Annotated in this window: 53 protein-coding genes, 1 tRNA gene and 1 pseudogene (1 of these 55 cut by a window edge); 21 read left to right on the top strand and 34 right to left on the bottom strand. The window is 64.1% G+C overall.

Annotation, left to right across the window (positions count from 1 at the left end; translation table 11 throughout):
• The 11 genes from CK230_RS13395 to CK230_RS13345 form a co-directional block, all read right to left on the bottom strand.
• Nucleotides 1-219 carry the 5' portion of a DUF2161 family putative PD-(D/E)XK-type phosphodiesterase gene (locus CK230_RS13395; protein ID WP_095817872.1) on the bottom strand. Its footprint begins 441 nt before the window's first position, so 219 of the gene's 660 nt are visible here — the first part of the coding sequence; its start codon is at nucleotides 217-219; its stop codon lies beyond the left edge, outside the window.
• A 65-nt stretch (nucleotides 220-284) separates the two neighbouring features.
• On the bottom strand, nucleotides 285-1562 hold the full coding sequence (locus CK230_RS13390) for an L-fuconate dehydratase (RefSeq protein ID WP_095817638.1): 1278 nt from the start codon (nucleotides 1560-1562) through the stop codon (nucleotides 285-287).
• A 38-nt stretch (nucleotides 1563-1600) separates the two neighbouring features.
• Entirely contained in the window at nucleotides 1601-2332 is a 732-nt protein-coding gene (locus CK230_RS13385; protein WP_095817637.1) for an SDR family oxidoreductase, read from the bottom strand.
• A gap of 18 nt (nucleotides 2333-2350) precedes the next feature.
• Complete coding sequence (locus tag CK230_RS13380; protein WP_095817636.1) at nucleotides 2351-2797, bottom strand: MaoC/PaaZ C-terminal domain-containing protein; 447 nt, start codon at nucleotides 2795-2797, stop codon at nucleotides 2351-2353.
• A gap of 8 nt (nucleotides 2798-2805) precedes the next feature.
• Entirely contained in the window at nucleotides 2806-3879 is a 1074-nt protein-coding gene (locus CK230_RS13375; protein ID WP_095817635.1) for a Gfo/Idh/MocA family oxidoreductase, read from the bottom strand.
• Nucleotides 3872-4201, bottom strand: coding sequence for an L-rhamnose mutarotase (locus CK230_RS13370; protein WP_095817634.1), 330 nt, complete (start codon nucleotides 4199-4201; stop codon nucleotides 3872-3874). The genes CK230_RS13375 and CK230_RS13370 overlap by 8 nt, the downstream gene beginning before the upstream one ends.
• 10 nt (nucleotides 4202-4211) lie before the next feature.
• Entirely contained in the window at nucleotides 4212-5324 is a 1113-nt protein-coding gene (locus CK230_RS13365) for a mandelate racemase/muconate lactonizing enzyme family protein (protein WP_095817633.1), read from the bottom strand.
• Nucleotide 5325: 1 nt separating this feature from the next.
• Complete coding sequence (gene ugpC, locus CK230_RS13360) at nucleotides 5326-6423, bottom strand: sn-glycerol-3-phosphate ABC transporter ATP-binding protein UgpC (RefSeq protein WP_095817871.1); 1098 nt, start codon at nucleotides 6421-6423, stop codon at nucleotides 5326-5328.
• Nucleotides 6424-6428: 5 nt separating this feature from the next.
• Nucleotides 6429-7295, bottom strand: coding sequence for a carbohydrate ABC transporter permease (locus CK230_RS13355; protein ID WP_095817632.1), 867 nt, complete (start codon nucleotides 7293-7295; stop codon nucleotides 6429-6431).
• Nucleotides 7296-7297: 2 nt separating this feature from the next.
• Nucleotides 7298-8194, bottom strand: a complete 897-nt coding sequence (locus CK230_RS13350; protein WP_095817631.1) for a sugar ABC transporter permease — start codon at nucleotides 8192-8194, stop codon at nucleotides 7298-7300.
• Nucleotides 8195-8314: 120 nt separating this feature from the next.
• Nucleotides 8315-9631 (bottom strand): sugar ABC transporter substrate-binding protein, encoded by a 1317-nt coding sequence (locus CK230_RS13345; RefSeq protein WP_095817870.1) that lies wholly within the window; start codon nucleotides 9629-9631, stop codon nucleotides 8315-8317.
• A 167-nt stretch (nucleotides 9632-9798) separates the two neighbouring features.
• On the opposite strand from CK230_RS13345, the gene CK230_RS13340 reads away from it, so the two are divergent.
• Nucleotides 9799-10587 (top strand): IclR family transcriptional regulator, encoded by a 789-nt coding sequence (locus CK230_RS13340; RefSeq protein WP_095817630.1) that lies wholly within the window; start codon nucleotides 9799-9801, stop codon nucleotides 10585-10587.
• Nucleotides 10588-10652: 65 nt separating this feature from the next.
• Entirely contained in the window at nucleotides 10653-11492 is an 840-nt protein-coding gene (locus CK230_RS13335; RefSeq protein WP_095817629.1) for an amidohydrolase, read from the top strand.
• An 18-nt stretch (nucleotides 11493-11510) separates the two neighbouring features.
• Here the strand turns inward: CK230_RS13335 and CK230_RS13330 are convergent, their stop codons facing one another.
• Genes CK230_RS13330 through CK230_RS13320 form a run of 3 tightly spaced genes read right to left on the bottom strand, consistent with a single transcriptional unit; the run spans nucleotide 11511 to nucleotide 14371 of the window.
• Complete coding sequence (locus tag CK230_RS13330; protein ID WP_176480099.1) at nucleotides 11511-12635, bottom strand: extracellular solute-binding protein; 1125 nt, start codon at nucleotides 12633-12635, stop codon at nucleotides 11511-11513.
• Between the two features lie 20 nt (nucleotides 12636-12655).
• Nucleotides 12656-13816 carry a CaiB/BaiF CoA-transferase family protein gene (locus CK230_RS13325; protein ID WP_095817627.1) on the bottom strand — a complete coding sequence of 387 codons (1161 nt, stop codon included), beginning with the start codon at nucleotides 13814-13816 and terminating at the stop codon, nucleotides 12656-12658.
• 3 nt (nucleotides 13817-13819) lie between these two features.
• Entirely contained in the window at nucleotides 13820-14371 is a 552-nt protein-coding gene (locus tag CK230_RS13320) for a MaoC family dehydratase (protein WP_095817626.1), read from the bottom strand.
• Nucleotides 14372-14421: 50 nt separating this feature from the next.
• Here CK230_RS13320 and CK230_RS13315 point away from each other — a divergent pair, with 50 nt between their 5' ends.
• A complete protein-coding gene (locus CK230_RS13315) occupies nucleotides 14422-14733 on the top strand; it encodes a hypothetical protein (protein WP_095817625.1) in 312 nt (103 codons plus the stop codon).
• Here the strand turns inward: CK230_RS13315 and CK230_RS13310 are convergent.
• On the bottom strand, nucleotides 14723-15079 hold the full coding sequence (locus CK230_RS13310) for a hypothetical protein (protein WP_245429902.1): 357 nt from the start codon (nucleotides 15077-15079) through the stop codon (nucleotides 14723-14725). The genes CK230_RS13315 and CK230_RS13310 overlap by 11 nt on opposite strands.
• 402 nt (nucleotides 15080-15481) lie before the next feature.
• Complete coding sequence (locus CK230_RS32445; protein ID WP_141246023.1) at nucleotides 15482-15802, bottom strand: hypothetical protein; 321 nt, start codon at nucleotides 15800-15802, stop codon at nucleotides 15482-15484.
• Nucleotides 15803-15952: 150 nt separating this feature from the next.
• On the opposite strand from CK230_RS32445, the gene CK230_RS13305 reads away from it, so the two are divergent.
• Both CK230_RS13305 and CK230_RS13300 read left to right on the top strand, forming a co-directional pair.
• Nucleotides 15953-16411, top strand: coding sequence for a YbhB/YbcL family Raf kinase inhibitor-like protein (locus tag CK230_RS13305; protein ID WP_095817624.1), 459 nt, complete (start codon nucleotides 15953-15955; stop codon nucleotides 16409-16411).
• A gap of 62 nt (nucleotides 16412-16473) precedes the next feature.
• Nucleotides 16474-16974, top strand: coding sequence for a DUF6496 domain-containing protein (locus CK230_RS13300; RefSeq protein WP_095817623.1), 501 nt, complete (start codon nucleotides 16474-16476; stop codon nucleotides 16972-16974).
• Nucleotides 16975-17140: 166 nt separating this feature from the next.
• Here CK230_RS13300 and CK230_RS13295 read toward each other — a convergent pair.
• Nucleotides 17141-17216 (bottom strand) — tRNA-Ala (locus CK230_RS13295).
• Between the two features lie 164 nt (nucleotides 17217-17380).
• Nucleotides 17381-17782, bottom strand: coding sequence for a TIGR02300 family protein (locus tag CK230_RS13290; RefSeq protein WP_095817622.1), 402 nt, complete (start codon nucleotides 17780-17782; stop codon nucleotides 17381-17383).
• 194 nt (nucleotides 17783-17976) lie between these two features.
• Between CK230_RS13290 and aroA the strand changes: the two genes are divergently transcribed.
• The 3 genes from aroA (at nucleotide 17977) to rpsA (ending at nucleotide 22134) form a co-directional block, all read left to right on the top strand.
• The gene (gene aroA / locus CK230_RS13285; protein WP_095817868.1) at nucleotides 17977-19335 is read left to right on the top strand and encodes a 3-phosphoshikimate 1-carboxyvinyltransferase; all 1359 of its coding nucleotides are present in this window, start codon (nucleotides 17977-17979) and stop codon (nucleotides 19333-19335) included.
• A 256-nt stretch (nucleotides 19336-19591) separates the two neighbouring features.
• The gene (cmk, locus tag CK230_RS13275) at nucleotides 19592-20242 is read left to right on the top strand and encodes a (d)CMP kinase (protein WP_095817621.1); all 651 of its coding nucleotides are present in this window, start codon (nucleotides 19592-19594) and stop codon (nucleotides 20240-20242) included.
• A gap of 194 nt (nucleotides 20243-20436) precedes the next feature.
• A complete protein-coding gene (gene rpsA / locus CK230_RS13270; RefSeq protein ID WP_095817620.1) occupies nucleotides 20437-22134 on the top strand; it encodes a 30S ribosomal protein S1 in 1698 nt (565 codons plus the stop codon).
• Between the two features lie 143 nt (nucleotides 22135-22277).
• Here the strand turns inward: rpsA and CK230_RS13265 are convergent, their stop codons facing one another.
• The 5 genes from CK230_RS13265 to CK230_RS13245 all read right to left on the bottom strand — a co-directional run bounded on the left by CK230_RS13265 (nucleotide 22278) and on the right by CK230_RS13245 (nucleotide 27289).
• Complete coding sequence (locus tag CK230_RS13265) at nucleotides 22278-22985, bottom strand: SDR family NAD(P)-dependent oxidoreductase (protein WP_095817619.1); 708 nt, start codon at nucleotides 22983-22985, stop codon at nucleotides 22278-22280.
• A 155-nt stretch (nucleotides 22986-23140) separates the two neighbouring features.
• On the bottom strand, nucleotides 23141-24094 hold the full coding sequence (locus CK230_RS13260) for a capsular polysaccharide synthesis protein (protein ID WP_176480088.1): 954 nt from the start codon (nucleotides 24092-24094) through the stop codon (nucleotides 23141-23143).
• A 5-nt stretch (nucleotides 24095-24099) separates the two neighbouring features.
• The gene (locus CK230_RS13255) at nucleotides 24100-25680 is read right to left on the bottom strand and encodes a 5-guanidino-2-oxopentanoate decarboxylase (RefSeq protein ID WP_095817617.1); all 1581 of its coding nucleotides are present in this window, start codon (nucleotides 25678-25680) and stop codon (nucleotides 24100-24102) included.
• Nucleotides 25681-25775: 95 nt separating this feature from the next.
• Complete coding sequence (locus CK230_RS13250; protein WP_095817867.1) at nucleotides 25776-26447, bottom strand: TetR family transcriptional regulator C-terminal domain-containing protein; 672 nt, start codon at nucleotides 26445-26447, stop codon at nucleotides 25776-25778.
• Nucleotides 26417-27289 (bottom strand): dimethylarginine dimethylaminohydrolase family protein, encoded by an 873-nt coding sequence (locus tag CK230_RS13245; RefSeq protein ID WP_095817616.1) that lies wholly within the window; start codon nucleotides 27287-27289, stop codon nucleotides 26417-26419. Before CK230_RS13245 ends, CK230_RS13250 begins: the two co-directional genes overlap by 31 nt.
• Before the next feature lie 210 nt (nucleotides 27290-27499).
• On the opposite strand from CK230_RS13245, the gene CK230_RS13240 reads away from it, so the two are divergent.
• The 7 genes and pseudogenes from CK230_RS13240 (at nucleotide 27500) to CK230_RS13210 (ending at nucleotide 34724) form a co-directional block, all read left to right on the top strand.
• On the top strand, nucleotides 27500-28315 hold the full coding sequence (locus CK230_RS13240) for an ABC transporter ATP-binding protein (protein WP_095817615.1): 816 nt from the start codon (nucleotides 27500-27502) through the stop codon (nucleotides 28313-28315).
• Between the two features lie 57 nt (nucleotides 28316-28372).
• Nucleotides 28373-29170, top strand: coding sequence for a transporter substrate-binding domain-containing protein (locus CK230_RS13235; protein WP_095817614.1), 798 nt, complete (start codon nucleotides 28373-28375; stop codon nucleotides 29168-29170).
• A gap of 195 nt (nucleotides 29171-29365) precedes the next feature.
• Complete coding sequence (locus tag CK230_RS13230; protein ID WP_176480097.1) at nucleotides 29366-30031, top strand: ABC transporter permease; 666 nt, start codon at nucleotides 29366-29368, stop codon at nucleotides 30029-30031.
• Nucleotides 30031-30840 carry an ABC transporter permease gene (locus tag CK230_RS13225; protein ID WP_095817612.1) on the top strand — a complete coding sequence of 270 codons (810 nt, stop codon included), beginning with the start codon at nucleotides 30031-30033 and terminating at the stop codon, nucleotides 30838-30840. The genes CK230_RS13230 and CK230_RS13225 overlap by 1 nt, the downstream gene beginning before the upstream one ends.
• A 95-nt stretch (nucleotides 30841-30935) precedes the next feature.
• Complete coding sequence (locus CK230_RS13220; RefSeq protein ID WP_176480087.1) at nucleotides 30936-31937, top strand: Ldh family oxidoreductase; 1002 nt, start codon at nucleotides 30936-30938, stop codon at nucleotides 31935-31937.
• Nucleotides 31938-32206: 269 nt separating this feature from the next.
• Nucleotides 32207-33561 (top strand): annotated as a pseudogene (locus CK230_RS13215) (IS3 family transposase).
• Between the two features lie 179 nt (nucleotides 33562-33740).
• Complete coding sequence (locus CK230_RS13210) at nucleotides 33741-34724, top strand: complex I NDUFA9 subunit family protein (RefSeq protein ID WP_095817610.1); 984 nt, start codon at nucleotides 33741-33743, stop codon at nucleotides 34722-34724.
• A 103-nt stretch (nucleotides 34725-34827) separates the two neighbouring features.
• Here CK230_RS13210 and CK230_RS13205 read toward each other — a convergent pair whose 3' ends face one another.
• A complete protein-coding gene (locus CK230_RS13205) occupies nucleotides 34828-36198 on the bottom strand; it encodes a cytochrome P450 (protein ID WP_095817609.1) in 1371 nt (456 codons plus the stop codon).
• Between the two features lie 182 nt (nucleotides 36199-36380).
• On the opposite strand from CK230_RS13205, the gene CK230_RS13200 reads away from it, so the two are divergent.
• Nucleotides 36381-36953: an NADPH-dependent FMN reductase gene (locus CK230_RS13200; protein WP_095817608.1), complete on the top strand. Its 573-nt coding sequence runs from the start codon at nucleotides 36381-36383 to the stop codon at nucleotides 36951-36953.
• A gap of 252 nt (nucleotides 36954-37205) precedes the next feature.
• Nucleotides 37206-39677, top strand: coding sequence for a DNA topoisomerase (ATP-hydrolyzing) subunit B (gyrB, locus tag CK230_RS13195; protein WP_095817607.1), 2472 nt, complete (start codon nucleotides 37206-37208; stop codon nucleotides 39675-39677).
• Nucleotides 39678-39748: 71 nt separating this feature from the next.
• On the opposite strand, the gene CK230_RS13190 is transcribed toward gyrB, so the two are convergent.
• The 10 genes from CK230_RS13190 to CK230_RS13145 all read right to left on the bottom strand — a co-directional run bounded on the left by CK230_RS13190 (nucleotide 39749) and on the right by CK230_RS13145 (nucleotide 52053).
• Entirely contained in the window at nucleotides 39749-41146 is a 1398-nt protein-coding gene (locus CK230_RS13190; protein ID WP_095817606.1) for an NAD(P)(+) transhydrogenase (Re/Si-specific) subunit beta, read from the bottom strand.
• A 1-nt stretch (nucleotide 41147) separates the two neighbouring features.
• The gene (locus CK230_RS13185) at nucleotides 41148-41570 is read right to left on the bottom strand and encodes a proton-translocating transhydrogenase family protein (RefSeq protein WP_095817605.1); all 423 of its coding nucleotides are present in this window, start codon (nucleotides 41568-41570) and stop codon (nucleotides 41148-41150) included.
• Complete coding sequence (locus tag CK230_RS13180; RefSeq protein ID WP_095817604.1) at nucleotides 41570-42823, bottom strand: Re/Si-specific NAD(P)(+) transhydrogenase subunit alpha; 1254 nt, start codon at nucleotides 42821-42823, stop codon at nucleotides 41570-41572. The genes CK230_RS13185 and CK230_RS13180 overlap by 1 nt, the downstream gene beginning before the upstream one ends.
• A gap of 85 nt (nucleotides 42824-42908) precedes the next feature.
• Nucleotides 42909-43133 (bottom strand): aa3-type cytochrome c oxidase subunit IV, encoded by a 225-nt coding sequence (locus CK230_RS13175; protein WP_095817603.1) that lies wholly within the window; start codon nucleotides 43131-43133, stop codon nucleotides 42909-42911.
• 148 nt (nucleotides 43134-43281) lie between these two features.
• Nucleotides 43282-43431, bottom strand: coding sequence for a DUF3096 domain-containing protein (locus CK230_RS13170; protein ID WP_095817602.1), 150 nt, complete (start codon nucleotides 43429-43431; stop codon nucleotides 43282-43284).
• A 143-nt stretch (nucleotides 43432-43574) separates the two neighbouring features.
• Nucleotides 43575-44339 (bottom strand): acyl-homoserine-lactone synthase, encoded by a 765-nt coding sequence (locus tag CK230_RS13165; RefSeq protein ID WP_095817601.1) that lies wholly within the window; start codon nucleotides 44337-44339, stop codon nucleotides 43575-43577.
• A 333-nt stretch (nucleotides 44340-44672) separates the two neighbouring features.
• Nucleotides 44673-46988 carry an EAL domain-containing protein gene (locus CK230_RS13160; RefSeq protein WP_095817600.1) on the bottom strand — a complete coding sequence of 772 codons (2316 nt, stop codon included), beginning with the start codon at nucleotides 46986-46988 and terminating at the stop codon, nucleotides 44673-44675.
• A gap of 148 nt (nucleotides 46989-47136) precedes the next feature.
• Entirely contained in the window at nucleotides 47137-50610 is a 3474-nt protein-coding gene (locus tag CK230_RS13155) for an indolepyruvate ferredoxin oxidoreductase family protein (RefSeq protein ID WP_095817599.1), read from the bottom strand.
• 311 nt (nucleotides 50611-50921) lie between these two features.
• A complete protein-coding gene (locus CK230_RS13150) occupies nucleotides 50922-51452 on the bottom strand; it encodes a hypothetical protein (protein WP_095817598.1) in 531 nt (176 codons plus the stop codon).
• Nucleotides 51445-52053: a CGNR zinc finger domain-containing protein gene (locus CK230_RS13145; RefSeq protein ID WP_095817597.1), complete on the bottom strand. Its 609-nt coding sequence runs from the start codon at nucleotides 52051-52053 to the stop codon at nucleotides 51445-51447. The genes CK230_RS13150 and CK230_RS13145 overlap by 8 nt, the downstream gene beginning before the upstream one ends.
• Nucleotides 52054-52146: 93 nt before the next feature.
• Between CK230_RS13145 and CK230_RS13140 the strand changes: the two genes are divergently transcribed.
• From CK230_RS13140 to CK230_RS13125, 4 genes are all read left to right on the top strand, one after another.
• Nucleotides 52147-53052: a branched-chain amino acid ABC transporter permease gene (locus tag CK230_RS13140; RefSeq protein WP_095817866.1), complete on the top strand. Its 906-nt coding sequence runs from the start codon at nucleotides 52147-52149 to the stop codon at nucleotides 53050-53052.
• Nucleotides 53053-53341: 289 nt separating this feature from the next.
• The gene (locus CK230_RS13135) at nucleotides 53342-53947 is read left to right on the top strand and encodes a TRAP transporter small permease subunit (protein WP_095817596.1); all 606 of its coding nucleotides are present in this window, start codon (nucleotides 53342-53344) and stop codon (nucleotides 53945-53947) included.
• Nucleotides 53944-55734: a TRAP transporter large permease subunit gene (locus CK230_RS13130; protein ID WP_176480086.1), complete on the top strand. Its 1791-nt coding sequence runs from the start codon at nucleotides 53944-53946 to the stop codon at nucleotides 55732-55734. Before CK230_RS13135 ends, CK230_RS13130 begins: the two co-directional genes overlap by 4 nt.
• A gap of 8 nt (nucleotides 55735-55742) precedes the next feature.
• Nucleotides 55743-56828 (top strand): zinc-dependent alcohol dehydrogenase family protein, encoded by a 1086-nt coding sequence (locus CK230_RS13125; protein WP_176480085.1) that lies wholly within the window; start codon nucleotides 55743-55745, stop codon nucleotides 56826-56828.
• The last annotated feature ends 79 nt before the right edge of the window (nucleotides 56829-56907 follow it).

Genomic DNA, 56907 nt, shown 5'->3' with positions numbered 1-56907 from the left:
CAAGGCGGCCAGCCAGACCTCGTCACAGGCCGCTGCACGGTCGACGGCTTGCAGGACCAGCTCGAGGTTGAATTGCAGCTTGAGCTCGCAGATGACGACAACCGGCGGCTCGCCGGCGCGCACGCCGACCACGTCGCAGCCGCCGACCTCGCCCTTGACGGCGAAATCCATGCTCTCGAGGAACCGCTTCACCGGCTCGTAGAGGGAAGTCTCCTGCATGCAAGAGGCATAGCCGATTCGCGGCTGGTCGGCCCAGCGGCACCATTGCGGTCGCGGCACCAACGTCAGACGCGATACAGGTAGTCCTCGATCGACTTGGCCTTCATCTCGATCGAGAAGCCAGGCGCCTGGGGCGGCATATAGGCGGCGTCGCGGATGACGCAGGGTTCGATGAAATGCTCGTGCAGGTGGTCGACATATTCGATCACTCGTCCGTCCTTGCTGCCTGACACCGCGACATAGTCGATCATCGACAGATGTTGGACATATTCGCAGAGGCCCACGCCGCCTGCATGCGGCCAGACTGGCAGGCCGAACTTGGCGGCGATCAGAAGCACCGCCAGCACTTCGTTCAGCCCGCCCATGCGGCAGGAATCGATCTGCACTACGTCGATCGCGCCGCCGGCGATGAACTGCTTGAACATGATGCGGTTCTGGCACATCTCGCCGGTCGCGACCTTGATCGGCGCGACAGCCTTGCGGATCTTGGCATGGCCGGCGACATCGTCCGGGCTGGTCGGCTCCTCGATGAAGAAGGGCTTGGCGAAGGCAAGGTCCTTGAGCCAGTCGATCGCCTGGTCGACCTCCCAGACCTGGTTGGCGTCGATCATCAGGTAACGGTCCGGCCCGATCACCTCACGGGCAATCCTGAGGCGGCGGATGTCGTCGGCGCGGTCGCGGCCGACTTTCAGCTTGATGTGGTTGAAGCCATCGTCGATCGCTTCCTGGCAGAGGCGCCTGAGCTTGTCGTCGGGATAGCCGAGCCAGCCGGCCGAAGTGGTGTAGCAGGCATAGCCTTCGCGCTCGAGCGTGGCGATGCGGCCGGCCTTGCCGGCCTCGGCCTTCTTCAGGATTGCCAGTGCTTCGGCGGGCGTGATGGCGTCGGTGAGGTAGCGGAAGTCGACGATGCGCAGGATCTCTTTCGGGCTCATCTCGGCGACCAGGCGCCAGACCGGCTTGCCGGCCTCCTTAGCCCACAGGTCCCAGACCGCGTTGACCACAGCGCCGACCGCGAGATGCATGGCGCCCTTGTCGGGCCCGATCCAGCGCAACTGGCTGTCGCCGGTCAAGTGATGCCAGAAACGGCCGGGATCCTCTTTCACCCAGTCGAGGTCGAGCCCGACGACGAGATGGCGCAGCGCCTCGATCGCCGCGCAGCAGATCTCGTTGCCGCGGCCGATGGTGAAGGTGAGCCCATGGCCTTTCAGCGACGGCACATCGGTGTCGAGGATGACATAGGCGGCCGAGTAATCCGGGTCCGGATTCATCGCGTCCGAGCCGTCGAGGCTTTGCGACGTCGGGAAGCGCAGGTCGAAGGTTCTGAGATCCGTGATTTTCGTCATTCTCTGCCTCATGACTGAATTGCCGTGCCGCAACGGCCTCAGATCGACCAGCCGCCATCGATGTTATAGGCCTGCCCTGTCGTATAAGTGGCGCCGGCGAGATAGACGGCGAGGTCGGCGATCTCTTCCGGCGTGCCGATCCTGCCCATCGGCTGGCGGGCGATGAAGGCCGCGCGGGCCGCCTCATAGTCGCCTTGCGCCTGCATGCGGCCCTGAAGCGAGGGACTCTCCACCGTGCCCGGGCAGATGGCGTTGCAGCGTATGCCTTTGGCGACATGGTCCGCGGCGATCGACTTGGTCAGGCCGATAACGGCGGCCTTGGTGACGCCATAAGCAAAACGGTTCGGCACGCCGTTCGGGGCGCCAGCGACGGAGGCCATGTTGATGATCGAGCCGTCGGCGCGCTGCAGCATGCCGGGCAGCACGGCGCGGATGGTGCGGATCATGGCGCGCACATTAAGGTTGAAGGCGAAGTCGAGATCCTCGTCCTTCATCTCCAGGATCGAGCCGGCATGGACGAAACCGGCGCAGTTGAACAGCACGTCGACGCGTCCGATCTCGGCGAAAGCTGTCTTCACTGCCTCATCGTTCAGCACATCGAGCTTTCGCGTCGCGATGCCGGGTGTCTTGCCGATTTCGGCCAGAGCCGCCTCGTTGATGTCGGTGGCGTGGACGATGGCGCCGGCTTTGGCGAAAGCCAGCGCGCTTGCCCGTCCGATGCCTTGCGCGGCCGCCGTGACGACCACGACCTTGCCTGTGATGTCAGCCATTTCTTCTGTCTCCGTGTTTCAGCCGGGCCGGCGCTCGACGATGTAGATGTGGTCCGCCGCCAGCACGACCTCGTCGCGCTGGTTCAAAACCTCGACGCGTTCGATGACGCGTCCGGCGTTTGGCCGTTTCGGGTCGTGTTCCTTAGCCGCGATGGTAGTCCGCGTACGGATCGTGTCGCCGATGAAAACCGGCTTGATGAACCGCAGCCGGTCGTAACCATAGGAGAAGGCGACCGGGTTGATGACGCTCGCCGTCAGGCCGACGCCGACCGAGAAGACCAGCGTGCCATGCGCGATGCGCTGGCCGAAAGGCGTGGTCTTCATGAACTCGGCGTCCATGTGGTGCGGGAAGAAATCGCCGGTGTGGCCGGCATGGACGACGAAATCGGTCTCGGTGATGGTGCGGCCGCTGGTGAGGCGCGACGAGCCGATCTCGTAATCCTCGAAATAGGTGGTCTGTTCCATGTCCGGCCTTACGGCTTCGCAGCCAGCGGCGTCGCCGGCGCGGCGCTTGATTTATAGGCGGCTTCGACCAGCGCCATGGTGTGCCAGGCATCCTCGACGGAGCTGACAAGCTCGGCGTCCTCGCCGGACGCGAAGCGCTGGACATTGGCCATGCGGCCGACAAAGGCATCGGGAAACCATTCGCCGGCGAGCGGGATGGTGACCCAATCCGAGCCGCCCTTGGGATGGATTTCCAAGATGTCCGGCTCGCCGCGCGGATAGTCGAGGTTGAGGCCGAGCTTGACGTAGGCCGCGCCCTCGGTGCCGCAGATGCGGAACTCGCAGGCCTGGTAGCGCCGGCCGAATTTGTGGTCGTGGTTGATCGACAGCCCACAGCGCACCGTGTCGCCATAGTCCAGGATGGCGCTGGTGCGGGTCTGCGCGACCTTGTGGTTGGGATGGCCGAGCGTCTTGGCATGCACGCCCAGCGGATTGCCGAGAAGCTGGCGGATCAGGTCGAGATAATGGATCGAATGCATGGCGATCTCGACGCGCGGCGCCTTGAGCAGGAATTCCCAGAGCTGCCAGGGCGTGTCGAGGGCCAGAAGCGCATCGAAATCGACGACTTCGCCTAGCCAGCCCTTGGCGATGGCGTCCTTCAGCGCCAGCATCATCGGCGCGAAACGGAGCTGGAAATTGACCGCGGCCTTGAGGTTCTTGGCGCGGCAGATTTCAAGGATCTCGGTCGCCTCGCCGAGATAATTGCCCATCGGCTTCTGGATCAGCGCCACCGCGCCGTCCGGAAGGGCCTTCAGCACCTCGGCGTGCCTGCCCGGCGGTGTGGCGAGATCGAAGATGGCGTCCTTCACCGCCGCTGCTTCCTCGACCGAACGGAACGCCGTCACGCCCCACTTGTCGGCAAGTTTCTCCGCCTTCGCCTGATCCGGATCGTAGAGGCCGGAAATCGGGAAGCCGCCCTTGCGGTAGGCGGGAAAATGCGCGTCGCCGACGATCGAGCCGGCGCCGAAGGTGACGATCGGGCGCGGCTTCGAGGGCTTCGGCCAGGACTGCGCCAGCGATGCCGGATCGAAGGCATCAGTCATGATGGAAGACCTCGTCCATCGACGCCCACCATTCGCCTTCCTTGCGGGTTTCCAGCGGCTCCTGGCAGGGCATGCACACCGACCACCATTCCTGGGTCTTGGGATCGGCCGCCATCTTCGCCATATCGGCGGCGTAGTCGGTGCCATGATATTCGAAATAGGAGAACAGCAGGTTCTCCGGCCGCTTCAGGTAGATCGAGTAGTTCTTGATGTTGCAGGCCGAGATCATGGTGAGAACGTCCGGCCATACAGCGGCATGGAGCCGGACATATTCCTCGACCTTCTCGGGTTTCAACCCAAGCACCATTCCCATGCGCTGCATATCCGCCTCCCTATTTCACGATCGCCGTGGTGAATTCGGCGATGCTTCTTGCCTTGACCGCGTCCCAGTCCCAGTCGATGCCGATGCCCGGCTCGCTGGGCGCCAGCGCATGGCCATCCTCGATGCGCATCTTGGCGCCCGTCAACTCATCGAGCTGCGGAATATACTCGACATATTTGCCGTTCTGGATGGCGCAGACCAGGCTGACATGCAACTCCATCAGGAAATGCGGGCAGACCGGCATGTCGAAGGCCTCCGCCGCATGCGCCACTTTCAGCCAGGGCGTGATGCCGCCGATGCGGCCGACATCGACCTGGATGATGTTGGCGCCGCCTTTCTGCATATACTCGCGGAAGTGCCTGATCGAATAAAGCGACTCGCCGACGGCGATCGGCGTCGCGGTCGAGTTCGACAGCCGCACATGGCCGTCTATGTCGTCGGCCGGCAGCGGCTCCTCGATCCAAGCGAGATCAAGATCGCGCAGCCGCTCGGTGCGGCGGATCGCTTCGTTGACGGAAAAACCCTGGTTGCAGTCGGTCATGATCTCGTAGCCGTCGCCGACCGCCTTGCGCACGGCCGACAGCCGTGAAAAATCCTCGGAGCCATGCGGCTTGCCGATCTTGACCTTCGAGCCGGTGAAACCCTTGGCCTTCGCTTCCAGCGCATCGTCGACCAAGGCCTGCGTCTCGATATGCAGCCAGCCGCCTTCTGTCGTGTAGAGCGGGCAGCGGTCCTTGGCGCCGCCGGCAAGCTTCCAGAGAGGCAGCTTCTGTTTTCTCGCCCGCAGGTCCCAAAGCGCCGTGTCGATCGCGGCCAGCGCGATCGCGGTGATGGCGCCGATGGTGGTGGCGTGGGTGGCGAATTCGAGATCGTGCCAGATCGCCTCGATCTGGTCGGCGTCGCGGCCGATCAGGCGCGGCGCGAGATGGTCGGCCAGAAGCCGCATCACCGACGAGCCGCCGGTGCCGATCGTGTAGCTGTAGCCGGTGCCTGTTGCGCCATCGGAATCGGTGATCGTGACGATCGGCGTTTCCTGGCTGACGAAGCTCTGGATGGCGTCCGTGCGCTTCACCTTCGGCACGAGGTCGACCATGCGCAGTTCGATCTTCTCGATTCTCGCCATGTCAGTTCCTCAGCGACTTGCCGGTTTCTGCGGAAAACAGATGCGCGCGGCTGAGGTCAAAGCTCATGCCGATCCTGTCGCCGGCTTTCAGCGGCTTGGGATTGAGCATGCGCGAGACCCAGTCGGCGCCGTTGAACTCGGCGAAGACCAGCGTTTCGTTGCCGAGCGGCTCGGTGATGCTGACCGGCAGGTCCAAGCGGTGGACTTCGGTTTCGCCGCCAGAGCTCAGGCCGTGGCCGGTGGGATAGAAGTCGTCGGGGCGGATGCCGAACACGACCTTGTCGCCGGCCGCTGTCTTCGACTTGAACTGCCCGGGCAGCGGCAGGCTGTCGCCGCGGCTGAAAACCAGCCTGCCGTCGCTCACCGTCGCCTCGTGCAAATTCATCGGCGGCGAGCCGATGAAGCCGGCGACGAAACGGGTGGCGGGACGGCTGAACACCTCGTCCGGCGTGCCGACCTGCTCGATGTAACCGGAGCGCATGATGACGATGCGGTCGGCAAGCGTCATCGCCTCGACCTGGTCGTGGGTGACATAGATGACCGTCGACTTCACCTTGGCATGCAGCTTCTTGATCTCGGTGCGCATCTGCGTGCGCAGCTTGGCGTCGAGGTTGGACAGCGGCTCGTCAAACAGGAAGACATCGGGATCGCGCACGATGGCGCGGCCCATGGCGACGCGCTGGCGCTGGCCGCCGGAGAGCTGCGAGGGCCGGCGTTCGAGCAGTTCGTCGAGGCCGAGGATGGCGGAGGCTTCGGCGACCCGCCGGTCCATGTCGTCCTTGGCGGCGCCCGCGATCTTCAGCGAGAAGCCGAGATTCTCGCGCACCGTCATGTGCGGATAGAGCGCGTAGGACTGGAACACCATCGAGATATTGCGCGAGCGCGGCGGCAGGTCGTTGACCACGCGGCCGCCGATGTCGATGTTGCCGCCGCTGATATCCTCGAGGCCGGCGATCATGCGCAAGGTTGTCGACTTGCCGCAGCCGGAGGGGCCGACCAAGGCGATGAACTCGCGGTCGGCGATGTCGAGATCGATGCCGTGCACGATCTCCATGTTGCCGTAGCGCTTGGTGAGCCTTTTCAGCGAAACCGTTGCCATGAAGTTCAACCTTTCACCGCGCCGGAGGTGAGGCCGCCGACGAGGTGTTTCTGGACGATGTAGGTGAGGGTCAGAGCCGGGATGATCATCACCACCGCCAGCGCGCACATGCCGCGCCAGTCGATAGTGAACTCGGCGGTGTAGTCGAGCAGCCCGACGGGCAGCGTCTTGGAGTTGACGGAACGGGTCAGCTGCGAGGCCAGCGCGAACTCGTTCCAGCAGGTGAGGAAGGCGAAGATCGCGGCCGAGGCGATGCCCGGACGCGCCAGCGGGAACTCGACCTGCCAGAAGGCCTGCCAGCGCGTGCAGCCGTCGATCTGCGCGGCTTCAGCGAGGTCCTTCGGCACCTGGCGGAAAAAGCCGTCGATCAGCCAGATGGTGAAGGGAATGTTCAGCGCCACATAAGCGAGGATCATGCCGAAATGCGTGTCGATGATGCCGAGCCGCGCACAGACGAAGAAGAGCGGGAGCGACATGGCGATGCCCGGCACGGTGCGGGTCAGCATCAGTCCGAGGAACATGCCCGACTTGCCGCGAAACCTGTAGCGGGCGAAGGCGTAGCCGCCGGCCATACCGATGGCGACCGCGATCACCGTCGAGGTGACCGAGATGATCAGCGAGTTGCGGAAATAGTCGAGCACCGGAATGCCGCCTTTGCCGATGCCGCTGAACATGGCGACGTAGGCGTCGAAGGAGAGTTGCTGCGGGATCCAGACCGGCGGCTTGGCCATGATCTCGACCGTGGGCCTGAGCGACGATAGCACGATCCAGATGCCCGGCAGGCAGATGACCAGCATGGCGAGGAACAGGCCGACGCGATGGCCGACGGTCAGCGTGCGGCGGATCAGGCGGGCGGAGGCGTTCTCGTCCATCGTCACCACTCCGCGCCGATCTGCGCGCGCGCCGCGGCGAGCTTGTTGTAGAAATAGACGGTGAAGGCGATCGACAGCAGGATCGAGAAATAGGCCATGGCGTTGGCCAGCCCCATGCGCGCGTCGCTGTAGGCGGTGCGCCCGACCAGCGTCCACAAAAGCTCGGTGCGGCCGGCAGGGCCGCCATCGGTCATGATCTTGACGATGTCATAGGCGCGCGCGACGTCGAGCGACCGGATCGTCATGGCGATATAGGCGAAGGGCATGACGAAGGGCCAGGTGACATAGCGGAAAGTCTGCCACGGCGTGCAGCCATCGACGCGCGCCGCCTCGATCGGCTCCTTGGGCATGGCCAGCAGACCGGCCAGGATCAGGATGGCGAAGATCGAGGTCGACGACCAGACTTCTGCGATGGTGATGGCGGTGAAGGCGAGATGGCTTTCGATCAGCCACGGAATGGCGTCCTGCGTGATACCCAGCGACTGCAGCGCGTTGTTCACCAGGCCGATATTGTCGTTGAACATGAATTTGAACTGGAAGCCGACCAGGATCGGCGAGAACATCATCGGGAACATCATCAGCGTGCGCAGGATCCGCTGGCCACGCGTCGCCTTCTCGACCAGCATCGCCAGGCCGAGGCCGAGCAGCATTTCGAGATTGAGCGCGATGGTGAGCAACAGAACGGTGCGACCAAAGGCCCACCAGAAGTCAGGATTGCTCAGGATCGAGATGTAGTTCCGGAAGCCGATCAGCACGAAGAAGGTCTCGGGCCGGGTCAGGCGGAAGGGCGTGAAGCTGGAATAGAGCGACAAAAGCAGCGGCACGAGCACCACCGCCGCCAGGACGACGAAGGCCGGCAGCAGCAGGAGAATCGGCGCGGATGGCTTGAAGCCCTTCATCGGGACCCTGTCAGCGAGGTGAAGTGATCCAGCCCCGGTCGATACCGAGGATGGCATATTTTGCGAGGCTACGCGGCCGCCTCCCCGGTTGACAGGGAGGCGGTTGCGGGGCGAGGCAGCCTAGAGCTTGCCCGCGTCCTGGAGGATCTGCGTTGCCTTCGCGGCAGCGTCGTCGAGCGCCTGCTTCGACGTCTTGTCGCCGAGGATGGCGGCCTGCAGCTCGGGATAGACGGCGTTGGATATCTCGATCCATTCCGGCGTCTGCGGCACCGGGAAGGCGTTCTTGGCCGCCTCCTGGAAAGCCTGCAGCACTTCGGTCTTGTAGGGATCGGACTTAGCCTGCTCAAGATCCCATTCCCAAACCTTGGTGCGAGTGGGCAGCGGGCCGGCAGCGGCTTCCAGCTTCTGGCTGTCCTCGTTGGTCAGCCACCAGACCAGCGAAGCGGCGGCTTCCTTGTTGGCGCAGTTCTCGGTCACCGAGAAGCCATGCGCGCCGGACCAGCCAGAGCGCTTGCCGGACGAGCCCTTGGGCTGAACCTTGACGCCGACATTGCCGGCAACCTTGGACGACTTCGGGTCGTTAAAGAAGCCGGCCCAGCCCGGCCAGTCGAGGTTGATCGCCACGGTGCCCGAAGCAAAGCCCTGGCCGAGATCGTCCCACAGATAATTGGTGGCGCCGGCCGGCACGGCCTTGGCCTTGTAGAGGTTGACGAACCAGTCGAGCGCCTTGACGCCGGCCTCGGAGTTGAAGGCCGGCTTGCCGTCCTTGTCGAGATATTCGCCGCCATCGGCGATCACCATCTCGTAGAAGCGGCCGTTGATCGCCTCTTCCTTGCCGGCATATTGCGTGCCGTAGAAGTCAGGCGGGCTGGCGAAGAATTCGGCCTGCTGCGCCATCTCGTCGAACGTGTCCGGCGGTGCGAGCTCCTCGCCGTATTTGTCCTTGTAGGCCTTCTTCTTGGCTTCGTCCTGGTAGAGGCTTTTCTGGTAGTAGAGCGCCGAGACGTCGAACTGGGCGCGCGGCAGCATGACCAATTTGCCGTCCAGCGTTCCGGCGGCGATGTTGGCCGGGACGAAGGCGTCGATCTCTTCCTTCGGCAGCAGCTTGGCGAGATCGGTGTAGATGCCCGGATATTGCGGCGCGAACGATGTGTGGTTGGAGCCGACGCACCAGGTGATCGAGTTGGAGGCGATGTCCGACTTGATCTCCTTGTCGAGGTCGAAGTGGTTCTTCTTCGACAGGATGTTGACCTTGGCGCCGGTCAGCTTCTCCCATTCGGGAATGCGCTCGTAGAGCTTCTCATATTGCTGGCCGCCGATCAGCTTGGCGTCGATCGTCACACCCGGAAATTTGCCGGGCAGATCGGCTGAAAATGCCGTGCCGCTCAGCAGCAAACCGGTCAAGCCGGCGGAAATGCCCAGAAGCAGTCTCGTCATGTTTTCTCCTCCCACGAGCTCGCGGCGATGGCCGGCCGGATGCGCAGCCGATCGCTTAAGCTTCATTCATATGCAAATAGCATTTTCATTCCCGGGTCAAGGCGATTGTGCTTCCAGCGGCACGAAGTTCATGCATATATGCAGATCGAAATTCACTGGAGGGGCAGGTGGCAGAGGAAGAAGACGGGGACCGCTATCGCGCGCCGGCGCTGGACAAGGGGCTGGACATTCTCGAGCTGCTGGCGAGCGTCGACGGCGGGCTGACGCAGGCGGAGATCGCCAAGCGGCTCGACCGCAGCCCGAACGAGTTCTACCGCATGCTCGACCGCCTGGTGCGGCGCGGCTATGTCACCAAGATCGACGGCGACCGCTATTCGCTGACGCTCAAGCTTTTCGGGCTGGCGCAGCTACACGCACCGGTGCGGCGTCTGGTGTCCTACGCGACGCCGATCATGCGTGATCTCGCCGAAACCTCATGGCAGGCCAATCAATTGGTGGTGTTCGACCGCGGCGCCGCCGTGGTCATCGCCCAGCAGGAAGCGCCGCGCTACTGGGGAATCTCGATCCGGGTCGGCTCGCATATCAGCCTGTTCGACACCGGCTCGGGCCATGTGCTGCTGGCCTTCCGCTCGCCCGAGGAGCGCAAGATGATGATCGCAGAGCATCTGCAGAGCACCGAACAGCTCAATTTGACGCCGGAGTTCTTCGCCCGCCTCGACCAGGTGCGCGACCGCGGCTACGAGATGATGGCATCGCTGCAGACCGCCGGCGTCTACAATCTCTCGACGCCGGTGCTGGGGCCGGACGGCAGGGCGATCGCGGCGCTGACCATCCCCTATATCACCCTCGTTAACGCCCCCACCGCGCCGGACATCACGCTGACGATTCGGCATTTGCAAGACGCCGCTGCGAGGCTGTCGCAGCTCGCCGGGTCGGATGTGCCGCAATCGTCGTAATTTCTTATTTGAATAATGGATTTTTAGGCGGGATATTGTCCGGCACAACGGGAGGAGACGCCGTCATGATCATCGACACGCATCTGCACCTCATCGACCAGGCCGCGCTGCGCTACCCGTGGCTGGCCGGCGTGCCGGCGCTGAACCGCGATTTCTCGTATCAGGAATACGCCGCCGACGCGCTGCGTTCGGGCATCGAGGCCGTGCTGCATATGGAGGTCGATGTCGACCCCGCCGACATCGCCGCCGAGACCGCCCATGTGAAGTCGGTCGCCGGCCAGGCGGGCAGCCTGCTTCGCGGGGCAATCGCATCCTGCCGACCCGAAGAGGCCGGTTTCGAGGCCTATTTGGAGACGGTCAAGGCCGACCCGTTCGTCAAGGGTTTTAGGCGCGTGCTGCATGTCGTTCCCGATGATGTTTCGGAAGGGGCGCTGTTTCGCCGGAACATCAAGCGGCTGGCCGGCACCGGCCTGACCTTCGATCTGGTCGTGCTGCCGCATCAGATCCCGAAGGCGATCGCGCTTGCCGATCTCGCGCCCGACGTGCAGTTCGTGCTCGACCATTGCGGCGTGCCCGACATCAAAGGCAATGCCGAGCATCCGTGGCGCGAGCATATGGAAGCGATCGCCAAACGGCCCAACGTCGTCGGCAAGATCTCCGGCGTCGTCGCCTATGCCGATCCGGCGACCTGGACGGCCAATACGCTCAAGCCCTATGTCGAACACACGATCCGCTGCTTCGGATGGGACCGGGTGATCTGGGGCAGCGACTGGCCGGTCTGCACGCTGGGCGGCGGCCTCACGACCTGGATCGCCGCCACGCATGCGCTGCTGGCCGGCGCGAGTGAGTCGGAGCGGACGCGGCTGCTTTCGGGCAATGCGCGCCGGCTATGGCGGCTGGATTAGCTTGTTGGTGCGCTGGATCTAGCCGGCGGCCGGCGCGAAACTCTCCCGGAACAGACGATTGATGTCGGCGACGACGCGGCGGGCATCCTGCCTGCCGGCAAGCCCTTCATTGATGCGATCGGAGGCCTGCTGCTGGAATGCCATGTAGCCGTCATGGCGCGGGCGGACCCAGGCGCCTTCGAGCGTCGCCCTTGTGTCGCGATAGAAGTCGCCGGCCGCGGCGTTGACGGCATCGTCTTCCCAGGCCGCGGCATGCCCGGGCTGGCCGCCGGCGGCGGCGTAAGGCCCACGCTGCACGTCACCCCTGGCGATCCAGTAGGCGAAATCGATCGCCGCCTCGCGCTCGGCTGAAAAGGCGGAGATGGCGATGCCGGTGCCGCCCAGCGCCGAGCCGACCGGGCCGTTACCGCCAACGACCGGCATGTTGGCAAAGGCGAGGCGATGCGGCCTGAAACCCGCCGCCGCATAGGGAACATAGCCGTAGATCAGCGGCGCGCAGGCGATGCGGGAGCTGGCTTCCGCCATCTTCTCGAACACGGCGATCGGATCCATCGTCAGGCATGCGGGATCGATCAACGCCGCGATCTCGCTCAGCATCTCGAAGGCGGTTTCGCCGGTCCCGCCATCGACAAGGTCTGCCGAGCCGTCGACCGTGCAGGGCCGGCCGAGATCGGCGGCAAGCGTGTAGAAGCACATCAGCGAATGCGGCGACCTGAGCGGCAGGAGCACGCGGCCCTGCTCGGCAAGCGCCAGCACTTCGGTCCAGAACGCCGGCGCAGCCTCGATTAGGTCGGGCCGCCAGGCCTGCACCTGGGTGGCGGCATCGATCGGGAAAGCCCATTGCCGGCCTTGCCAAGTGTAGCTCGGATAGGATTGGCCGACGCTTGCCCTCGCCAGCGCTGCACGTTCCGCCTCGCGTCCCGGCACATCAAGCGGCGCCAGACACCTTTCGGCGGTGATCTGGCCGACATGCGGATGGTCGATGACGATCAAATCATAGGCGCGGGCGAGCTCTTCCACCGGGAAGGACTCGAAATCCTGCAGCGAGCGCTTTTCCCATTCGATCGAAACGCCGGTCTTTTCCTGCCACAGCGCCGAGCAGGCCACCATCGGATCGTAGCCGCGCGGATGGCTCCAGGTCATGCCTTTCAACGAAACACCGCTCACAGGCCGAACTCCGCGCGGATCTTTTCGCTGTGCTCGCCGATGCGCGGGGCGGCCCGATCCACCTTGGCGCGCGCGCCGTCGACGCGCAGCGGCGATCGCGTGGTGAGGATCGAGACATTGTCCTCGCGGGTCACGGTCTGCAGCATGTCGAGCGCCTTGAAGCCGTCGTTTTCCATCAGTTCCGGCCAGGTCAGCACCTTGGCGCACCAGATGTCGGCGGGCTCGAGAATGGCCAGCCATTCGTCGATGGTTTTTTCCCCGATGCGCCTGGCGATGATCGCCTTGATCTCATCGCGGGCGGTGAACCAGGTCGCGGGCTTGTCGCGGAAGGGATCGAGCTCGGGCAAGTCGAGCAGATCGGCAATCTTCGGGATCGGCGTCATGGCGACCGCCAGATAGCCGTCCTTGGCCGGATAGACGCCGTAAGGCGCCGAGAGATAGGCATGTGCGCTGCGAAAGGACGAGCGCTTCGGCAGGCGGCGGCCGTCATTGAGATGCGTGGTCAGCACCTCGAACTGGAAATCGACCAGAGCCTCGAGCAGGCTGGTCTCGACATGGCCGCCTTCGCCGGTGATGCCGCGCCGCACCAGTTTGGCGAGGATGCCTTGCGCGCAGGCCGCGCCCGCCAGCATGTCGGCGATCGCCAGCCCGAACGGCACCGGTCCCTGCTCCTCGTCGCCGTTCAGCCACATCACGCCCGAACGCGCCTGGGCGAGCAGATCCTGCCCAGGGCGCTTCACCCAGGGGCCGTCCTCGCCGTAGCCGCTGATCGAGGCGTAGACGAGCCGGGGGTTGATCGCCCTCACATGCTCATAATCGAGGCCGAGCCGCTCGATGACGCCCGGGCGGAAGTTCTGGATCAGCACGTCGGCCTTGGCGATCAGGCCGCGCAACATCGCGAGATCGGCCTCGTTCTTGAGGTCGACGGCGAGGCTCTCCTTGCCGCGGTTGATGGCGTGGAAAATGGTGGAATCGCCGCCGATCTCGGTGTCGCTGAGATAAAGCCGGCGCGACAGATCCCCGCCGTCCGGCCGCTCGATCTTGATGACGCGAGCGCCGAGGTCGAGCAGGCGCAGCGAACAGTACGGCCCCGACAGGAACTGGCTCATGTCGACGACGATGAGGCCGGTCAGCGGAAGTTCAGCGTCAGCGGCCACGGTTCACTTCTCGGTCTTGCCGACGAAATCGGCCGGGTTTTTGTATTTCACCGTCTGCAGGTGCTCGCAGTAGAGTACCAGCTCTCCTTCACCCTTGAAGACTTCATAGCTGGCGCGGATCAGGCCCATGTCCTGGTAGCGCGGTTTTTTGTCGAGGTTGGTGCGGATCGAATAGATGGTGTCGCCAATGAAGGCCGGCTTGATGAATCTGAGCTTGTCATAGCCATAGGAAAAGGCGTTGACGCAGTTGGTGGCGACGAGGCCGAGCCCGGCTGAAAACACGAAGGCGCCCGCGACCAGCTGCCGGCCAAAGATGCCTTCCTTTTCGGCGAACATCTGGTCCTGCACGTAAGGGTGGATATCCAGCACCAGCGCATTGAACATATGGCTTTCGCCCTCGGCGAGGGTGCGGCGGAGCGAGCGGATTTTGTGGCCGGGTTGCCAGTCCTCATAGAACCAGTTTTCCGAATTCCAGACGGGGATATCGGCATGCGCCTCAGGCATGTCGGCCGGATGCGTCGAGGCGACACCGACGGTCGGCGAGAATGCGCTCATACCGCGCTCCGGGAGCTTCCGGCGCGCCCTGCAAGGCGGTTCCGGGCGCGATGCCGGATGGCGAGACGCATGATCGCTTTTCCTCCCGTCAATTTTCTTTTGTGAATAATATTTTCACATATGAGATTGCCTTGCAAGCGACGATCGGCGAATTTTTTGCAAAGCCGGCACGACCGAAGAAGCCGCCGGCAGCGGAGGAGATCGATAGAAGGAGATCGATAGAAAGGGCCTGTGTTGTCTCTGTCGGCAGCCTCAAGCGCGAGGCGCCCTATTTCCAGGGCGCGCGCGGCGTCGGGCTCGGCGTCTACGCCTTCGGCGAGGCGAGGCTCGCCGCGTGGAAGCTGGCGTTGCTTACTGGCTGACCCGCACGAACGAGCCGGTATAGGTCTGGCCGGCGAGCGCGTAGGTGACGTTGAGTGTCCCCGGCGATGGCATTGTGGCGGTGATGTCGGCGCCGTTCGGCAGGCGCCCGAGCTTCAAGGTGCTGCCGACGATCCTGCCGGAACCGTCGGCGACGCCCGGCTTGTTGTCGGCGAGGTCGCCCCATGCGTAGCTGACCGTCACCTGTCCGCCCGAGGACACGGTCAGCACCGCCAGCTTGCCGTCATACATGCCGTTGAGCTGACCCGCCCATATGCCGGAGAAGGCGGCGTATCTCGACGGAACGCCCTTGGCGGGCGGAACGACCGCGACCGTCTGATCGAGCACCGCCGAATTCGGCAAGGCCGGAGCGGCAGCGGCGGCCAGAGCGGGTTGCGGGTCAACGACAGGTTGCGAACCAACAACAGCTTGTGAACCAGCAACGGGCTGTGTGTCTGGAGTCGACTGGCAGGCGACGAGCGTGGCCACAACGCCCAGCATCGGCAAGAGACCGCTTGATCGCGCAAGCAGTCTGGATCCAACCCGTTCCTGCGCCAGTTTCCTACCCAAAACCGGAATTCTCATAAGCATCCCCCTGACAGGAAGCCCTTAGCCTAGTTGCCGCCGCCGGCATAGGGATTTCCTCGAGCGCGGTCCTCTCCGCTCAGCGCGAACCAGCTGGCGAGCAAATCGTCGCCGGGACGCGGTGACTCGAAGCGATCGAACGCGCCAGCGAGACGGACACTCCGTCTATTGAGCCGGCGCGCCGCCGGGGATCAGCAGAAAGCCCTGCTCGCCGGTCGAATACCACAATCCCAGATACAGCAACGCCAACAATATCGCGACGATCACCGCAATCCGGACCAGAACGCGCATGACGTTGTTAGCTGTTGTGCCCGCATCTTCCCGATTCAATATACCGAAAATGCGGCCGGTAAAATCTTCGAGACCTGCGGTTCCGCGTCGACGGCTCTTATGCCGAGTTGCCAGTTCTTTTCGCCGGATACGACCTGCGCAGTTTCCGTCCGGGCAGCTTTTCCAGGGACGATAGCTCCACTTGCGAGCATTCATCGGGCGCCGTCGATGGGGCGTGATGCTGGAACTCCCGCCGACGCCCCGCGTTGCCAAGAAACCAGCAGCGATTGCGCTCCACCGATCCGAGCAAAGATCGTTCGTCGATTTCCTTCGAGAAGAACGCGATAGGAGCACGGAGTTCCAGCCATGGCTTTCACGCTTGAGAGTCCAGCCTTTGAAACCGGGCAGACCATTCCCGAGCCCTATGTCCGCAACGGAGGCAACTTGTCTCCTCCCCTGCAATGGAAGAACGCTCCGGCCGGAACCAGGAGTTTCCTGCTTGTCGTCGAGGATCCCGATGCGCCGCGCGGCATGTTTCGCCATTGGGCGGTCTATGACATCGCCGCCGGGCGGGACAGCCTGCCGGAAGGCACCGCCGGACCGGAGAGTTTCCGCCAAGGCGTGAACGACTTCGGCAACGCCCATTATGACGGTCCCCAGCCGCCAAAAGGGCATGGCGTCCATCACTATCACTTCCGCCTTTCAGCACTCGACGTGGAGACACTGGAATCCGGCGGAGAAACGGCAATCGCCGACCTTCTGGCCCATGCGGGACCGCACATGATCGCCACCGCCGACCTTGTCGGCACCTTTGAAAGCCGCTGACGCGCGATCCCAAGCGGCTTGTCGGCGTTCGATCATGCCCCGCTCGAACAGGGAGAAAAACAATGCCGGACAAGAAAACCATCGAAAAGGCGCGCAAGGACAAGCGCGAAGGCAAATCGGCAAGCACGCATGCCGGTGAATTCGTTCACGCGGAAATCGACAAGGTCCGCCAAGGCAAGCACGGCGCCCGCTCCACCAAGCAGGCGATCGCCATCGGCCTTTCGGAGGCACGCCGCGCGGGCGTCGATCTGCCGCCGCCCAAAAAAGGCGACGTGAAGGAGACCACGCGCAAGAGCGCCAAATACGCTTACGAAGCAGGCCAGGGTGAACGGAAGCCGAAGCGCCAGCCGAAGGTGTCGAAGGCGGTGTCGAAGGTGCTTGAGGGCGAGCCGAAAAGCACCGCCTCCCGCAAGGCCCTGTCGCAGCAGGCCAAGAGCGCCGCGTCGAGCCGCACGGCCGCAGAGCGGTCGGCGGCGGCCAGGAAAGCCGCGCAGACCAAAGGCGCCGCCGGACGATCAGCGGCGGCGCGCAAGGCAGCCAGAACCCGCGCGGAGCGCGGTTAGCCGTAGCCGCAGGATGGATAGCGGACCCGTAGACAGGATTCTGCGTCGGACCCACACCAGCCGCAATATGTCTTGGCGTCCAGGCCGCCCCTACGGGCTCGGGCGCCGTGCGCGTGAGCAGCGGTGACGATTTCTGCCGCTAAGAAATCCACTCAGGAGGACTGTTTGGTGGAGCCAATCGGAATCGAACCGACGACCTCTTGAATGCCATTCAAGCGCTCTCCCAACTGAGCTATGGCCCCACTCCCGGCAGTCAGCCGGCGCCGTTTCCGGCGAAGAGATCCAGCGCGGTTGGGAACCGCGCCGTCGTTTAGTGCTGGCGGCTTCTAGCGCCGCCTTCGGTCAAGATCAAGCCTTGAAAGACCGCTTTTTCGTCACAGGCGAAAATCGCCGGCAAACGACCGGATCAGACCTCGTCTTCGTCGTCGCCGACGCCGATCATGTCGGAGACGTCGTCGTCCTCTTCTTCTTCGTCGGCAAGGAAGGTATCGTCCTCGTCGTCGCCGAGATCGACGTCGTCATCCTCGTCGTCGCCGAGATCGGGAAGATCGTCGCCGCCGCCGCCCTTGGCTTCCTCGTCGGCGTCCTCGAGCGAGACAACTTCGGCGCCTTCTTCCTCGTCGCCGTCCACTTCCTTGTCGGCGACTTCCTCATCTTCCTCGAGGGCGGAAATCTTGCCTTCGTCGAAATAAGAGCGCGGATAGCTCTTGCCCGTATAGGGCGAGACAATCGGGTCTTTGTTCAGGTCGTAGAATTTCCGACCCGTTTCGGGGTCGACACGCTTGGTGCCAAGTTCAGCTTTTGCCACGTCAGGCCTCGTCAAAAAAAGAATGGTCCCCTTAACCGCAGTTTTCCGCGCTGTCAAAGCTAAAAGACATGCGCTCGAAACCCGCTTTTCAAAGGCTTGCGCCAAGGGGATGACCATTGCCGCGCGCCGTGATACGAGACCGCCGCATCATGACGAACCGGGCCGGTCAGCCGGCCTCTCATTTGGAAGACAAAATGTCTCATTCCGCCGCCGCTAAACCAGCCACGGCCCGCAAATCCCCTGCCCTTGCCGGCACTGCGCGCGTGCCGGGCGACAAGTCGATCTCGCACCGCTCCTTCATGTTCGGCGGCCTTGCCTCCGGCGAGACCCGCATCACCGGCCTGCTGGAAGGCGAGGACGTGATGCGCACGGGTGCTGCCATGAAGGCGATGGGCGCCCACATCGAGAAGAACGGCGCCGAATGGGTGATCCGCGGCACCGGCAACGGCGCGCTGCTGCAGCCGGAAGAACCACTCGATTTCGGCAATGCCGGCACCGGCTCGCGGCTCACCATGGGCCTTGTCGGCACCTATGACATGGAGACGACCTTCATCGGCGACGCCTCGCTGTCGGGCCGGCCGATGGGCCGCGTGCTCGACCCGCTGCGCCAGATGGGCGTGCAGGTGCTGAAGGCGGCGCCGGGCGACCGCATGCCGATCACATTGCGCGGCCCGAAGCACGCCGCGCCGATCACCTATCGCGTGCCGATGGCGTCTGCCCAGGTGAAGTCGGCGGTGCTGCTCGCCGCCTTGAACACGCCGGGCATCACCACGGTGATCGAGCCGGTGATGACGCGCGACCACACCGAAAAGATGCTGAAGGGTTTTGGCGCCAACCTGACCGTGGAGACCGACGAGCGCGGCGTGCGCCACATCTTCATCGAGGGCCAGGGCAAGCTTACCGGGCAGACGATCGCCGTGCCCGGCGACCCTTCCTCGGCCGGCTTCCCGCTGGTCGCGGCGCTCATCGTGCCGGGTTCGAATATCGTGATCGAAAACGTGCTGATGAACCCGACGCGCACGGGGCTTCTGTTGACGCTGCAGGAAATGGGCGGCCGCATCGACATCCTCAACCCGCGCAATGCCGGCGGCGAGGACGTGGCGGATCTGCGGGTGCGTTCCTCCGACCTCAAGGGTGTCGTGGTGCCGCCGGAGCGCGCGCCGTCGATGATCGACGAATATCCCGTGCTGGCGGTCGCGGCTGTTTTCGCCGAGGGCGAGACGCTGATGCAGGGCCTGGAGGAATTGCGCGTCAAGGAATCCGATCGGCTGGCGGCGGTGGCCAACGGGCTCAAGCTCAACGGCGTCGACTGCACCGAGGGCGAGGCATCGCTCGCAGTGCGCGGCAAGCCGGGCGGCAAGGGGCTGGGCGCTCACCCCAACGGCCAGGACACAGTGGTGAAGACGCATCTCGACCACCGCATCGCCATGAGTTTTCTCGTGATGGGGCTGGCGACGGAAAAGCCGGTGACCATCGACGATGCGAATATGATCGCGACGAGCTTTCCGGAATTCATGGGGCTGATGAAGGGACTGGGCGCGGAGATCGGGTGACGGCGATGGGTTGGAGCCGAACTGAGATGTTGGCGGGACAGCGCCCCCCTCTGTCCTGCCGGACATCTCCCCCACAAGGGGGGAGATCAGCTGTCGCATCGGCTTTCGCCAATCGCCAACGTTTCAGGATCGAGCGGGGCGCCGAAACTGCCAATCTCCCCCCAAATGGGGGAGATGTCCGGCAGGACAGAGGGGGGCGCGAAGGATCGCGGCGCTTATTGTATTTGTCGCCCCCTCCAACCGCGACGCTCCATCCGTGACCCACACCTTCACCATAGCCATCGACGGCCCAGCGGGCGCGGGCAAGGGCACGCTCGCCCGCCGTCTCGCCGATCACTACCGGCTGAACCTTCTCGACACCGGCCTCACCTACCGCGCGGTCGCCCACAAGCTGCTGGAGCTCGGCCTGCCGCTCGACAATGTCTCGGCGGCCGAAACCGCGGCACGGCAGGTGGACCTTTCGAGCCTCGACCGTACCGTGCTTTCCGCGCATGCGGTGGGCGAAGCGGCCTCTAAGGTCGCCGTCATCCCCACAGTGCGGCGCATCCTGGTCGAGAAGCAGCGGGCCTTTGCCAAGGCCCCGCCGGGCGCGGTGCTCGACGGCCGCGACATCGGCACGGTGGTGTGCCCGGACGCCGACATCAAGCTCTATGTCACGGCGAGCGCCGAGGTGCGTGCCCGGCGCCGGCTGGCCGAGATCGAGAGCATGGGCGGCAGCGCCGATTTCGCCACCATCCTCGCCGATATCGAGCGCCGCGACGAGCGCGACATGGGCAGATCGTCCTCGCCGTTGAAGCCGGCGGCGGACGCGCACTTGCTTGATACCAGCGAAATGGCTATAGAAGCCGCGTTTCTGGCGGCGATGGCGATCGTTGACGACGTCTTGGCCAAGAGAAACAAGGCCTGATCGGGCTTTTCGGTTGCCTCGGGCGGCGAAAATACCCATATCGGGCACGAACCAGCCTGCCAACATTCTTCATGCGCCGGAATTGCCGCCTGAACAGCGGCCAAGGGCTCTTCAGCCCGGAACGCCGGCAGGCTAACGCAACGCTAACCCACGGCGCCCGCTCCGCCAGCGCGCGGAGCATTCCAGGAGAAACAATGTCAGTAGCTAATCCGTCTCGCGACGATTTCGCGAGCATGCTCGAAGAATCATTCACCGCCGGCCATTCCGGCGAGGGCCAGGTTGTCCGGGGCACGATCACCGCGATCGAAAAGGACATGGCCATCATCGACGTCGGCCTCAAGGTCGAAGGCCGCGTGCCGCTGAAGGAATTCGGCGCCAAGGGCAAGGACTCCTCCCTCAAGGTCGGCGACACCGTCGAAGTCTATGTCGAGCGCATCGAGAACGCGCTTGGCGAAGCCATGCTGTCGCGCGAGAAGGCTCGCCGCGAGGAGAGCTGGGTGCGTCTCGAAGAGAAGTTCACCAAGGGTGAGCGCGTCGAAGGCGTCATCTTCAACCAGGTCAAGGGCGGCTTCACCGTCGACCTCGACGGCGCCGTGGCGTTCCTGCCGCGCAGCCAGGTCGATATCCGCCCGATCCGCGACGTCACCCCGCTGATGCATAATCCGCAGCCCTTCGAGATCCTCAAGATGGATCGCCGCCGCGGCAACATCGTGGTGTCGCGCCGCACCGTGCTCGAAGAGAGCCGCGCCGAACAGCGTTCGGAAATCGTGCAGAACCTCGAGGAAGGCCAGGTGGTCGAAGGTGTGGTCAAGAACATCACCGACTACGGTGCGTTCGTCGACCTCGGCGGCATCGACGGCCTGCTGCATGTCACCGACATGGCATGGCGCCGCGTCAACCATCCGACCGAGATCCTCAACATCGGCCAGACGGTCAAGGTGCAGATCATCCGCATCAACCAGGAAACCCACCGCATCTCGCTCGGCATGAAGCAGCTCGAGTCGGATCCGTGGTCGGATATCGGCACCAAGTTCCCGATCGGCAAGAAGATCAAGGGCACCGTCACCAACATCACCGACTACGGCGCGTTCGTCGAGCTGGAGCCGGGCATCGAAGGCCTCATCCACGTTTCGGAAATGTCGTGGACGAAGAAGAACGTGCACCCCGGCAAGATCCTGTCGACGACACAGGAAGTCGACGTGGTGGTGCTCGAGGTCGATCCGGCCAAGCGCCGCATCTCGCTCGGTCTGAAGCAGACGCTGGAGAACCCGTGGGAAGCCTTCGCGCGCAACCATCCGGTCGGCAGCCAGGTCGAGGGCGAGGTCAAGAACAAGACCGAGTTCGGCCTGTTCATCGGCCTGGAAGGCGACGTGGACGGCATGGTGCACCTTTCCGACCTCGACTGGACCCGTCCGGGCGAGCAGGTCATCGAAGAGTACAATCGCGGCGACATGGTCAAGGCGCAGGTGCTCGACGTCGACATCGAGAAGGAGCGCATCTCGCTCGGCATCAAGCAGCTGGCCCGTGACACGGTCGGCGAAGCGGCCAGCAGCGGCGAACTGCGCAAGAACGCCGTCGTCACCTGCGAGGTCATCGGCGTGAAGGATGGCGGTCTGGACGTGCGGCTGGTCGACAGCGGCATCGAGACCTTCATCAAGCGCTCCGACCTGTCGCGCGACCGCGACGAGCAGCGCCCCGAGCGCTTCACCGTCGGCCAGAAGGTCGATGCCCGCGTCATCGCCTTCGACAAGAAGACCCGCAAGCTGCAGGTCTCGATCAAGGCGCTGGAAATCGCCGAGGAGAAGGAAGCGGTCGCCCAGTACGGCTCGACCGACTCCGGCGCCTCGCTCGGCGACATCCTGGGCGCGGCGCTGAAGAAGCAGGGCAACTAAGCCAAGCCTCTTCAACTGACGAACAGCAAAAACCCCGCCGGACCGATCCGGCGGGGTTTTTCTTTTGTCGGGATATCAGAGCAATTCCAGGAAAAGTGTCAGCGGTTTTCCGTCCGGAATTGCGTAAAACAAAGAGATGGAGTTCAGGCGCGGCCGTAGAGCGGAACCAGCGTGCCGCTCATCGCCTGGTTGGCGGGCGAAGCCAAGTAAGCGATCGCTTCCGCAGCTGCTTCGAGGCTCACCCATTTGGTGAAATCCGCATCCGGCATGGCTTCGCGGTTGGCCTGCGTGTCGAGCGTCGAGGGCGCAACGGCGTTGACCAATATGCCCTTGCCCTTCAACTCTTCGGCCATCGCCACCGTCATTGCCGCGACAGCGGCCTTGCTCGCCGTATAGGCGACCATGCCCGAACCTTTGCGCGGTTCCAGGCCGGCGCGCGCGGTGACATTGACGATGCGGCCGGCCGTGTTGGACGCCAGCATCGAGCGCACCGCGGCGCGGCTGCACAGGAAGGCCGTGCGGGCGTTGGTGTCCATCATTTCAGCGAAGGAGGCCGACTCGATCTTTTCGACCGGCGCCATGGTGAAGCCGCCGGCGAGGTGGATCGAGGCCCAGAGGTCGGGGACCTGATGGTAGAAGGCTTCGACCTTGGCCGAGTCCGAAAGGTCGACATTATGCGCCAGGTGCACGCTGGCGTGGGCTGCATAGGGAAAATGCGGCGGGGCCGCCGCGTGGGCATTGGGCACGTGGCAGATCGCGCCCTGCTCCAGCAATCTGCCGACAACCGCGCCGCCGAGCGCCCCAGTGCCGCCCGTGATCACGACATGCCTGCCGTTAAGCGTTTCCGTCATGCTTTGACCGCTCCTGTCATTTTTTTATGGTTATATATCTTGGGTTATGCCGCCCCAGGCTCGAACGTCGCGCCTTTCGCGCTGTCACTCAATTGAAATATCGACATGGCTGGCGCAGCGTCTTTGCATGTGTCTTGCGCTCCGGACAATTTTCGTCAGACCAGCGGCCAGCCATCTAGTATGGCGTCCCAAAGCAGACGCTCGCCCGTCTGCGGACGCCGTACCTTGTAGTTGAGCTTGTGCAGCCAGAAGCCGTCATACAGGGCGCGATGCCTCGCTTCGTCGAAAGGCTTCAAGAGCTGCCATTGCAACTCATGCGGCCTGTCGGCGCCAACCTGCGGCATGTTCAGGAAGTCCTGCCTCAGCTTCCGGTGCAGCAACAGAGAAGCCTCGATGTGATGCGGAAACATGAAATAATCGAGAAGCCGATCGTATTTGAGCCAGTAGTCGGCAAGGCCATGAAGCACCGTCTCGACCAGCGGATGTCCCTTGCGCGCATGCATGAACCACGTCTCCACCAGCCGCGGCGCGCGGTTGGTTTCGCGCAGGATGTAGAAATCCTCGCTCTCGATCTGGCGAGGAACCGGTTGCCTGAGCAGAATGGTGGCGTCGAGCCAGGTGCCGCCGTGCTGCACCAGCAGGCTGAGCCGGATGAAATTGGAGAACTGCTGGTTTTTCATCAGCTGACGCCGGTGCTTGTCCCAGATGTGACCCGGCAGGTCGACATAGTCGGCCACGGTGGTGTCATCGAGGACGATGAGATCGCGGTCGCCCTTGTGCCGCTGCACCGAGCGCATGCAGGCCTTCACCAAGGGTGGCGCGTTGTCGATGCCTTGCGCCCAATATTGCCAGATCGGCCCCAGCCCGCCCGTCGGCGTGCTGGCCGAGCACCATTGCGAATGATCGACGGCGGCTTTTCGGGCGCGACGGTCCCGGCGCCGGGCCAAGGTGATGTGGACTTTGGCGGCGCGCTTGCGCAACGGCCACGGCAAGGCGGGCGAAGACGCCGCCCAACGCAATGGCGCCAGGTGACGGCGCCTCAGCGGATCGTCGAATGGCGGTTCGGTGAAAAAGGCGCTATCCGGGCCGTCGCCACCGGTTGGTATCACGACGCTCAATCCACCGAAACCTCGATAAGGCGCGGCTTGCCGACCGCCCGCGCGCGCTTCAGCGCCCCGGCCAGATCAGCGGTCCCGGTCAACCGCTCGGCCGCGATGCCATAGGCCTCGGCGAGCTTGCAGAAATCCGGCGGCGCCGGCGACACGCCGACCGGCTCGACACCGACATCGAGCATCGAGGTTTCGATCTCGCGATAGCCGCGATTGTTCCAGACGACGAAGATCACCGGCGTCTCGGCATCGAGCGCGGCGCCGATCTCCGGCAGGGTGAACTGGAAGCCGCCATCGCCGGTGAGGCACACCACCGGCGCTTGCGGAACGGCAAGTGCGGCACCGATCGCCGCCGGCGGGCCGTAGCCCAGCGCGCCGAAGCCCGTCGCCGCATTGAACCAGCCGCCGGGGCGATCGTGGTCGTAATAGAGGTTGGCGGCATAGATCGGCTGGGTCGAATCGCCGACGATAATGGCGTCCGGCAGCGCGTCGCGGATCATCTCGACCGCGCGCACCTGCGCCAGGTATTCAGGCCTCAGCTCGGCCAACGCTGCCTTCCGTGCGGCGGCCGCGCGGGCTGCGCCATTCTTTGCCGCAACATGGTCCTGCCCAAGCGATGCAAGTAAAGCCTCGATCCCTTCGGCGCAATCGGCCTGGATGCCGACCGTCACCGGCCGTCGCGCGATCTGGTCGGCGCCGATGTCGATGCGGATCAGGTTGTTCGGCAGCACGAAGCCGCCGTCGCCATAGCCGTCATAATCGGTCGGGCCGAACTCGGTGCCGGCGGCGATCACCAGATCGGCGTCCGCCATCAGCGCGCGCACCGCCTTCAGGCTGGGGCTGGCCGGCACGCAAAGCGAATGGCCATGCAAAAGGCCGCGCGCATTGGCAGTCTCGACGACCGGAGCGCCGAGCGTTTCGGCCAGCCGCCGCAGCGCTGCGTCGGCTTTCCTGGCGCCGCCGCCAGCGAGGATCAGCGGGCGGCTGGCGGCCTTGATCAACTTCGCCGCTTCGGCGACCGCCGCCGCGTCCGGCGCCGGCGGCGCGGCGTTGCTTAACGCCGCCGCGATGCCGTCGGCGGGTTTCACCATGACGTCGGTGGGAATCTCGATATGCACCGGTCCCGGCCGGACCGACGAGAACAGCGCGAAGGCACGGGCGAGCGCGCCCGGCAACTGCTTGGCCTCGGTCACACGCTCTGAGAACAGCGCGACCTTTTCCATCATGCCACGCTGGTCGGGCAGTTCATGCAGGAAGCCCAGACCCTTGCCCAGCGTATCGGTGGCGTTGACACCGGAGATGACCAGCATCGGCACCGAATCGGCGCGCGCCTGGCCCATGGCGGTGATGGTGTTGGTCAGCCCCGGTCCGGTGATGACGAAGGCGACGCCCGGCCGGCCGCCGGCGCGCGCATAGCCGTCGGCCATGAATCCAGCGCCCTGCTCGTGGCGCGGCGTGACATGACGGATCCTCGAACGCGCCAGGCCGCGATAAAGCTCGACCGTATGCACGCCCGGAATGCCGAAGACGGTGTCGACGCCATGCGCTTCGAGCAAGGTGATCAACACTTCGCCAACGGTGGTCATCAATTTCCTCCCATTAGGGCAGGTCACTGTTCTCACGGAACAGCGACCCGCTCTATCTCTTGTTTCTTACGCAATTCCGGACGGAAAACCGCTTCTCACTTTTCCTGGAACTGCTTTTCCGGCGCAAGGCCGAGCTCGGCCTCTATGGCTTTGATGCCGATCGCCGCCAATTCGCCAGGCGAGAACATCTCGCCGGCCAGGCAGCCTTCGATCCAGAGCCCGTCGATGATCGCGTTGATGGCGATGGCATGGTGGCGCAGCTCGCCTGCGTCCGGCTTGCGCCGTTCGGCGGCCAGCACTTCGGCCACGACCGCTTCCACCTCGTTGCGAAAGCCGAGATAGCCTTCGCGGTGAGCGCGGGCGAGCGTCGGATCGGCGCCGGCGCGGCCGATAAAGGTTGCCCAGAGCGAAAACACCCGTTGGTCGATGATCGGCGCGTTGAGATTGGCGGTGACGAAAGCGGCAAGTCGCTGGCGCGGCGAGGCGTCTTCCATGAGCAACGCCGCTTTCGCCTGCTCGGTCATGCGGTCCATCAATGCCGCATAGGCCTCCTGCAGCAAATCCGCCTTGCCGGGGAAATAGTGGCGGATCAGCCCGGCGGTGACGCCGGCGCGCAAGGCGATGGTGCGCAGGGTGGCGCCCTCGAGGCCATGTTCCGCCACGCTGTCCAGGGTCGCGTCGATCAAGTCCTGCCGCCGCCGCTCCTCGCCCTCGCGGCGGAACTTGCGGCGCGCATTCATTGGCGCAGGATTGGCCGCGTCAGGCATGTCGGGCCGCCTTCGCAGGCGATGCAGAGTGCATCCGCCTCGAAGGTTTCGACCGCGCAGCCGGCGGCTTCCATCGCGGCTTTGGTCTTGGGAAAGCCGGCCACGGCAATGACCTTCAACGGGCTGGTCGGCAGCACATTCAGACTGAGACCGTTCGAGGCGGCGAACTCTTGCGCATCGCCTTCGACCAGGCGGATGCCGCGCGCCTTCAGCATCTGGTAGAACGGGGCTGGCAGAAGCGGCGAATAGACCAGCGCGAGGTCGTCGGCCAGCGGGCTGATCATCGACATCAGATGCAGGCACGCCTCTTCGCCCTGCCACAGCGGCAGGTCGAAGCCATAGACGGAAATGCCGAGCGGCGTCAGCAGGTTGGCGACCTGCTGGATGCCTTCCTGGTTGGTGCGAACACCGCGCCCGATCGCCAGCGTGCGGGAATCCACCCATACACAGTCGCCGCCTTCGACCTGGCCGGGCGCCTCGACGCGGCCAAGGACCGGAATGCCAAGCCTTCTGTAGGTCTCCTCATGTAGCGAAGGCTCTTTGGCGCGCAACGGCTTGCCCATCGACAGGATCAGCGCGCCGCGATCGGTCATCAGCGACGGGTCATGCGTGAACACCGAATCCGCGAGACCGTCGGCCTTGTCGTCGATCCACTCGATTTCGGCGCCGGAAGTGGACACCAGCTCGGCAAGGAGCGCATGCTGCATTGCCGCTTTCGCCGGGTCGAAACCCGGGCCATAGTGCCAGGCGGCCCTATCGGCGCCGCGCATGGCGTTGGCCGCCGAACGCATCAGCACGCGCCGCAACGGCGCCGCCATGGACTGTGATCCGAAAGCGCTCATCGATGCCCTTCTAAGATGAAAAAAAGCGGAAAAATTTCATGAAAGGCTATTTATACACTTGCACAACAACGCCGCAAGTGCCGTAATGAGCGGGATTGACGGGCTCGCGCTGTCGGGTCCATGCTGAAGTCTGGAGCGGGCAGTACAGCGTATGTTGATTAGCCGGATGGACGTTCGACGACCTGCCTTCGACCATAGAGAGGTCGCCCGGTGAGCGTGGCGGACGCTGCCCCAATCCAATCCGGCAAGGCGCAAAGCGCCGCCGCCGAAGCCATCCACGTCGAGAACCTGCATAAGAAATTCGGCCAGCTGCACGTGCTGAAGGGCGTTTCGCTGTCGGCGCGCGACGGCGAGGTAGTCGCCGTCATCGGCGGCTCCGGCTCCGGCAAGTCGACGCTGTTGCGCTGCATCAACTGCCTCGAAAACCCGACCAGCGGCATCATCCGGGTCAATGGCGAGGAGATCAAGCTCAAGGCCGACAGCCACGGCCATACCGTTCCGGCCGACCGCCGGCAGATCGAGCGGATCCGCTCGCGGCTCGGCATGGTGTTCCAGAATTTCAACCTGTGGAGCCACATGACGCTGATCGAGAACGTCATCGAAGTTCCGGTGCATGTGCTGGGCGTGAAGCGCGACGAAGCGATCGCCCAGGCCGAGAAACTGCTTGCCCGCGTCGGGTTGGCGGAGAAGCGGGACGTCTATCCGGCCTTCCTGTCCGGCGGTCAGCAGCAACGCGCCGCGATCGCCCGGGCGCTGGCGATCAATCCCCGCGTCATGCTGTTCGACGAGCCGACGTCGGCGCTCGATCCGGAACTTGTCGGCGAAGTGCTGAAGGTGATCGGCGACCTGGCGCGCGAGGGGCGCACCATGGTGCTGGTGACGCATGAAATGAAGTTCGCCCGCGAGGTCGCGACGCATGTCGTCTACCTCTACAACGGGCTGGTCGAGGAGGAAGGTCCGCCGGAACAATTGTTCGGCGCGCCCAAATCCGAAAGGCTCAAACAATTCCTCCGCAATGTCGGCTAGGGGCCGGCATCAAGCGGAGCGAAAAACCGGGAACAACAACAAACTGGGAGTCCTGACATGAAGACTGTTCTCAAGACCTTCGCCGCCGCGCTGCTTCTCGGCGTCGCGGCGATGGGTGGCGTGGCCAAGGCCGAGCAGGTGAAGATCGGCGTCGCCGCCGAACCCTACCCGCCCTTCACCTCGCCCGACGCCAGCGGCAAATGGGTTGGCTGGGAAATCGAGTTCATCGACGCCGTCTGCGCCGAAGAGAAGCTCGACTGCGTCATCACGCCGGTCGCCTGGGACGGCATCATTCCGGCGCTGACCACCAAGAAAATCGACCTTATCGTCTCCTCGATGTCGATCACCGCCGAGCGCGAGAAGACGATCGACTTCTCGGACAAGTACTACAACACCCCGACCGCGATCATCGGACCAAAGGACCAGAAGTTCGGCGCCGCGCCGGACGATCTCAAGGGCAAGGTTATCGGCGTGCAGGTCTCGACTGTGCATGCCGTCTACGCCAAGAAGCATTTCACCGGCGCGCAGGAAATCAAGGAATACCAGACCCAGGACGAAGCCAACAACGATCTGGCCGCCGGCCGTCTCGACGCGGTGCAGGCCGATTCCATCGCGCTCGGCGAATTCCTGAAATCCGACCAGGGCAAGGCCTGCTGCGACCTGAAGGGCATGGTGGCCCCGGACGACGAAGTGCTTGGACCGGGCGTCGGCGCCGGCGTGCGCAAGGAAGACACCGCGCTCAAGGAAAAGATCAATGCCGGCATCAAGGCGATCCGCTCCAACGGCAAATATGACGAGATCTCGAAGAAATATTTCGACTTCGACATCTATGGCGGCGCGACGCAGTCGAACTGAACCCTCTCGCAAATGAGTGAGGGCATGGCGTCCGCGCCATGCCCGATCCTTGCCACGCACGCCTGCCGCTGACCTTGGCTTCAGTGGCTTGCCAGCAATCCGGGGGCGAAGCTGATCGACGCCTTTCTTCCGGCCTCCGCGGCCGGCATTTTCGAACTCCTGTCACCCGTGGCGCCCGGCTGGGGCGGCACGCTGCTGGTCGGGTTGCTGCATTCGCTCGAGATCGCCATCGGCGCCACCTGCCTCGGCCTGCTGATCGGCACCGCCGGCGCCTTTGGCAAGCTCTATGGCGGTCCGGTGACGCGCGATCTGCTGGCAGTCTACACCACGGTGGTCCGCGCGGTGCCGGAACTGGTGCTGATCCTGCTGCTCTATTATGCCGGCACCGACCTCATCAACCAGGTGCTGGCGGCTATGGGCTATAGCCGTGTCGACATCAGCGGGCTGGCGGCCGGCATTTTCGTGCTGGGTTTCGTCCAGGGCGCCTATTCGACCGAAGTCATCCGCGGCGCCATCCTCGCCATCCCGCAAGGCCAGATCGAGGCCGCCCGCGCCTACGGCATGCCGCCAGGCCTGATGCTGCGACGCATCACGCTGCCGGCGATGCTGCCTTTCGCCATCCCCGGCCTCGCCAATCTGTGGCTGATCGCCACCAAGGACACGGCGTTGCTCGCCGTCGTCGGCTTCTTCGAACTGACACTGGCGACGCGCCAGGCAGCCGGTGTCACCAAGGCCTATCTGCTCTTCTACGTCGCCGCCGGCGTGCTTTACCTGGCAGTGACACTCTTCTCCAACCTGCTCATCGGCCGGGTCGAGACCTGGTCGCGGCGCGGCATGCCCTCCGTCAAGGAGGCGCGCTGATGTCGGCCGAAGCCACCGCGATCAACATGGCGGCGCGCGCCTCGATCTGGCTGAAGCCGCACCGCATCATGCTCATCCTGATCGCCTTGGGGCTGGTCCTCTGCGCCGCCTTCTTCATGCGTTGGGACTGGCTGCCGCAATATTGGGAAATGGGCCTGATGGGCATCTGGCGGGCGCTGTGGATCCTGGCCGTCACCTGCGCGCTGGGCTTCGCGCTGGCCGTGCCGCTCGGGCTCGCCCAGGCCGGCGGACCGATCTGGTTCTCGGCACCGGCCAAGGTCTTCTGCACCATCATTCGGGGAACGCCGCTGCTCCTGCAGCTCTGGCTGCTCTATTACGGCCTCGGCTCGATCTTCCCGCAATATCCGTGGATCCGCCAATCGTGGCTCTGGCCGTATCTCAGGCAGGCCTGGCCCTATGCCGTCGTGGCGCTGACCTTCTCCTTCGCCGGCTATGAGGGCGAAGTGATGCGCGGCGCCTTCGCCGGCGTGCCGCGCGGACAGCTGGAGGCCGCCCGCGCCTTCGGCATGAGCCGCTGGAAGATCTTCCGCCGCATCTGGCTGCCGCAGGCCTTCTACCGGGCGCTGCCGACGCTGACCGGCGAAACGGTGCTGCAGTTGAAGTCGACACCGCTGGTGGCGACGATCAGCGTCATCGACATCTTCGCCGTATCCTCCAAGGTGCGCCAGGACACCTACCTGACCTATGAGCCTTTGCTGCTTCTGGCGCTGATCTATATGACGATCACCGGCATCCTGGTCTTCGTGTTCAGCCGGATCGAGGCGCGGATTCCGGTGAAGATCGGATAAGTGAGTAGTGAATAGTGAGTGGTGAGTAGTGGGCCGGTTGCTGGTTTTACCCTACTGACTACTCCCTACTTCCTACTCACTCAGGAGCAGCCCTGATGCAACTCACTCTCGACCAGGCAACAGGCCTATGCCGGATGGCGGCGCTCGGCGCGGGCGCCAATGAGGAGGCGGCGCAGTCGCTGACCGCTTCGATCATCGCAGCCGAAGCCGAGGGCCTGTCGACCGTCGGCCTGTCGCATTTCATCGACTATCTTGAGGCGCTCGAAGCCGGCCGCATCGACGGCAATGCCGATCCGGTGATCACAAGGCCGGCGCTCGCGGTCTATCTTTCCGATGCGCGCGGCGGGCTTGCCCATACCGGCTTCGACCGCACGATCGACGACCTGGTCAAGGCGGCGAAATTGTTCGGCGTCTCGATCTTCTCGCAGAAGAACGCCTATACATGCGGCGCGCTCGGCTATTTCACCGGGCGGCTGGCCGAGCAGGGGCTGGTCTCCTTCGCCGCCACCAACGGGCCGGCCGTGCTTGCCGGCTCGGGCTCGATCAAGCCGGTCTATTGCACCAATCCGATGTCCTTCGCCTCGCCCGCCGCCGACGGGCCGCCGCTGGTCATCGACCAGTCGTCGAGCGCCACCGCCTTCGTCAACATCCGCAAGGCGGCCGAGGACGGCAAGAAAATCCCCGAGGGCTGGGCGCTGGATGCCAGCGGCAATCCGACCACCGATCCGGCGGCGGCGATGAAGGGGGCGATGCTCGCCTTCGGCGGCCAGCGCGGCGCCAACATCGCCTTGATGGTCGAGGTGCTGGCCGCCGGCATTTCCGGCGCGAACTGGTCGCTTGATGCGCCCTGGTTCACCGGCGGACCTGACAGCCCCGGCACCGGCCTTTTTGTTCTGGCCATCGAGCCCAAGCTGCTCGATCCGGATTTCGAGCAGCGCATGAAGGACCAGCTCGACCGGCTGCGGCGGCGCTATGGCGTGCACATCCCCGGACGCTCGCGCGCCGAGGCCGCGGAGAAGGCAAAGGCGCGCGGCATCACCACGTCCAGGGCGGTCGTGCAGCGCATCTCCGAGTTTGCCGAGCGCTATTCGGCCTGATTTTTCCAACGCTATTGAACCTTTTCCCGACCTGACGCGACACATTCGCGGCACCCCTCGCCGCGAGCCGCCTGGTTGGCTGTTCGGCTCGCGGCTGGCGGCGCCGCGCCGGGCGTTCAGGGCGGGGGCGGGCGTGCTTGCTTCACGCCACCTTGATACCGTCTCAGGTCAGGCCGCCTCGTTGGACCCTGTTTCGGCGTGGAACTGCCCGGAAAACCCCGCTTCTGAACTGACCCCCGAAAGTTGGACACAACCTTCGGGGGTTTTGCATGTCCAAACACAGTTCGCGTTTCAAGCGCTCGGTTGTCGATAGCTATTTGTGCGGGAATGAAAGCTACGCGAGTGCTGGGTCGAAGCGTGGAGTTGACGCGGCGACTGTCCGCAAGTGGGTTGGCCTGTACCAGGCGCATGGCGATGCCGGGCTGTCTGGCAAATACGGTCGTTACGACGCGGCGTTCAAGCTGTGCGTGCTCGAGCGGATGTGGAAGGAAGGCCTGTCGTATCGCCGGACGGCGGCGCTGTTCAATATCCGCAATGCCGGTTGCCTGGCGGGCTGGGAGAAGCGCTATCATGCTGGCGGGATAGAGGCGCTCGGCCCACGTCCCAGAGGACGCCCCATGTCGAAGCCGCCGGCCCCCGCAGTGCCTGTTGCAGCCAGTGACGAGGCCAAAAGCCGTGAAGAACTGCTGGCCGAACTGAAGCAGCTGCGGATGGAGAACGCCTACCTAAAAAAACTGAAGGCCTTAACGCAGGAACACGCGCCCAAAAAGCGCAAGCCGTCCAGGCGTTAAGGCCGTTGCATCCGCTTAAGGGCCTGCTCGAACTGGCGAAGCTGCCGCGCAGCACGTTCTATTACGGGCAAAAGGCAGCTTCGCGCCCAGACCGCCATGCGGCGCTGAAGGAGGCGATCAAGGCCATCTTCGACAGCCACAAGGGCCGCTATGGCTATCGCCGGGTGACCGCGCAACTGCGCCAGTTGGGTCAACGCGTCAATCACAAGACGGTCCAGAGCCTGATGGCCGGGATGGGCTTGAAGTCGCTGGTCAGGCCGAAGAAGTATCGTTCCTACAGGGGCGAGGTTGGGCGGACCGCTCCCGATCTCTTGCAGCGCAAGTTCAACGCGGAGCGCGCCAACCGCAAATGGGTGACCGACGTGACGGAGTTCAGCGTGGCCGGCGACAAGCTCTACCTGTCACCCATCATGGACCTCTACAATGGCGAGATCCTCGCGTTCGAAACCTCACGAAGGCCGCTGTTCAAGCTGGTGGACAATATGCTGACCAAAGCCCTTGCCCGGCTCGATGAGGACGAACGGCCGATCCTGCATTCCGATCAGGGATGGCAATACCAGATGCCGGCATTCCAGCGCAGGCTGGAAGCCAGAGGCCTTGCTCAGAGCATGTCACGCAAAGGCAATTGCCTCGACAACGCACCGATGGAGAGCTTCTTCGCCACCCTCAAGTCCGAACTCTTCCATCCGGAAAGGTTCGAAACCGTCCAAAGTCTCGATACGGCCATCATGCGCTACATCGACTATTACAACCACCGCCGCATCAAACTGAAACTGAAAGGGCTGAGCCCTGTGCAATACAGGACACAGCCCTTAAATCCACCAGCTCAATGAACCGTCCAACTTTATGGGGTCAGTTCATTCGGCGGGGTTTTCTGTTTTCTCCAAACGCGGCGGAGCGGCATTCCGGGCAAGTTCAAAAACGGGGCGATGGCGACCTCCGGTCGCTCTTTGCCTTTGGCGAGAAACGGATTAAGAAACGGCTTCAGCCAAGCATTCGCGCGGAGCCAGTCATGACCGAAATCCTGCAGACCCCCAAGCTCGTCGTCGTTTTCGGCGGCTCGGGCTTCGTCGGTCGCCATGTCGTCCGCGCCCTTGCCAAGCGCGGCTACCGCATCCGGGTCGCCTGCCGGCGGCCCGACCTTGCCGGCCACGTGCAGCCGCTCGGCAATGTCGGCCAGATCCAGCCGGTGCAGGCCAATGTGCGCGTGCGCTGGTCGGTCGACCGCGCCGTGCAGGGCGCCGACCATGTCGTCAACCTGGTCGCCATCCTGCATCAGACCGGCCGCCAGAAATTCGGCGCCGTGCACGATTTCGGCGCGCGCGCCGTTGCCGAGGCCGCACGATCGGTCGGCGCCGGCCTCACCCACATTTCGGCGCTCGGCGCCGATTTGAATTCCCCATCCGACTATGCCCGCACCAAGGCGCTCGGCGAGAAGGCAGTGTTCGATACGATTGCGGACGCCGTCATCTTCCGCCCGTCGATCAATTTCGGGCCGGAGGACAGCTTCTTTAACCGCTTCGCCGGCATGGCGCGCTTCTCGCCTGTGCTGCCGCTGATTGGCGGCGGACAGACAAAATTCCAGCCGGTGTATGTCGGCGACGTCGCCGAGGCGATCGCGCGCTCGGTCGACGGCAAGATCAAGGGCGGCCAGATCTATGAGCTCGGCGGTCCGCAGGTGCTGACATTCAAGGAATGCATGGAGGAGATGCTTGCCGTGATCGACCGCAGGCGGCTTCTGGTGCCTGTGCCGTGGTGGGTGGCGAACCTGCAGGCATCGATCCTTCAGTTGCTGCCCAATCCGTTGCTGACCAAGGACCAGGTGCTGCAGTTGCGCGCGCACAACGTCGTTTCGGACGAAGCCGCCAAGGCCGCCAGGACGCTTACCGGCCTGGGCATCCAGCCACAGGCAATCGCCACCATCCTGCCCAGCTATCTCTGGCGCTTCCGCGCCGCCGGCCAGTTCCAGCAGCGCCGGCCGATCGCCGAACGCTAGAGCGTTTCACCGATTCAGAGAAACGGCGAAACGCTCTATCTCTCATTTTTTGACGCAATTCCGGACGGAAAACCGCTTCACACTTTTCCTGGAATTGCTCTGATCAGCCGCGACGCGAGACCTGCATCGGCAGGCCGCCCTGCGGCTGCGTGGTGAGCTTTTGCACCGGCCATGGCTTGGTGTCGGAGGTCACGTCGAAGCGGAAGCGCGACAAAAGGATCGCCAGCGCGATGATCGCCTCCTGCATGGCGAAGCTCGCGCCGATGCAGACGCGCGGGCCGGCGCCGAAGGGCAGGTACTGGAAGCGGTCGATCTTGTCGCGGTTTTCCGGGTGGAAGCGCTCGGGCATGAAGGCGTTCGGCCTGTCCCAGAGTTTTCTGTGGCGGTGCACGACCCAAGGCATCACCAGCACGGCGGCGTATTTCGGAATGTAGAGGCCGTTCCAGGTCTCCGACTCGATCGGCTCGCGGTTGATCGAAGGCGCCGGCGGATAGAGCCTGAGCGCCTCCTCGAAAGCGGCGCGGGTGAGCGGCATGGCCTCCAGCCACTTGGTCGGATCGGGCTCGCGCGCCAGCACGGCGTCGATCTCCTGCTCGACCTTGTCGCGCTCCCAGGGCGCCTCGGCCAGGCAATAGATCGTCCAGCCCAGCGCCCGTGCCGTCGTCTCATGACCGGCGCCGATGAACGTGATGATGTTGTCCTCGACTTCCGCGCGCGTCAGCCCGTCCGGTCCCTCGGCGCGCAGCAGAAGGGTGAGAAAATCCTGCGGCACGCCATCGGAGTCGCGCTTCATCCGTTCTTCGCGCATCCTCACCGTGCCGGCGACGATGTTGCGGAAATAGGCCATGGTCTTGCGTCCGCGAATGCGGGTCAGGCGCGGCAGCCATTCGGGCGCGCGCAACAGGTCGAGCGGGTCGACGCGGCCCATGGTCTCGAACAGGCGGTCGATCTCCTTGGCGAAGCTGCCCGGCTCGCCGGCGATCTCGCCGGAAAACAGCGTCTCGGCCAGGATGTCATAGGTGAGCAGCGTCATGTCATGCGCGACATCGGTCGTGCCGCCCGCTTCATAGCGGGTGACGAATTCCAGCGTGCGCTTCAGCATCGGCGCCGCGAAACCGAAGATGTGGCGCGGCGTGAAAACCGGCGCCATCGCCTTGCGCGAGCGTCTCCAGACCTCGCCCTCGGCAGTCAGCAGCCCATCGCGCAGGATCGGGCGCAGGATCAGCTGGCGCACGGTCGCCATCTTGTAGTTCCTGGCGTTGTCGATCAGCACATGGCGGATGAGGCCGGGATCGTTGGCGACGATCAGATGTCCGCCGACACCATTCGCCGAAACCCAGGGTTCGTTGTAGGTGTGCTCGCCCCACAATTCGAGCGGGTTGCGGTAGACGATGCGCATCATCTCCAGCGTCGAAGGCGGCTCAGTGCGCGGCTTGGGCGCCGGCGGCACGAAGGGGGCGGGCTTGGTGTCCATGATGCATGCTCCGCTGACAGCGGTGAATGTAGTGCCCGACAAGGCCGGCGTCCATGTGACCGGACGGCAGCGCACGATCCGCCGCATCGCCGGAATGTGAGCGACATCAGCCGATAGCTGCTTGCTGCCGGTGGCAAGCTGCGTTAGTCACCAATGGATACCGCCAAGCAAGGAGCCCTCCCGTGAAGCATCGGTTGAACATCATCATCGGCAGCACACGGCCGGGACGCGCCGGCCCGATCTTCGGCGAATGGCTGGAAGGATTCGCGCGCGAGCACGGCAAGTTCGAGCCGGCGCTGACCGACATCGCCGCGTTCAGCCTGCCGATGCTCGACGAACCGCACCATCCGCGCCTGCGCAAGTACGAGAACGACCATACCAAGGCGTGGTCGGAGGCGATCGACGCCGCCGACGCCTTCGTGTTCGTGGCGCCGGAGTACAACTACTTCGTGGCGCCCGCGATCGTGAACGCCATCGACTACCTGCTCCATGAATGGCGCTACAAGCCGGCGGCGATCTTCAGCTATGGCGGCGTGTCCGGCGGATTGCGCGCCGCGCAATCGCTGAAGCCGCTGCTCACCTCGGTCGGCGTCATGCCGATCCCGGAAGGCGTGGCGCTGCCCGCTTATGCGAGCCTGCTCGATGAGAAGCGCGCCTATCATCCGAGCGAACAGGTGCTGGGCGGCGCTAAGGCAATGCTGGACGAACTGTTCCGCTGGAGCGAGGCGCTCAAGACGCTGCGTGCGGCCGAATAGGTACAAGAGCTTCCCAGGAAGGCAACTATCAGGCTGCGCTTAGGCGCGGCCTTTTGCGTCTCATCGACCCTTTCCAGCCGAACGCCGGGACCGTATCAGCCCGAGGCGTGGAAACGCCTTGCCGCCAAGCCGGCAAAATGCCCGCAAACCTTGGAAAATCCGCCATTTGCGCCTATATCTAGGACATCAAAACGGCGCGATTCGCGGCCATTTTTCCGCGCCGGACCAGCGACATCAATCAGACAGGTTTTCATGAGCGATCAGACCGAAAGCGCCAACGGCGCGGAAGCCGAGTACGGCGCCGATTCCATCAAGGTTTTGAAGGGGTTGGACGCGGTGCGCAAGCGGCCGGGCATGTATATCGGCGACACCGACGACGGCTCGGGCCTGCATCACATGGTCTATGAGGTGGTGGACAACGCCATCGACGAGGCGCTGGCCGGCCATGCCGACCTCGTTTCGGTGACCCTCAACCCCGACGGTTCCGTCACCGTCATCGACAATGGCCGCGGGATTCCCACCGATATCCACCCCTCGGAGGGTGTTTCGGCGGCCGAAGTGATCATGACGCAGCTGCATGCCGGCGGCAAATTCGACCAGAACTCCTACAAGGTTTCGGGCGGCCTGCATGGCGTCGGCGTCTCGGTGGTCAACGCGCTTTCGGCCTGGCTCAAGCTCAAGATCCGCCGCAACGGCGAGATCTTCGAGATGAGCTTCACGCATGGCAATGCCGACGCGCCGTTGAAGGTGACCGGCAGCTATGTGCAGGACAAGCAGCCCGGCACTTATGAAGGCCGCAGCGGCAGCGAGATCACCTTCTTCCCGTCGGCCGAGACCTTCACCATGGTTGAGTTCGATTACAACACGCTGGAGCACCGGCTGCGCGAGCTCGCCTTCCTCAATTCCGGCGTGCGCATCGTGCTGACCGACGCGCGCCATGCCGACCTCGTGCGCCATGAGCTGCATTATGACGGCGGCCTGGAGGAGTTCGTCAAATATCTCGACCGGGTGAAGAAGCCGCTGATCGAGGCGCCAATCGCCATCCGCGCCGAGCGCGACGGCATCACCGTCGAAGTGGCGATGTGGTGGAACGACAGCTACCACGAGAATGTGCTGGCTTTCACCAACAACATCCCGCAGCGCGACGGCGGCACGCATCTGGCCGGCTTCCGCGCGGCGCTGACCAGGCAGATCACCGGTTATGGCGAGGCCTCCGGCCAGACCAAGAAGGAAAAGGTCTCGCTCACCGGCGACGACTGCCGCGAAGGCCTGACCGCTGTTCTCTCAGTCAAGGTGCCGGACCCGAAATTCTCCTCGCAGACCAAGGACAAGCTGGTCTCGTCCGAGGTTCGCCCGGTGGTGGAGAGCCTGGTCAACGAGGCGCTGGGCACCTGGCTGGAAGAGCATCCGAGCGAAGGCAGGGTCGTGGTCGAGAAGGTGATCCAGGCGGCTGCGGCGCGCGAAGCCGCGCGCAAGGCGCGCGACATCACGCGCAAGAGCACGCTCGGCGTCACCTCGCTACCCGGCAAGCTCGCCGACTGCCAGGAGCGCGATCCGGCCAAGTCGGAAATCTTCATCGTCGAGGGTGACTCCGCAGGCGGCTCGGCCAAGGGCGGCCGCTCGCGCCAGAACCAGGCGATCCTGCCGCTGCGCGGCAAGATCCTGAATGTGGAGCGCGCGCGCTTCGACCGCATGCTCTCCTCCGAGATGATTGGCACGCTGATCACCGCGCTCGGCACCTCGATCGGCAAGGACGAGTTCAACGCCGACAAGCTGCGCTATCACAAGATCATCCTGATGACGGACGCCGACGTCGACGGCGCCCATATCCGCACGCTGCTGCTCACCTTCTTCTTCCGGCAGATGCCGGAGCTGATCGAGCGCGGCCATCTCTATATTGCCCAGCCGCCGCTCTACAAAGTTACGCGGGGAAAAAGCTCGCAATATCTCAAGGACGAAAGCGCCTATGAGGAATATCTGATCGAGTCCGGGCTGGACGAGGCGTCGCTGGTGCTCGCTTCCGGCGAGGTCCGCACCGGACAGGACCTGCGCGCCTCCATCGACGACGCGCTGGCGGTGCGGCAGCTGATCAACGGGCTGCACACGCGCTACAACCGCAGCGTCGTCGAGCAGGCAGCGATCGCCGGCGCGCTCAATGCCGACGTGCTTGGCGATCTCGGCCGCGCCAACGCCATGGCCGAGCGCGTCGCGCAGCGGCTCGACATGATCGCCGAGGAGACCGAGCGCGGCTGGTCCGGACGGCTGTCGACCTCCAATGACGGTTCGGGCGGCTATGTCTTCGAGCGCACCGTGCGCGGTGTGAAGGATGTGGTGCAGCTCGACGCCGGGCTGATCGCTTCGGCCGATGCGCGCCAGCTCGACCGCTATGCGCCGCGGCTTTCGGAAGTCTATGGCGAGCAGCCGGCGCTGCGCCGCAAGGAGAACTCCGAGCTTGTTTCGGGGCCGCTGGCGCTGCTCAACGCGGTGTTCGCTTCAGGGCGCAAGGGCCTCACCATGCAGCGCTATAAGGGTCTCGGCGAGATGAATGCGGAACAGCTCTGGGAAACCACGCTGGATCCGAATGTGCGCTCGCTGCTGCAGGTCAAGGTCAATGACGCGACCGACGCCGACTCGCTGTTCTCGCGCCTGATGGGCGACGAGGTGGAGCCGCGGCGCGAGTTCATCCAGGACAATGCGTTGTCAGTGGCCAATCTGGATATCTGAGCGCAACTACACACTCAAAAAGCAAGGCCCGGCGTTTGCCGGGCCTTGCTTTTTGAAGTCTGCAATCAAGCTCAGTGATCCATGGCCTTGACGATTTCCTCGGTCATCTTCTTGGCGTCGCCGAGCAGCATCATGGTGCCGTCCTTGTAGAACAGCGTGTTGTCGATGCCGGCATAGCCGGAGCCGAGCGAGCGCTTGACGAAGAGGCAGGTGCGGGCCTTGTCGACGTCAAGGATCGGCATGCCGTAGATCGGCGAGGACTTGTCGTCGCGCGCGGACGGGTTGGTGACGTCGTTGGCGCCAATGACATAGGCGACGTCGGCCTGCGCGAATTCGGAGTTGATATCCTCCAGCTCGAACACCTCGTCATAGGGCACGTTGGCCTCGGCCAAGAGCACGTTCATGTGGCCGGGCATGCGGCCGGCGACCGGGTGGATGGCGTATTTGACCTCGACGCCGTTGGCCTTGAGCTTGTCGGCCATTTCGCGCAACGCGTGCTGCGCCTGGGCGACCGCCATGCCGTAGCCGGGCACGATGATGACCTTTTGCGCGTTCATCATCAGGTAAGCGGCGTCGTCGGCCGAGCCCTGCTTGACGGTGCGCTCGATGCCGTCATCGGCAACGGCCGCCGTCTCGCCGCCGAAGCCGCCAAGGATGACCGAAATGAAGCTCCGGTTCATGCCCTTGCACATGATGTAGGACAGGATGGCGCCGGACGAGCCGACCAGCGCGCCGGTGATGATCAACGCCAAATTGCCGAGGGTGAAGCCAAGCGCTGCCGCCGCCCAACCGGAATAGGAGTTCAGCATCGACACAACGACCGGCATGTCGGCGCCGCCGATCGGGATGATCAGGAGCACGCCGAGCACCAGCGAGGCGGCGACGATCAGCCAGAAGACGAGCTTCGATTCGGTGGCGACCAGAAGCACGATCAACACCACCAGGGCGACGCCGAGCGCGATGTTGATCAAGTGGCGTCCGCCGATCATGATCGGCTTGCCGGACATGCGGCCGTCGAGCTTGAGGAAGGCGATGACCGAGCCGGTGAAGGTGATGGCGCCGATTGCCACACCGAGGCTCATCTCGACCAGCGCCTGGGCGTGGATGTCGCCCGCCGTGCCGATGCCGAAGCTTTCCGGCGCGTAGATGGCGGCGGCGGCCACCATGACGGCGGCGAAGCCGACGAGCGAGTGGAAGGCGGCGACCAGTTGCGGCATCGAGGTCATGGCGATACGACGCGCGGTGACGGCGCCGATGCCGCCGCCGATGGCGAGGCCGAGCACGATCAGGCCGAAGCGGCCGGCCGATGGAGTCGCCAGCGCCAGGGTGGTCGCGATGGCGATGCCCATGCCGATCATGCCGTAGAGATTGCCCTGGCGGCTGGTGGTCGGGTGCGAGAGCCCGCGCAGCGCCAGGATGAACAGGATGCCGGAGACGAGATAGAGGAAGGAAGCGAGATTGACGGTCACGTCACTTTTCCTTCTTCTTGTACATGGCGAGCATGCGCTGGGTGACCAGGAAGCCGCCGAAGATGTTGACCGAGACCAGCACCAGGGCGACGAAGCCGAAGCCCGCGGCGAGGCCGGAAGCGGCAATGCCGACGGCAAGCAGCGCGCCGACGACGATGACCGAGGAGATGGCGTTGGTGACGGCCATCAGCGGCGTGTGCAGCGCTGGCGTCACCGACCACACGACATAGTAGCCGACGAAGATCGCCAGCACGAAGATGGCGAAACGGAAGACGAAGGGATCGATGGCGCCGCCCGAAAGCGCGTGCGCGGCGTTGCCCGCAGCCTCGGCGCCGGCAGGCGCGTTGGCAAGATCCTGCACCGCCAGCCGCACGGCGGCGGTCGCCTGGTCGAGTTGTTCGAGGGCTTTCTGCAAGGCGTCCATCACGCGGTCCCCTTAGGCTTGGCTGCGGCCTTCTTCCTTGCCGCCGGCTTCGCGTCGGCGGCTTCGGCGACCATGGTCGTCGCCGGAACGGCCGCCGGCTCGGTGCGCGGCTCTTCCGCCGCCTTAGCGAAGTTCGGGTGCACGACCTTGCCGCCGTCGGTCAGCATCGTCGCCTTGACCAACTCGTCGTCGCGCTTGATGGCAAGCTGCTTCGTCGCCTTGTCGACCATCGTCTCGAGGAAGGCGTAGAGGTTCTTGGCGTAGAGCAGCGAGGCCGAGGCCGCGACGCGGCCCGGCATGTTGAGATGGCCGACGATCTTGACGCCGTTTTCGGTCGTCACGACCTTGCCGGGCATCGCGCCCTCGACATTGCCGCCGCGCTCGACGGCGAGGTCGACGATCACCGAACCCGGCTTCATCGAGGCGACCATGGCGGCCGAGACCAACTTCGGCGCGGGGCGGCCGGGGATCAGCGCCGTGGTGATGACGATGTCCTGCTTGGCGATGTGCTCCGCCGTCAGCGCCGCCTGCTTGGCCTGGTATTCCTTCGACATTTCCTTGGCGTAGCCGCCGGCCGTCTCGGCCGCCTTGAACTCTTCGTCCTCGACCGCCAGGAACTTCGCGCCAAGCGACTGCACCTGCTCCTTCACCGCCGGGCGAACGTCGGTGGCGGTGACCACGGCGCCAAGGCGGCGCGCGGTGGCGATCGCCTGCAGGCCGGCGACGCCAACGCCCATGATGAAGGTTTTCGCAGCCGGCACGGTGCCAGCGGCGGTCATCATCATCGGCAATGCGCGATCATATTCGGCGGCCGCGTCGATCACCGCCTGGTAGCCGGCGAGATTGGCCTGCGAGGACAGCACGTCCATCACCTGCGCGCGGGTGATGCGCGGCATGAATTCCATGGAGAAAGCGGAGATGCCGGCCCTGGCCATGGCGGCCACCGCGGCATCGTTGCCATAGGGGTCCATGATGGCGATGACGGCGGCGCCGGACTTGTAGCCTTTCAGCTCGGCGTCGGTCGGCCGGCGCACTTTCAGCACGACGTCGGCCTTCGACGCGTCGGCAGTCTTGCCGATCGCGGCACCCACGGCAGCAAAATCCTGGTCGGGGATGCGGGAGCCGAGGCCGGCGCCCTTCTCGACGATCACGTCGAAGCCGAGACCAGCCAGACGTTTGACCGTTTCCGGCGAGGCCGCGACGCGCGGCTCGCTCGGGTCAAGCTCACGAGGGATGAACACTATTTGTCCCACCGGGCGATCCTTTCGGCTGGAACCTTGATTACGCAAGGCGTCGGCCGGACGTCCGGCGACGTCGAGGGCGATGGGCTTGGGAAGTCTACCGCAGAATAAGCGTGCCGATGGCCGTGATCAGGATGAACACGATGAGGCCCGAGAAGAAGCCGCCGACGAAGAAGCCAAAGGCCATGGCAATGAGGATGGCGGCGCAGATCAGCGAGCCGTATTTGGCAAGGCCTAGGAAGGCCTTGTAGGTGCGATCGTGCTCGGCATAGTCCATCTGCGCGCCAAGCTCGACCGGACCGGCGGGCGTGTGATCAGCCATGGAAGTACCCCTTCGAAAAAGCCTTTGAGGCACATAGCGAAAAGCCGAACCAAGAGCAATGGCGCTATTGCCGCACAACCTGCGACAACAGCCTCAAATGAAAGTTGAAATTGAACGGCGTGCCGTTGCCCGCGCGGCAAGGGGGACTTCAACCGGCGAGTTGGGGAAAAAGGCCGAGCAGGCCGACGACGATCAGGTACAGCGCGACGATGTAGTTGAGGAGCCGCGGCATCACCAGGATCAGCACGCCGGCGATCAGCGAGATCAGCGGCGTCAGCGCGAATGAATGGATGGTCATGTCGCAATCCTTTCATTTGACAGGCGATCGCCAGTCAGACGGCTGCGGAGCTTGTCGTGATGCAATTTCGGCCGGAAAACCGCTCACACTTTCCTGGAATTGTTTGCTAACGCCGCAGCCGGCAGAAGGTTCACGACCCGCATTCAGGCGGCGGCGCGATAGTATTTAGCCGTCGGCACAATGGACAGGGGCGTCAGCCGGTTGATGGCCGGATTGCCGAACATCAGCCGCTGCTCCATGGGCGTCGATCTGAAGAACGGCAACCGGTCGAGTATCCGGTGGAAATTCTCTTCATTGCCGGAAATTTCGAACAATGCGAGCGGAGGAATAACGCCCGGAAACGCCTTGCCCTCGGTCATCTGCTTTGCGCTGAAGAAGCGGGAATAGAAAGCGGAATGCTCCAACTTGATCGGGATAAACATCCCGGTCTGGCGGAAATAACAGTAGGCCACCATGCAAATCCTGAGCGTCAGGAAAGGCAGGACTCCCGGCGCCGGGGCGAGGTCCGGATCGGTTGCGAACCGGGTTCCGTCGATGAAAGTCTCTCCGCGGGCAAGCCGCTCAGACAATATTTCCGGATAGGCGTCGACGGAGGGCGAGTAGGGATGCTCGCGGGTGATGTAGTGCAGCCGCAATGTGCTTACCAGGTGGCCGTCGAAATAGACGCCGAACCTGTAGGAGTTCGGCAGATTGTCCCAGCGGTCCTCGAACATCCCGCCGGCGATCGGGCCACACATACCTGAGCGCCGATAGGAGTTGTAGCGGAGCCGATAGATCGCCTCCAGATCTTCGCCCCCGGTGATGAGACGATACTCAACGTGGTCCAGTAATTGCATCATCGATTGGTTGAGCGCGGAGTCCATCCTCGCGCCGGCTTCCGCCGAAGCACTCTTCCTCGCAGCATCCATTGTCATTCCTCGAATTCCGCCTGCAACTAAGGCTATTCGAGTTGAAATGGGACACAAGCTGAAAATTCGATATTGCTGATTTACCGCTTGTTAACCTTAACGGCCGGCCATTTTCGCAGATTCTCTAAAGCAACAAGGGCAAACTCGACGCCGACGGGCCGTCCAAGACCACCTGCCGGAGATCAGTTGGACCATCCTAAGTTCAAGGTCTGAAGGCGCCGAGGCGCAGCAAGGTCAGGCTTGCCTGAAGGCGGCGGTGATCTCAGCGAAATCGCAGCCCGAATGACACCGCTCCGAACCGAGAGCAGTGTTGGAGTTTGGCCCGAAATCGGTTCAGCTGGCTGTCCTTTTGCCGGCGATATGCAACTCCGCCGCAAATGGCCATGTGACGCTCGACATCGTCTCGATGCCCGACGCGCTGAGCGCGGCGCCGAAGAGAAAACCCTGCACGAAGTCCGGCTTGACCAGATGGATCAGCGTCTTCAGCTGCTCGAAGGTCTCGACCCCTTCGATGGTGACGGAAAGGCCCAGCGTCCGGGACAGGCCGACAATGCCCTTGAGAAGGTCGAGCGACTGCCGGTTCTGGTTTAGATCGACCAGGAACGAGCGGTCGATCTTGATCTTGTCGAGCGGCAACTTGTGCAGATAGCTCAGGCTGGAATAGCCGGTCCCGAAATCGTCAAGCGCAATGCGCACGCCAAGCGCCTTCAAGTCCTCGATCGACTCACGCGTCAGCGACTTGTCGTCGAGCAATGCGGTCTCGGTGACCTCGATCTCGAGCCGGTGCGCCGCCAGGCCCGACTTGGCCAAGGCGTCCCTGACCTTCTGGACGATATCGCGGCTGCGGAAATCCTTGGCCGACAAGTTCACCGACACACTGGTCTGGGCCGGCCATTTGGCGCATTCGGCGCATGCGGCCTCCAGCACGAAGGTGCTGATGTCGGAAACGATGCCCATCTCTTCCGCCAAGGGGATGAAGACGCTGGGCGAGATTGGGCCGAGGTCGGGATGGTCCCAGCGGCAGAGCGCCTCGCAACTGGCGATGCGCATGGTGCTGACGGAGACGATCGGCTGATAGACCACGCGCAAATCCTTGGCCTGCACGGCATTGCGCAAATCCGCCTTCATCAGCTGGCGATTGCGGAAAGCGGCGTCCATGGCCGCCTCGAACAGCCGCCAGCTGTTCTTGCCGAGTTCCTTGGCCTTGTAGAGGGCAAGGTCGGCCTTGACGATCATTGCATCAACCTCGGTGTCCTTGACCTTGGACAGCACCGCGCCGCCGCTGGCCTGGATGCGCAAGCCGTGGCCGGCGACGTCCACCTCGCCCTGCAGATCCGCGAATATCTGGTCGAGCAGGGTGCTGAGATGGCTCTCGTCCTCGACGCGGTCGAAGAAGACCATGAACTCATCGCCGCCGAAGCGGCTGACCGTGATGCCCGGCCCGGCAATGGCCGCGAGACGCTCGGCCACGGCGTAAATCAACCCGTCGCCGACAGGATGACCGAGCGTGTCGTTGACGCTCTTGAAATCATCGAGATCGAGCACCGCCAGACCGCAGAGCCGCTCCTGCTCGCCGGAGGCCATGGCCTCACGGACGAGTTCGTGGAAATAGGCGCGGTTCGGCAAACCGGTCAGATTGTCGTAGCGCGCCATGAAGCGTATCTTTTCCTCCGCCTCGACGCGCGCCGTCACGTCCTCGAAGGTGACGACGCCCAGTTCCTGGCTCCCTTCACGAGCGGAGAATTCGTAGTGCTGGCCGTTTGCGAGCGAGACCAGTACCTTGCGGTCGCGGCCTTCGCGCAAGGCGCGCGTCAGTTGCGCCTCGATGTAGCGGCAGTCTTTCGGAGCCAGCATGCCGCCAGCGACGCCGCGCATCAGGAGGCCGTGGATCGACCGCCCCAGCAGCGCGCCTGGCGATTTCAATGACATCAGATGTGCTGCCTCGGCGTTGGCGACGACCACCTTTCCGTTCGAGTCGAGCATGACAAGGCCGTGCGACATCGTATTTAGCGCCCGGTCGAACCTTTGCGCCAACTCCTTCGCCTGCCGGTGACCGATGACCGCCGAGAACAGAACGTTACGGACATGATCGGCACTGCTGATGGTGACGATTGTCGTCGGAATGATCATCAGCCCGAGGACAAAGTCGGGGACGTCCATGCGCAGGGAGAGCGCAAGTGCTGGCAGCCCAATGAGGGTCACGGAAAAAATCTGCACCATGCGCCTGGAGCCGTAGCTTCGGCCGACAACCGTGAGCAGGGTGGTCAATGCCAACGACACGGACGCCAGTTCGGCGAAGCCATCGGGACGCAGGTAGATCGACACGAAACACAATGACCCCAATGCGAGGCCCTGCGCACTGCCTTTGAGAATGTAACCGCGTTCCCACGCCTCTGCCTTTTCGACAGTGGGTAAAGTGCTGCCGCTCCTTTGGAAGCTGCGGATGCTGAAGTAGCGCCAGAGGTTGACCGACAACAGAAGGAAGGCGAAGCCAAGATACAGCGGATCGTGCGTCCGCAGGTAGATCATCACTCCGAGGATCCAGTAGCATAGGCCGCCGACCACCAGCATGTAGGCGTTGTCGGACAACGCCCGCACAAACTGGATATAAACATCCGCCGGGATGTCTTCGGTCTTTGCTCTGCCCATATCGTTGGCCCAACGCTAAGCCTTGTCATCCCACAACCGCCTTAAGAAAGGCTTAGAACGGCGCTGCATGCCGGTTGCAGGGGGTTGAGACCCGCCGGACAGACCAGGAAATTCAGGGGTTCCAGGCGCTATCAACGCGCCGGCGCGATCACTCCGCCGCCCGAAGCGATGGCTCCGCGGGGGCTTGATTCAAACGCTCGATCAGCCGCGAGCGCTCGCCTACCGCTTTCATGGCGCTAGCCTGCCGGACATGGCCGTAGCCGCGGATCAGCGCCGGTACGGAGGCCAGGGCCGTCGCGGCCTCCACCCTGCCCGGCGCCAGCGCGCCGGCGATAAGGTCGAGATCGGCCTCATACTCTCTCAACGCCTGCCGCTCCATGCGCCGCTCGGCCGTGTAGCCGAAGAGGTCGAACGCGGTCCCACGCAGGCCCTTCATCGCCGCCAGCAGCCGAAAGCCCTTCATCATCCACGGGCCGAAGCTCGATTTCCTTGGGCTACCGTCCTTGCCGCGGCGGCCGAGGATCGGCGGCGCGAGATGGAATTCGAGCTTCTCGTAGCTCTGGAATTGTTTGGCGAGGTCGGCGGCGAAAGTGCCGTCGGTGTAGAGCCGCGCCACCTCATACTCATCCTTGATCGCCATCAGCTTGAAGAGATTCCTGGCGACGGCCTCGGTCACCGCGGTCGAGCCCGGCACGGCCTTGGCTTCAGCGGCGCGCAAGGTCGCCACCCGGTCGGCGTAGCGCCTGGCATAGGCGGCGTTCTGGTAGGCGGTGAGGAAGGCGACGCGGCGGGCGATGACATCGTCCAGCGTCTCGGCCGGTTTCGACGCCGGCTTGCCGGTTTGGGCGACCAGGTCACGCACGAAATCGGGGTGATGCGCGGCACGGCGGCCCCAGCGGAAAGCGGCGATATTCATCGCCACCGCTTCGCCGTTCAATTCTATCGCCTTTTCAACAGCTTGCGCCGAAAGCGGCAGGCCGCCATGCTGGAAGGCGAAGCCGAGCATGAACATGTTGGCGCCGAGCGAATTGCCGAACAAAGCGGTCGCCGTGCGGGTGGCGTCGAAGAAATGCGCCTTGTCGTCGCCGGCAGCCGCCCGGATCGCCTTCTTCAGCCGCTCGACCGGCAGCGAGAAATCGGCGGAGCGGGTGAATTCGCCGGGCATGATCTCGGCGGTGTTGGCGAGGAAGATCGTGTGGCCCTCGCGCACCGCGCCCAGCACCTTCTTGGCGCCGGAGACGACGAGATCGCAGCCGAGCACAAGGTCGGCCTTGCCGGCCGAAACGCGAATGGCGTGGATGTCCTCAGGCGTCGGGGCGATGCGGACATGGGTGAAGACCGAACCGCCCTTCTGGGCGAGGCCCGCCATGTCGATCATGCCGCAACCCTTGCCCTCCAGATGCGCGGCCATGCCGAGCACCGCGCCGACGGTGACGACGCCGGTGCCGCCGACGCCGTCGATGATCGCCGCCCAGCCCTGGTTGCCCATGCGGAATTCGGCCGGCGCTGGCACGCCGTCCAGCGGATCGGCCCTGCCGGCAATGCCTTCGGCCTTCCTGATCTTGCCGCCATGCACGGTGACGAAAGACGGGCAGAAGCCGTTGAGGCAGGAAAAATCCTTGTTGCAGCTCGACTGGTCGATCCGGCGCTTGCGGCCGAATTCGGTCTCGACCGGCTGGATCGAGACGCAGTTCGACTGCACGCCGCAATCGCCGCAGCCTTCGCAGACCAACTCGTTGATGAAGACGCGCTTGTCCGGATCGGGGAAGGCGCCGCGCTTGCGGCGACGGCGCTTTTCGGCGGCGCAGGTCTGATCGTAGAGCAGCACCGAAACGCCTTTCACGTCGCGCAATTCGCGCTGGACAAGGTCGAGATCGTCGCGGTGGTGGATGGTTATGCCGGCCGGGAAATCGGCCTTGCCGGCATATTTGCCGGGCTCGTCGGTGACGACGGCGATGCGGTCGACGCCCTCGGCGCGCACTTGTCTCGCGATCATGTCGACGGTCAGGCCACCCTCATGCGGCTGGCCGCCGGTCATCGCCACGGCATCGTTGTAGAGGATCTTGTAGGTGATGTTGGCATCGGAGGACAGGGCGAAGCGGATCGCCAGCACGCCGGAATGGTTGTAGGTGCCGTCACCGAGATTCTGGAAGATATGATCGCGCCTGGAGAACGGCGCCTGGCCGACCCATTGCGCGCCCTCGCCGCCCATGGCGGTGAAGCCGACGGTGTTCCTGTCCATCCACAGCGCCATGAAATGGCAGCCGATGCCGGCGGCGGCCAGCGAGCCGTCCGGCACCTTGGTCGACGAATTGTGCGGGCAGCCCGAGCAGAAGAAAGGCGTGCGCGAGCCAATATCGAGCGTGTCGGCGAGCATCGCCTGGAACTGGCGCAGCTTCGCCACCCGCGCGGCAATCTCTTCCGACGGGCCGATGGTGCGCAGGATCCGTTCGCCGAGCGCGATGGCGATCTCGTTCGGGTCGAGCGCGCCCTTGGCCGGAAACAGCCAGTCGCCGCGCTCGTCCTTCTTGCCGACGATTACCGGCTGCGTGGGGGTGCCGTAGAGGTTCTCGCGCAGCTGCACCTCGATCAGCGAGCGCTTCTCCTCGACGACGACGATGGTGTCGAGGCCGCGGGCGAACTCGGCGATATGCTGGAAATCGAGCGGCCACGGGCAGCCGACCTTGAACAGGCGGATGCCGATGCGGTTGGCGGCCGCTTCGTCGATGCCGATATCCTCCAGCGCCTGGCGGACGTCGAGATAGCTCTTGCCGATGGTGATGACGCCGAGCTTGGGATTGCGGCCGCCGGAATAGACGATGCGGTTCAGCCCGTTGGCGTGGATGAAGGCGGAAGCGGCGGCGCGCTTATACTCGTGCAGCCGCTCTTCCTGGCCGAGCATGTCGATCTCGTGGCGGATGTTCAGGCCGCCCGGCGGCATGTCGAATTCGGGAATGACGATGCCCAGACGCTCGATCGAGGCATCGACCGAAGCCGTCGATTCGATGTTGTCCTTGACGCATTTGATCGCCGCCCAGGTGCCGGCGAAGCGTGACATGGCAAAGCCGTAAAGGCCGTAGTCGATGATCTCCTGCACGCCGGCCGGGTTGAGGATCGGCACCATGGTGTCGACGAACAGGAACTCGGTGGCATGCGCGTTGGTCGAGGATTCGGCCATGTGGTCGTCGCCCATCAGGGCAAGCACGCCGCCATGCTTCGAGGAACCGGCAAGATTGGCGTGGCGGAAGACGTCGCCGGACCGGTCGACCCCCGGCCCTTTGCCGTACCAGACCGAAAAGACGCCGTCATGCGTGCCTTCGCCAAGCAATTCGGTCTGCTGCGAACCCCAGCAGGCGGTGGCGGCGAGCTCCTCGTTGAGGCCCGGCTGGAAGACGATGTCGGCTTGCGCAAGCTGCTTCTTCGCCCGCCAGAGCTGCATGTCGAGGCCGCCCAAGGGCGAGCCGCGGTAGCCGGAAACGAATCCCGCGGTGTTGAGGCCGGCGCGACGGTCGCGCTCGCGCTGCATCAGAAGCATGCGCACGACGGCCTGCGCGCCGGACAGGAAGACGCGCTCCTTGGCAAGGTCGAACTTGTCGTCGAGCGCGACGTCGTGCAGCGTCATCAGGTACTTCCTCTGCGGAGGCAGCCCAAATCAGGCAGCCAACGTCGGAGTGGGACGCCGCAGTCTTTCGTCCCTTGGCGGTGAGGTCAAACAAAATCGCAGAGGCCAGATAACACGCAACAAACGGTCTGACGAGCAGCAGGCGGCGCACGCAAGATCATGCTAACCGCTTTGTGAGGAACAAAAATTTCGTGATAGGGCGGTTTGCCATTTCACGGAAACGGCGAACCGCGCTATCTTTTTGTTTTTGACGCAATTCCGGACGGAAACTGCTCCACACTTTTCCTAGAATTGCTTTAACGCTGCGCGTTTCAGGTCGCTTTGGAGCAATCCGGCTTCTGAGCATCGGGCAGCTTGCCGTCAGGGTGGCCGGCAAGGTCCGGGTTGAGCTCGTATTTCGGCCCGATCACCAGTGGCCGGTCCGGCAGCATCGTCTGATCCTCGGATGAGGTCATTGTGGTATCGATGCTCTGCAGCAGCGTGCCGTTGGAATCCTCGATGCGGATCGAGACGGAATAAGGTTTGTCCTTGACCACGCAGGTGAGCGGCGGGCTGGTGAGCGTGATGTGCGGCAGCTTCGGCCAGATCTTCTGGTTGACGATGAGCGGATCGCCGCCGGCCGGATTCTGGAAGCTCACCACCGCGACCTGGCCGTCGACCATCGGCCGCAGCGGCTTCAGCGTGATGACGTAGGTGGCGATGGCCAGCCGATAGTTGAACTCGAACAGTTTTCCCGAAATGGCAAAGAGTTGGTCCTTGCCGGTATCGCGGCAGGCGCCGAGCGCGATTGCCGCGACGAGGGTGGCACCGATCAGGGCCGAACGCGAAAATTTTCTAAGCATTGGGAACCTCCCTGGCCGCCGTACGGCGGCGATAATAGCGGTTTGCCTTCTGGCGATTGCCGCAGACAGCCATGTCGCACCACATCCGACTGGCGTTGCGGCTGCGGTCGACGAACAGCCAGCTGCAGTTGGGACAGATCCTCAGCCTCGCCACAGTTTCGTCGCGCAGTAGCGACAGCGCCGAAACGGCCAAAGCCGCCTCGAAGTCGATCGGCGTTTGCGGGTCGCCGAAAGGCTGGCCCGGCGTTCGGATCTCGGTGGCGCTGCCGGACAGCCCGCCGGCGCAGGCCATGAGGAAATCCGGCAGGTGGCTTGTCGCCACCGCGCCATTCGATACGGCATGGCGAAACAGACGATCGGTCGCTTCGCGGATCGATATGACGGTTGGCTTGATCTCGCCCGGCTCCGGCGCCCGCAGCCGCCGGCCGCCGAGCTCGGCAGCGCGAAAGCCGCTCGCCGCCTCGGCGAAGCGGGCGATCTCGGCCGGGTCGTCGAAACGGTCGAAGGACTTTTGTGGATCGTTGCGCAGCACGACGGTGTTCGCCGTGTCGAGCGCAAGGATGCCACCGGTGAAACGGTGCGGGGTCCAGGATACCGTCATGATTGAAATCTAACCGATAAAACGCATTTGACAAGTTAGATTCCGAATGTAACGCTCCATGCAGGTCGCGTCATGCGGCCCCAAGGACGCCGCATGCTCTATTTCTTCCAGCAGGTGCTGAACGGGCTGCATTCGGGCGCGCTCTATGCGCTGCTCGCCTTCGGCTATGTGCTGACCAACGGCATCCTGCACCGCACCAACCTGGCTTACGGCGCGCTGTTCGCCTTCTGCGGCCAGACGATGATCCTGACCGCTGCCTTCGGCTATCAGGCGCTGTGGCTGACGCTGGCCGCCGCGGTGGCGCTCGGCGTGGCCGCGGCCCTGCTCTACGCCGCGCTGATCAGCCACATCCTGTCGCGCAGCGTGTTCGAGAGGCTCGCCGACCGCTCGCCCAACGCCATCGTGGTGACGACGCTCGGCATCCTGATCTTCCTGTCGGAGGCCAGCCGCATCGCCGCCGACACGCATGATCTCTGGCTGCCGCCGATGCTCGCCAATCCCGTCATTTTCGCTGAGGGTGAAGGGTTCAAGGTCACGCTTACCGTCATTCAGCTGCTCGACTGCGCGGGTGTCGTCGCGCTGGTGGCGCTGGCGGCCTGGTTGTTTTCACATTCTCACTTCGGCCGCGCCTGGCGCGCCGTCTCCGACGATCCGAAAGCGGCGGCGATGTGCGGGGTCGATGTGCGCGCGGTGTTCCGCCGCGCCGTGCTGTTCGGCGGCTTCTGCGCGGCCCTGGCTGGCGTGCTTGCCGGCCTCTATTACGGCAATGTCTCCTTCGGCACCGGGCTGGTCTACGGCCTGAAGATCCTGTTCGTGACGGCGGTCGGCGGCTACCTGTCGCCGCTCAAAGCTGCCCTTGGCGCCGCGGCCTTCGGCATGGCCGAATCGCTTTGGGCCGGCTACTTCCCGCTCGAATGGCGCGACGCCTGGATCTATCTCTTCCTCGTCGCCATGCTGGTGCTGATCGGCGGCGGGCGCGACCAGGCCAAGATCGCCTAAAACGCGTCGCGATCTTTCAGATTCGCTCCATGCGCTTTAGGTTTTTGGTTTACGCATGTCTTTATCCCGAAACCGGTTCCCACTTTCGGGAGACATGCTTTAAGCATCCCAGACTTTGGTTGCATGACACCCCGTCAAGCGGTGGCGTTACGGCATTGTCCGGTGCGCCGATCTGTTAGCCGCAGCTTTGACATGTTGACCTGCCGGACCACGCACTGCATACCGTTGGGCCAGGCGACGCGACACCGGAGGGGGAATTGGGCGCGCCGCATTGTCAGGGAGGATATGCATGGCAGGGCTTCTCGCTCTTTCCAGGACGATCGACCGCATCAACGAGTTCATCGGCCGCTGGGTGTCATGGCTGATCCTGTTCGCAATCCTCGTGAGCGCCGGCAATGCCATCATCCGCAAGGTGTTCGACACCTCCTCCAATGCCTGGCTCGAGCTGCAATGGTATCTGTTCGGCGCCGCCTTCATGCTGGCCGCGGCCTACACGCTGAAGCAGAACGACCATATCCGCATCGACATCGTGTACGGCATGTTCTCGCGACGCGTGCAGCACTGGATCGACCTGCTCGGGCACCTGTTCTTCCTCATGCCTTTCGTCGTGCTGATGGTGATCTATTTCGTGCCCTATGTGTCGCTGTCCTTCCACAGCGGCGAGATGTCGACCAATGCCGGCGGGCTGATCGTCTGGCCGGCCAAGGCCATCCTGCTGGTCGGCTTCTTCCTGCTGGCCCTGCAGGGCGTTTCCGAGATCATCAAGAAGATCGCCATCATGCGCGGCGACATGGACGATCCCAATCCCTTCATATCGGCGCATGAGCAGGCCAGGCTCGAGGCGGAGGCGCTGGCCGAGGAAGCCAAAGCCATCGCGGGCGAGGTCCGCCCATGATCGAGTTCATCGCGCAGAACATGGCGCCGATCATGTTCGCCTCGCTGATCATTTTCCTTTTGATCGGCTACCCCGTCGCCTTCTCGCTCGCCGCCAACGGCTTGCTGTTCTTCTTCATCGGCGTGCTGGTCTCGCCCTATTCCGGGGGGTCGATCAACCTCGCCTGGCCGCTGCTGCATGCGCTGCCGGACAATTTCTACGGCACCAGGGTGATGTCCAACGACACGCTGCTGGCGATACCGTTCTTCACCTTCATGGGCATCGTGCTCGAACGATCCGGCATGGCCGAAGACCTCCTCGACACGATCGGCCAGCTGTTCGGGCCGATCCGTGGCGGCCTTGCCTATGCGGTCATCTTCGTCGGCGCGCTGCTTGCCGCCACGACCGGCGTGGTGGCGGCCTCGGTCATCGCCATGGGCCTGATCTCGCTGCCGATCATGTTGCGCTACGGCTACGACCGGCGGCTGGCGTCGGGCGTCATCGCGGCCTCCGGCACGCTTGCCCAGATCATCCCGCCCTCGCTGGTGCTGATCGTGCTTGCCGACCAGCTCGGCCGCTCGGTCGGCGACATGTATGCGGGCGCACTGATCCCCGGCCTGGTGCTCACCAGCCTCTACATGCTCTACATCCTGATCATGTCGATCGTCCGGCCGAACTCGATGCCGGCGCTGCCGCTCGAGGCTCGCACGCTCGGCCACGGCGTGCTGTCGCTGATCGTGGCGCTGCTGATTGCCGGCGCGATCTCGTACGGCGCCTATCGCTATCTTGCGCCGACGCAGGGCGACAATGCCGACATCCTCGGCCTCGCCGTCGGCGTCATCGTCATCTATGTCGCCGCCATCGTCGACCAACGGCTGAGGCTCAAACTGATGTCGAAGCTGGCGCAGCAGGTGGTGATCGTGCTGATCCCGCCGCTGGCGCTGATCTTTCTGGTGCTGGGCACGATCTTCCTCGGCATCGCCACGCCGACCGAGGGCGGCGCCATGGGCTCCGTCGGCGCATTGATCATGGCGGCGGCCAAGGGGCGGCTGTCGCTCGACGTCGTCAAACAGGCGCTCGCCTCGACGACCAGGCTTTCCTCGTTCGTGCTGTTCATCCTGATCGGCGCGCGCGTCTTCTCGCTCACCTTCTACGGCGTCAACGGCCACATCTGGGTCGAGCATCTCCTGATCTCGCTGCCCGGCGGCGAGACCGGCTTCCTGATCGGCGTCAACATCCTGGTTTTCCTGCTTGCCTTCTTCCTCGACTTCTTCGAGCTCGCCTTCATCATCGTGCCGCTGCTGGCGCCGGCCGCGGACAAGCTCGGCATCGATCTGATCTGGTTCGGCGTGCTGCTGGGCGTCAACATGCAGACCAGCTTCATGCATCCGCCCTTCGGCTTCGCGCTGTTCTACCTGCGCTCGGTCGCGGCCCGTGTGCCTTACCTCGACAGGATCACCGGCAAGCAGATCGCGCCGGTGACAACGGGGCAGATCTATTGGGGCGCCGTCCCGTTCGTAGGCATCCAGGTGATCATGATCGGGCTCACCATCGCCTTCCCGCAGATGGTCATGCGCTACAAGGGCGCCGCGGTCGAACCAAGCACGATCGACCTCAAGCTGCCCGACATGCCTTCGCTGTCGCCGCTCGGTACGCCGCCAGCGAACAACGGCGCGGCCCCCACCAATGGCGGCGCGCCGGCGGCGCCAGGCACGCCCGACCTGTCGCAGCCGCCGAACTTCGGTGATGCGCCGGCCAAGCCGGCAGCACCGGCACCGGACCTCTCGCAACCGCCCAAATTCAACTGAGGTGGACCATGAGAGCCGTGCGGCTGGAGGCGGTAGGCAAAATCGCGCTGCGCGAGGTTCCCAAACTCGTTCCAGGGCCTGAGGACGTTCTCGTGCGGATCGAGGCCTGCGGCGTGTGCGGCACCGATCGCCATCTTTTCCATGGCGAGTTCCCCTGCACGCCGCCGGTGACGCTCGGCCATGAATTCTCCGGCATCGTGGAGGCCGTCGGCGCGGCGGTGCCGGGCATTGCCATCGGCGACCGCGTCACCGGCGATCCCAACATCGCCTGCGGGCGTTGCGCCCACTGCCATGCCGGCCGCGTCAACCTGTGCAGCAATCTGAGGGCCATCGGCATCCATCGCGACGGCGGCTTCGCCGACTATGTGCTGATGCCGCACAGGCAGGCATTCAAGCTGCCGGCAAATCTCAAGCCGACGCATGGCGCCTTCTGCGAGCCGTTGGCCTGCTGCCTGCACGGCGTCGACCTTGCCGCGATCCGGCCGGGCGCGTCGGTCGTGGTGCTTGGCGGCGGCGTCATCGGCCTGCTGGTCGTGCAGTTGGCGAAGCTCGCGGGTGCTGCGACCATCATCCTGTCGACCAGGCAGGCCTCGCGCCGCGCGCTCGCCGAGGAGCTCGGGGCGACGGCGACGATCGATCCGAGCGCCGCTGACCCGATCGCAGCCATCGCCGGGCCGAATGGCCTGGCGCCCGGCGGGGTCGACGTGGTGCTGGAATGCGCCGGCGTGCGCGATACCGTCGAGCAATCGATGCGGATGGCAAGGGCCGGCGGCACCGTGGTCATCGTCGGCGTGGTGCCGCAAGGCATGAAAGTGGAAATCGAGCCGTTCGATCTCTTGTTTCGCGAGTTGAAGGTGCTCGGCTCCTTCCTCAATCCGTTCACGCATGGAAGGGCGGCACAGCTGATCGCATCGGGCGCGATCGAGATCGACCGGCTGATCTCGAAACAGGTCAGCCTGGAGGATGCGCCGCGGGTGATCGCCAACCCGCCGGCTCCGGGCGAGGTCAAGGTGCTGGTGGTGCCGGGCCGAGGTGGAGACGCGGTTCTCCCTTCTCCCCTTGTGGGAGAAGGTGTCGCCGAAGGCGACGGATGAGGGGTGCTCCAGCTTGGCGCGGACGGCACTCCGTCCAACACCCCTCATCCGTCTCGGCGCTGCGCGCCGATCCACCTTC

The organism is Mesorhizobium sp. WSM3859, from assembly GCF_002295065.1.
Lineage (GTDB): Bacteria > Pseudomonadota > Alphaproteobacteria > Rhizobiales > Rhizobiaceae > Mesorhizobium.
Note: the sequence above shows the minus strand (reverse complement) of the source record. Positions and strands in the feature narration are given on the sequence as shown.

Bases quoted from the DNA above. Each gene is read 5' to 3' on its own strand.
- CK230_RS13210 (WP_095817610.1), top strand. From the start codon at position 33,741: ATGACCGAAATCCTGCAGACCCCCAAGCTCGTCGTCGTTTTCGGCGGC.
- CK230_RS13165 (WP_095817601.1), bottom strand. From the start codon at position 44,339: ATGGATGCTGCGAGGAAGAGTGCTTCGGCGGAAGCCGGCGCGAGGATG.
- CK230_RS13155 (WP_095817599.1), bottom strand. From the start codon at position 50,610: ATGACGCTGCACGACGTCGCGCTCGACGACAAGTTCGACCTTGCCAAG.
- CK230_RS13125 (WP_176480085.1), top strand. From the start codon at position 55,743: ATGAGAGCCGTGCGGCTGGAGGCGGTAGGCAAAATCGCGCTGCGCGAG.
- CK230_RS13390 (WP_095817638.1), bottom strand. From the start codon at position 1,562: ATGACGAAAATCACGGATCTCAGAACCTTCGACCTGCGCTTCCCGACG.
- CK230_RS13235 (WP_095817614.1), top strand. From the start codon at position 28,373: ATGAAGACTGTTCTCAAGACCTTCGCCGCCGCGCTGCTTCTCGGCGTC.
- aroA (WP_095817868.1), top strand. From the start codon at position 17,977: ATGTCTCATTCCGCCGCCGCTAAACCAGCCACGGCCCGCAAATCCCCT.
- CK230_RS13225 (WP_095817612.1), top strand. From the start codon at position 30,031: ATGTCGGCCGAAGCCACCGCGATCAACATGGCGGCGCGCGCCTCGATC.
- CK230_RS13250 (WP_095817867.1), bottom strand. From the start codon at position 26,447: ATGCCTGACGCGGCCAATCCTGCGCCAATGAATGCGCGCCGCAAGTTC.
- CK230_RS13345 (WP_095817870.1), bottom strand. From the start codon at position 9,631: ATGACGAGACTGCTTCTGGGCATTTCCGCCGGCTTGACCGGTTTGCTG.
- CK230_RS13175 (WP_095817603.1), bottom strand. From the start codon at position 43,133: ATGGCTGATCACACGCCCGCCGGTCCGGTCGAGCTTGGCGCGCAGATG.
- rpsA (WP_095817620.1), top strand. From the start codon at position 20,437: ATGTCAGTAGCTAATCCGTCTCGCGACGATTTCGCGAGCATGCTCGAA.
- CK230_RS13145 (WP_095817597.1), bottom strand. From the start codon at position 52,053: ATGACGGTATCCTGGACCCCGCACCGTTTCACCGGTGGCATCCTTGCG.
- gyrB (WP_095817607.1), top strand. From the start codon at position 37,206: ATGAGCGATCAGACCGAAAGCGCCAACGGCGCGGAAGCCGAGTACGGC.
- CK230_RS13335 (WP_095817629.1), top strand. From the start codon at position 10,653: ATGATCATCGACACGCATCTGCACCTCATCGACCAGGCCGCGCTGCGC.
- CK230_RS13320 (WP_095817626.1), bottom strand. From the start codon at position 14,371: ATGAGCGCATTCTCGCCGACCGTCGGTGTCGCCTCGACGCATCCGGCC.
- CK230_RS13220 (WP_176480087.1), top strand. From the start codon at position 30,936: ATGCAACTCACTCTCGACCAGGCAACAGGCCTATGCCGGATGGCGGCG.
- CK230_RS13170 (WP_095817602.1), bottom strand. From the start codon at position 43,431: ATGACCATCCATTCATTCGCGCTGACGCCGCTGATCTCGCTGATCGCC.
- CK230_RS13300 (WP_095817623.1), top strand. From the start codon at position 16,474: ATGCCGGACAAGAAAACCATCGAAAAGGCGCGCAAGGACAAGCGCGAA.
- CK230_RS13130 (WP_176480086.1), top strand. From the start codon at position 53,944: ATGATCGAGTTCATCGCGCAGAACATGGCGCCGATCATGTTCGCCTCG.
- ugpC (WP_095817871.1), bottom strand. From the start codon at position 6,423: ATGGCAACGGTTTCGCTGAAAAGGCTCACCAAGCGCTACGGCAACATG.
- CK230_RS13150 (WP_095817598.1), bottom strand. From the start codon at position 51,452: ATGCTTAGAAAATTTTCGCGTTCGGCCCTGATCGGTGCCACCCTCGTC.
- CK230_RS13350 (WP_095817631.1), bottom strand. From the start codon at position 8,194: ATGAAGGGCTTCAAGCCATCCGCGCCGATTCTCCTGCTGCTGCCGGCC.
- CK230_RS13375 (WP_095817635.1), bottom strand. From the start codon at position 3,879: ATGACTGATGCCTTCGATCCGGCATCGCTGGCGCAGTCCTGGCCGAAG.
- CK230_RS13135 (WP_095817596.1), top strand. From the start codon at position 53,342: ATGGCAGGGCTTCTCGCTCTTTCCAGGACGATCGACCGCATCAACGAG.
- CK230_RS13365 (WP_095817633.1), bottom strand. From the start codon at position 5,324: ATGGCGAGAATCGAGAAGATCGAACTGCGCATGGTCGACCTCGTGCCG.
- CK230_RS13305 (WP_095817624.1), top strand. From the start codon at position 15,953: ATGGCTTTCACGCTTGAGAGTCCAGCCTTTGAAACCGGGCAGACCATT.
- CK230_RS13185 (WP_095817605.1), bottom strand. From the start codon at position 41,570: ATGGACGCCTTGCAGAAAGCCCTCGAACAACTCGACCAGGCGACCGCC.
- CK230_RS32445 (WP_141246023.1), bottom strand. From the start codon at position 15,802: ATGAATGCTCGCAAGTGGAGCTATCGTCCCTGGAAAAGCTGCCCGGAC.
- CK230_RS13265 (WP_095817619.1), bottom strand. From the start codon at position 22,985: ATGACGGAAACGCTTAACGGCAGGCATGTCGTGATCACGGGCGGCACT.
- CK230_RS13355 (WP_095817632.1), bottom strand. From the start codon at position 7,295: ATGGACGAGAACGCCTCCGCCCGCCTGATCCGCCGCACGCTGACCGTC.
- CK230_RS13205 (WP_095817609.1), bottom strand. From the start codon at position 36,198: ATGGACACCAAGCCCGCCCCCTTCGTGCCGCCGGCGCCCAAGCCGCGC.
- CK230_RS13315 (WP_095817625.1), top strand. From the start codon at position 14,422: ATGCCGGATGGCGAGACGCATGATCGCTTTTCCTCCCGTCAATTTTCT.
- CK230_RS13140 (WP_095817866.1), top strand. From the start codon at position 52,147: ATGCTCTATTTCTTCCAGCAGGTGCTGAACGGGCTGCATTCGGGCGCG.
- CK230_RS13160 (WP_095817600.1), bottom strand. From the start codon at position 46,988: ATGGGCAGAGCAAAGACCGAAGACATCCCGGCGGATGTTTATATCCAG.
- CK230_RS13255 (WP_095817617.1), bottom strand. From the start codon at position 25,680: ATGACCACCGTTGGCGAAGTGTTGATCACCTTGCTCGAAGCGCATGGC.
- CK230_RS13385 (WP_095817637.1), bottom strand. From the start codon at position 2,332: ATGGCTGACATCACAGGCAAGGTCGTGGTCGTCACGGCGGCCGCGCAA.
- CK230_RS13370 (WP_095817634.1), bottom strand. From the start codon at position 4,201: ATGCAGCGCATGGGAATGGTGCTTGGGTTGAAACCCGAGAAGGTCGAG.
- CK230_RS13380 (WP_095817636.1), bottom strand. From the start codon at position 2,797: ATGGAACAGACCACCTATTTCGAGGATTACGAGATCGGCTCGTCGCGC.
- CK230_RS13330 (WP_176480099.1), bottom strand. From the start codon at position 12,635: ATGACCTGGAGCCATCCGCGCGGCTACGATCCGATGGTGGCCTGCTCG.
- CK230_RS13245 (WP_095817616.1), bottom strand. From the start codon at position 27,289: ATGAGCGCTTTCGGATCACAGTCCATGGCGGCGCCGTTGCGGCGCGTG.